46 protein-coding genes (2 of these 46 running past the window's edge) are annotated in these 57671 nt (G+C 69.7%); 13 read left to right on the top strand and 33 right to left on the bottom strand.

Annotated elements, in window-relative coordinates; translation table 11 throughout:
- The 3 genes in view from ACI2JZ_RS15830 to ACI2JZ_RS15820 are tightly spaced (at most 13 nt apart) and all read left to right on the top strand, a layout consistent with a single transcriptional unit that may run on beyond the window.
- Positions 1-226: the end of a GNAT family N-acetyltransferase gene (locus ACI2JZ_RS15830; protein ID WP_404598449.1), read on the top strand. 281 nt of this gene lie to the left of the window's left edge; only the last 226 of its 507 coding nucleotides appear in the window; its start codon lies beyond the left edge, outside the window; its stop codon occupies positions 224-226.
- Positions 223-717, top strand: a complete 495-nt coding sequence (locus tag ACI2JZ_RS15825) for a MarR family winged helix-turn-helix transcriptional regulator (protein WP_247624860.1) — start codon at positions 223-225, stop codon at positions 715-717. Before ACI2JZ_RS15830 ends, ACI2JZ_RS15825 begins: the two co-directional genes overlap by 4 nt.
- A 13-nt stretch (positions 718-730) precedes the next feature.
- On the top strand, positions 731-1702 hold the full coding sequence (locus ACI2JZ_RS15820) for a pseudouridine synthase (protein ID WP_336641950.1): 972 nt from the start codon (positions 731-733) through the stop codon (positions 1700-1702).
- A gap of 9 nt (positions 1703-1711) precedes the next feature.
- Here ACI2JZ_RS15820 and ACI2JZ_RS15815 read toward each other — a convergent pair whose 3' ends face one another.
- The 7 genes from ACI2JZ_RS15815 to ACI2JZ_RS15785 all read right to left on the bottom strand — a co-directional run bounded on the left by ACI2JZ_RS15815 (position 1712) and on the right by ACI2JZ_RS15785 (position 10856).
- On the bottom strand, positions 1712-2371 hold the full coding sequence (locus ACI2JZ_RS15815; RefSeq protein WP_247624862.1) for a methionine ABC transporter permease: 660 nt from the start codon (positions 2369-2371) through the stop codon (positions 1712-1714).
- The gene (locus ACI2JZ_RS15810; RefSeq protein WP_404598447.1) at positions 2371-3414 is read right to left on the bottom strand and encodes a methionine ABC transporter ATP-binding protein; all 1044 of its coding nucleotides are present in this window, start codon (positions 3412-3414) and stop codon (positions 2371-2373) included. Before ACI2JZ_RS15810 ends, ACI2JZ_RS15815 begins: the two co-directional genes overlap by 1 nt.
- Before the next feature lie 98 nt (positions 3415-3512).
- Positions 3513-4418 carry a MetQ/NlpA family ABC transporter substrate-binding protein gene (locus ACI2JZ_RS15805; RefSeq protein ID WP_404598445.1) on the bottom strand — a complete coding sequence of 302 codons (906 nt, stop codon included), beginning with the start codon at positions 4416-4418 and terminating at the stop codon, positions 3513-3515.
- Positions 4419-4564: 146 nt separating this feature from the next.
- Entirely contained in the window at positions 4565-6313 is a 1749-nt protein-coding gene (locus tag ACI2JZ_RS15800; protein ID WP_404598443.1) for a Na+/H+ antiporter, read from the bottom strand.
- A gap of 167 nt (positions 6314-6480) precedes the next feature.
- Complete coding sequence (locus ACI2JZ_RS15795) at positions 6481-8304, bottom strand: ABC-F family ATP-binding cassette domain-containing protein (RefSeq protein ID WP_404598442.1); 1824 nt, start codon at positions 8302-8304, stop codon at positions 6481-6483.
- A gap of 1 nt (position 8305) precedes the next feature.
- Positions 8306-9073 carry an alpha/beta fold hydrolase gene (locus ACI2JZ_RS15790; RefSeq protein ID WP_404598441.1) on the bottom strand — a complete coding sequence of 256 codons (768 nt, stop codon included), beginning with the start codon at positions 9071-9073 and terminating at the stop codon, positions 8306-8308.
- Between the two features lie 82 nt (positions 9074-9155).
- Positions 9156-10856 carry an alpha/beta hydrolase-fold protein gene (locus ACI2JZ_RS15785; RefSeq protein WP_404598440.1) on the bottom strand — a complete coding sequence of 567 codons (1701 nt, stop codon included), beginning with the start codon at positions 10854-10856 and terminating at the stop codon, positions 9156-9158.
- 210 nt (positions 10857-11066) lie between these two features.
- Here ACI2JZ_RS15785 and ACI2JZ_RS15780 point away from each other — a divergent pair, with 210 nt between their 5' ends.
- Positions 11067-12500: a DUF222 domain-containing protein gene (locus tag ACI2JZ_RS15780; protein ID WP_404598439.1), complete on the top strand. Its 1434-nt coding sequence runs from the start codon at positions 11067-11069 to the stop codon at positions 12498-12500.
- A 156-nt stretch (positions 12501-12656) separates the two neighbouring features.
- On the opposite strand, the gene ACI2JZ_RS15775 is transcribed toward ACI2JZ_RS15780, so the two are convergent.
- Together ACI2JZ_RS15775 and ACI2JZ_RS15770 are read right to left on the bottom strand one after the other, a co-directional pair.
- A complete protein-coding gene (locus ACI2JZ_RS15775) occupies positions 12657-13976 on the bottom strand; it encodes a glycosyl hydrolase (protein WP_404598437.1) in 1320 nt (439 codons plus the stop codon).
- 50 nt (positions 13977-14026) lie between these two features.
- Positions 14027-15061 carry a LacI family DNA-binding transcriptional regulator gene (locus ACI2JZ_RS15770; protein WP_336641957.1) on the bottom strand — a complete coding sequence of 345 codons (1035 nt, stop codon included), beginning with the start codon at positions 15059-15061 and terminating at the stop codon, positions 14027-14029.
- 128 nt (positions 15062-15189) lie between these two features.
- On the opposite strand from ACI2JZ_RS15770, the gene ACI2JZ_RS15765 reads away from it, so the two are divergent.
- The 5 genes from ACI2JZ_RS15765 to ACI2JZ_RS15745 are packed head-to-tail and all read left to right on the top strand — an operon-like array spanning position 15190 to position 21883.
- A complete protein-coding gene (locus ACI2JZ_RS15765) occupies positions 15190-16473 on the top strand; it encodes an ABC transporter substrate-binding protein (RefSeq protein WP_404598436.1) in 1284 nt (427 codons plus the stop codon).
- 17 nt (positions 16474-16490) lie between these two features.
- A complete protein-coding gene (locus tag ACI2JZ_RS15760; protein ID WP_247624873.1) occupies positions 16491-17423 on the top strand; it encodes a carbohydrate ABC transporter permease in 933 nt (310 codons plus the stop codon).
- 19 nt (positions 17424-17442) lie between these two features.
- Positions 17443-18294 carry a carbohydrate ABC transporter permease gene (locus ACI2JZ_RS15755; protein WP_247624874.1) on the top strand — a complete coding sequence of 284 codons (852 nt, stop codon included), beginning with the start codon at positions 17443-17445 and terminating at the stop codon, positions 18292-18294.
- On the top strand, positions 18291-20609 hold the full coding sequence (locus ACI2JZ_RS15750; protein ID WP_404598433.1) for a glycoside hydrolase family 3 protein: 2319 nt from the start codon (positions 18291-18293) through the stop codon (positions 20607-20609). The genes ACI2JZ_RS15755 and ACI2JZ_RS15750 overlap by 4 nt, the downstream gene beginning before the upstream one ends.
- On the top strand, positions 20597-21883 hold the full coding sequence (locus tag ACI2JZ_RS15745; RefSeq protein ID WP_404598432.1) for a glycoside hydrolase family 125 protein: 1287 nt from the start codon (positions 20597-20599) through the stop codon (positions 21881-21883). Before ACI2JZ_RS15750 ends, ACI2JZ_RS15745 begins: the two co-directional genes overlap by 13 nt.
- A 109-nt stretch (positions 21884-21992) precedes the next feature.
- Here ACI2JZ_RS15745 and ACI2JZ_RS15740 read toward each other — a convergent pair whose 3' ends face one another.
- From ACI2JZ_RS15740 to rsmA, 8 genes are all read right to left on the bottom strand, one after another.
- Positions 21993-22445: a hypothetical protein gene (locus ACI2JZ_RS15740; protein ID WP_247624877.1), complete on the bottom strand. Its 453-nt coding sequence runs from the start codon at positions 22443-22445 to the stop codon at positions 21993-21995.
- Between the two features lie 271 nt (positions 22446-22716).
- A complete protein-coding gene (locus ACI2JZ_RS15735) occupies positions 22717-23838 on the bottom strand; it encodes a sugar-binding protein (protein ID WP_247624878.1) in 1122 nt (373 codons plus the stop codon).
- A gap of 59 nt (positions 23839-23897) precedes the next feature.
- Entirely contained in the window at positions 23898-25253 is a 1356-nt protein-coding gene (gene mmsB / locus ACI2JZ_RS15730) for a multiple monosaccharide ABC transporter permease (protein WP_404598431.1), read from the bottom strand.
- Positions 25250-26770, bottom strand: a complete 1521-nt coding sequence (mmsA, locus tag ACI2JZ_RS15725; RefSeq protein WP_281731628.1) for a multiple monosaccharide ABC transporter ATP-binding protein — start codon at positions 26768-26770, stop codon at positions 25250-25252. The genes mmsB and mmsA overlap by 4 nt, the downstream gene beginning before the upstream one ends.
- 153 nt (positions 26771-26923) lie before the next feature.
- The gene (locus tag ACI2JZ_RS15720; protein ID WP_247624880.1) at positions 26924-27955 is read right to left on the bottom strand and encodes a LacI family DNA-binding transcriptional regulator; all 1032 of its coding nucleotides are present in this window, start codon (positions 27953-27955) and stop codon (positions 26924-26926) included.
- A 113-nt stretch (positions 27956-28068) separates the two neighbouring features.
- Positions 28069-29001, bottom strand: a complete 933-nt coding sequence (locus ACI2JZ_RS15715) for a 4-(cytidine 5'-diphospho)-2-C-methyl-D-erythritol kinase (RefSeq protein ID WP_404598429.1) — start codon at positions 28999-29001, stop codon at positions 28069-28071.
- Positions 29002-29005: 4 nt separating this feature from the next.
- Entirely contained in the window at positions 29006-30073 is a 1068-nt protein-coding gene (gene mgrA / locus ACI2JZ_RS15710) for an L-glyceraldehyde 3-phosphate reductase (protein WP_282185363.1), read from the bottom strand.
- Entirely contained in the window at positions 30070-30930 is an 861-nt protein-coding gene (gene rsmA / locus ACI2JZ_RS15705) for a 16S rRNA (adenine(1518)-N(6)/adenine(1519)-N(6))-dimethyltransferase RsmA (protein WP_404598427.1), read from the bottom strand. Before rsmA ends, mgrA begins: the two co-directional genes overlap by 4 nt.
- A 55-nt stretch (positions 30931-30985) precedes the next feature.
- On the opposite strand from rsmA, the gene ACI2JZ_RS15700 reads away from it, so the two are divergent.
- Positions 30986-32269 (top strand): MFS transporter, encoded by a 1284-nt coding sequence (locus tag ACI2JZ_RS15700; RefSeq protein WP_404598425.1) that lies wholly within the window; start codon positions 30986-30988, stop codon positions 32267-32269.
- Here the strand turns inward: ACI2JZ_RS15700 and ACI2JZ_RS15695 are convergent.
- The 11 genes from ACI2JZ_RS15695 to rsmI all read right to left on the bottom strand — a co-directional run bounded on the left by ACI2JZ_RS15695 (position 32248) and on the right by rsmI (position 45679).
- Positions 32248-33120, bottom strand: coding sequence for a TatD family hydrolase (locus ACI2JZ_RS15695; protein WP_247624884.1), 873 nt, complete (start codon positions 33118-33120; stop codon positions 32248-32250). The genes ACI2JZ_RS15700 and ACI2JZ_RS15695 overlap by 22 nt on opposite strands.
- A gap of 55 nt (positions 33121-33175) precedes the next feature.
- On the bottom strand, positions 33176-34753 hold the full coding sequence (metG, locus tag ACI2JZ_RS15690) for a methionine--tRNA ligase (protein WP_404598423.1): 1578 nt from the start codon (positions 34751-34753) through the stop codon (positions 33176-33178).
- Between the two features lie 30 nt (positions 34754-34783).
- Entirely contained in the window at positions 34784-36367 is a 1584-nt protein-coding gene (locus ACI2JZ_RS15685) for a molybdopterin-dependent oxidoreductase (RefSeq protein WP_404598422.1), read from the bottom strand.
- A 60-nt stretch (positions 36368-36427) separates the two neighbouring features.
- Positions 36428-37597: a glycoside hydrolase family 1 protein gene (locus tag ACI2JZ_RS15680; RefSeq protein WP_404598420.1), complete on the bottom strand. Its 1170-nt coding sequence runs from the start codon at positions 37595-37597 to the stop codon at positions 36428-36430.
- 33 nt (positions 37598-37630) lie between these two features.
- A complete protein-coding gene (locus tag ACI2JZ_RS15675) occupies positions 37631-39355 on the bottom strand; it encodes an ABC transporter ATP-binding protein (RefSeq protein ID WP_404598419.1) in 1725 nt (574 codons plus the stop codon).
- Positions 39352-40266 (bottom strand): ABC transporter permease, encoded by a 915-nt coding sequence (locus ACI2JZ_RS15670; protein ID WP_247624889.1) that lies wholly within the window; start codon positions 40264-40266, stop codon positions 39352-39354. The genes ACI2JZ_RS15675 and ACI2JZ_RS15670 overlap by 4 nt, the downstream gene beginning before the upstream one ends.
- Positions 40263-41243: an ABC transporter permease gene (locus tag ACI2JZ_RS15665; protein WP_247634278.1), complete on the bottom strand. Its 981-nt coding sequence runs from the start codon at positions 41241-41243 to the stop codon at positions 40263-40265. Before ACI2JZ_RS15665 ends, ACI2JZ_RS15670 begins: the two co-directional genes overlap by 4 nt.
- A complete protein-coding gene (locus ACI2JZ_RS15660; RefSeq protein WP_404598417.1) occupies positions 41240-42913 on the bottom strand; it encodes an ABC transporter substrate-binding protein in 1674 nt (557 codons plus the stop codon). Before ACI2JZ_RS15660 ends, ACI2JZ_RS15665 begins: the two co-directional genes overlap by 4 nt.
- A gap of 99 nt (positions 42914-43012) precedes the next feature.
- Positions 43013-44113, bottom strand: coding sequence for a LacI family DNA-binding transcriptional regulator (locus ACI2JZ_RS15655; RefSeq protein WP_336641969.1), 1101 nt, complete (start codon positions 44111-44113; stop codon positions 43013-43015).
- A 43-nt stretch (positions 44114-44156) separates the two neighbouring features.
- Complete coding sequence (locus ACI2JZ_RS15650; protein WP_404598416.1) at positions 44157-44849, bottom strand: class I SAM-dependent methyltransferase; 693 nt, start codon at positions 44847-44849, stop codon at positions 44157-44159.
- A gap of 8 nt (positions 44850-44857) precedes the next feature.
- Positions 44858-45679 carry a 16S rRNA (cytidine(1402)-2'-O)-methyltransferase gene (gene rsmI / locus ACI2JZ_RS15645; RefSeq protein ID WP_247634274.1) on the bottom strand — a complete coding sequence of 274 codons (822 nt, stop codon included), beginning with the start codon at positions 45677-45679 and terminating at the stop codon, positions 44858-44860.
- 22 nt (positions 45680-45701) lie between these two features.
- On the opposite strand from rsmI, the gene ACI2JZ_RS15640 reads away from it, so the two are divergent.
- On the top strand, positions 45702-47273 hold the full coding sequence (locus ACI2JZ_RS15640) for a dolichyl-phosphate-mannose--protein mannosyltransferase (protein ID WP_404598415.1): 1572 nt from the start codon (positions 45702-45704) through the stop codon (positions 47271-47273).
- Here the strand turns inward: ACI2JZ_RS15640 and ACI2JZ_RS15635 are convergent, their stop codons facing one another.
- The 5 genes from ACI2JZ_RS15635 to ACI2JZ_RS15615 form a co-directional block, all read right to left on the bottom strand.
- Complete coding sequence (locus ACI2JZ_RS15635; RefSeq protein WP_404598413.1) at positions 47274-48656, bottom strand: amino acid permease; 1383 nt, start codon at positions 48654-48656, stop codon at positions 47274-47276. It lies immediately after the preceding gene.
- Between the two features lie 9 nt (positions 48657-48665).
- Positions 48666-50477, bottom strand: coding sequence for a thioredoxin domain-containing protein (locus ACI2JZ_RS15630; RefSeq protein ID WP_404598412.1), 1812 nt, complete (start codon positions 50475-50477; stop codon positions 48666-48668).
- Between the two features lie 46 nt (positions 50478-50523).
- Complete coding sequence (msuE, locus tag ACI2JZ_RS15625) at positions 50524-51093, bottom strand: FMN reductase (RefSeq protein WP_247624898.1); 570 nt, start codon at positions 51091-51093, stop codon at positions 50524-50526.
- 89 nt (positions 51094-51182) lie between these two features.
- Positions 51183-52019, bottom strand: coding sequence for an aldo/keto reductase (locus tag ACI2JZ_RS15620; protein WP_404598411.1), 837 nt, complete (start codon positions 52017-52019; stop codon positions 51183-51185).
- Positions 52016-53206, bottom strand: coding sequence for a heparan-alpha-glucosaminide N-acetyltransferase domain-containing protein (locus ACI2JZ_RS15615; protein ID WP_404598409.1), 1191 nt, complete (start codon positions 53204-53206; stop codon positions 52016-52018). The genes ACI2JZ_RS15620 and ACI2JZ_RS15615 overlap by 4 nt, the downstream gene beginning before the upstream one ends.
- 44 nt (positions 53207-53250) lie before the next feature.
- Between ACI2JZ_RS15615 and hrpA the strand changes: the two genes are divergently transcribed.
- Entirely contained in the window at positions 53251-57195 is a 3945-nt protein-coding gene (hrpA, locus tag ACI2JZ_RS15610) for an ATP-dependent RNA helicase HrpA (RefSeq protein ID WP_404598407.1), read from the top strand.
- An 18-nt stretch (positions 57196-57213) separates the two neighbouring features.
- Positions 57214-57671, top strand: the 5' end (the start) of a protein-coding gene (locus ACI2JZ_RS15605) for a zinc-binding alcohol dehydrogenase family protein (RefSeq protein ID WP_404598405.1). It continues 484 nt past the right edge of the window; the window shows 458 of its 942 coding nt (coding positions 1-458); it begins with the start codon at positions 57214-57216; its stop codon lies beyond the right edge, outside the window.

Genomic DNA, 57671 nt, shown 5'->3' with positions numbered 1-57671 from the left:
CGACGCCCTGCTCGCCGACGCCCGCAGCCGCGGCATCCGCCGAATCTCGCTCGAGACCGGCAGCGCGGAGTTCTTCCGCCCGGCGCACGCGCTGTATGCGCGAGCCGGGTTCGTGGAGTGCGCCCCGTTCGGCTCCTACCTGCCCGACCCGCACAGCACGTTCATGACCGTCGAGCTCGGCGACGAAGCGCAGTCGGGGCCCTCGGGCGCGATAATGGAGGGATGAGCGCAACGGACGAGGTCGATCGGATCGTCGGCGCCTGGAACACCCAGCGCCCCGACCTCGACTTCTCGCCCCTCGAGGTGCTCTCCCGCATGGACCGGCTCTCGCGCCACCTCGACCGCGCGCGACGCGACGTCTTCCGCCGCAGCGACCTCGAACCCTGGGAGTGGGACGTGCTCTCGGCGCTGCGCCGCGCGGGGGCGCCGTTCCAGCTCTCCCCCAAGCAGCTGCTGCAGCAGACGCTCGTCTCGAGCGGCACGATGACCAATCGCATCGACCGCCTCGTCGGGCGTCGTCTGGTGCGACGCGAGGCCGATCCCGGCGACGGCAGGAGCATCCTGGTAACGCTGACCGACGACGGTCGCACGCGGGTGGATGCCGCGATCACCCGCCTCGTCGACGTCGAGGCCGACCTGCTGCAGGCGCTGTCGCGAGGCGACCGCGATCGGCTGGCCGGGTTGTTGCGCAAGCTCAGCCTGAGCTTCGACGCGTGAGCGGGGTGCGCTGATGGGCATGCCCTCGCCCCTTCCCGTGCGCGACGGTGTCGGCGCGACGCGCCTGCACGTGCCGCTCACCGGGCCATGGCCGACGATCGCCGACTACATGGTGGAGCGTTTCTTCCACCTCGAGCCGGAACTGCTGCGAGTGCGCTTCGACCGCGGTGAAATCGTCGACATCGACGCCCGCGCAGTGCCGCGCGATGCGCCCCTGGGGAGCGTGGAGTTCGTCTGGTACTACCGCGAGCCCCCGGTCGAGAGCGTCATCCCCTTCGAGATCGAGGTCCTCCACCGCGACGACGACCTCGTCGTGGTCGACAAGCCGCACTTCCTCCCGACGACGCCGGGAGGCAAGTTCCTGCAGAACTCCGCCCTGGTGCGGCTGCGCAACCTCCTCGACAACCCCGACCTCGCCCCGATCCACCGCCTCGATCGAGCGACGGCCGGCCTGCTGATGTTCTCCGCGCGCCCCGCGACGCGCGGCGCCTACCAGCTTCTCTTCGAGACCCGCCGGGTGCAGAAGACCTACGAGGCGGTGTCGGCCCGACCCGAGGGCTGGGATCCCGAGCATCCGGCCCTGGCGGGGCATCCGCTCCCCCTCGTCTACCGCACCCACATCGACAAGCATCGCGGCGAGCTGCGCGTGCGGGTCGACGACGAGCGCGAGCCGAACTCGGAGACGCTGATCGAGCTCATCCGTGCCGATGAGCGGGTCGTGCACACGCTGCTGCGCCCGCACAGCGGCAAGATGCACCAGTTGCGCGTGCACCTCTCGGCTCTGGGCGCCGGCATCCTGAACGATCCGTTCTATCCCGAGCTGCGTCCGGAGGCGCCCGACGACTTCGCCCGTCCCATGCAGCTGCTCGCGCGCGAGCTGAGCTTCACCGACCCGCTGTCGGGCGAGGATCGCGTGTTCACGACGCGTCGTCGCCTGCAGGACGCTCCCGCCGGCGACGCGGCAGAAGCCCCCGCAGGCGACTGACGGGCGCGCTCAGCGGCGCATGATCTTGCGCGCCAGGCGCGTACCCAGCATCTGCACGAGATGCACGAACACGACGATGAGGGCGATCGCCGCCCACATCACGACCGGTTCGAACTGACGGAAACCGTAGATCTGCGCGAACGCTCCGAGGCCGCCGCCACCGATCAGACCGGCCATCGCGGTCATGTCGATGAGCGCGACCACGATGAACGTGTAGCCGAGGATGAGCGGGCCCAACGACTCGGGGATCGCGACGGTGAAGAGGATGCGGAGAGGGCCTGCGCCCATCGCGCGCGCCGCCTCGATGACACCGGGCGACACCGAGACGAGATGCTGCTCGACGATGCGTCCGATCGCGAAGGAGGCGGCGAGGGCGATGATGAAGGCTCCGGCCGTGGTGCCGATACCGACGCCCACCACGACGCGGGCGAACGGTTGCGCGACGGCCATGAAGATGACGAACGGGATCGGGCGGAAGATGTTCACCGCGAGGTTCGCGAGCATCGACACGGCGCGGTTCGGCAGCAGACCACCGGGGCGGGTGACGTAGAGGATGACGCCGATGAGGAGTCCGAGCACGCCGCCGAGGACGAGCGCGAACGACGTCATGTACAGCGTCTCGAGCGCGGCGGCCCAGAACTCGGGCATCAGTTCCTGCAGACGATCCATCAGCGGGCCTCCTCTCGTGCGATCTCGGTGACTTCGACGCGTTCGGCGATGGCCGCGAGGGCGCGGTCGATGGCGGCGCTCTCGCCGCGGATCGCCAGGGTCAGGTGGCCGAAGGCGCGCCCGCGGATGTCGTTGATGCCGCCGTAGACGAGTTCGAAGTCGAGGCCGGCCGCAGCGAGATCGAGGAAGACCTGCGCCTGCGAGGAATCGCCGTCGCGGAACGAGAAGGTGACCAGGCGTCCGCGGTGGCGCTCACGCAGCACCGACAGCTCGGCCGGCGACGGAACGCCCTTGACCACCGTGCCGACGAAGCGCTGCGACGCAGGGTTCTGCGGGGCGGAGAAGACGTCGAAGACGTCGCCCTGCTCGATCACGCGGCCGTTCTCCATGACCGCGACCTTCGTGGCGATCGTCTGGATCACGTCCATCTCGTGGGTGATGACGACGATGGTGACGCCCTGCTCCTGGTTGACCCGCTTGAGCAGATCGAGCACCTCATGAGTCGTCTGCGGGTCGAGCGCGCTGGTCGCCTCGTCGGCGAGCAGGATCGCGGGGCCCGTGGCGAGGGCGCGGGCGATGCCCACACGCTGCTTCTGACCTCCGGAGAGCTGCTCGGGGTAGGCCTTGGCCTTATCGGACAGACCGACGAACGAGAGCAGCTCGGTCACGCGGGCCTCGATGTCGGCCTTCGACCAGCCCGCGAGCTTGAGCGGATAGGCGACGTTCGCGCGCACCGTGCGCGAGGAGAACAGGTTGAACTGCTGGAAGATCATGCCGATGCCGCCGCGCACCTTGCGCAGTGCACTCTCGGAGAGCGAGGTGATGTCGACGCCGTCCACCAGGATCGTGCCGCCGGTGGCGGGTTCGAGGGCGTTGATCAGGCGCACCAGCGTCGACTTGCCGGCCCCCGAGTATCCGATGATGCCGAACACGTCGCCCTTCTCGATCGACAGGGTCACGTCGTCGACGGCGATGATCTCGGCGTCTCCCGGCACGCGGGAGGGATAGGCCTTCGACACGTTGGTCAGGCTCACGATCGGCATGGAAGCTCCGGTGGGTGGGATGTCGGGAAACGACGAATCGGGTGACGCACGAGGCGCCACCCGATTCTCTCGCATCAGGCGGGGTGTCCCCGCCGTGATCACTTGTTCGCTGCGGTGTCCTTCTGGACCTTCTCGAGCGAGGCGACGAGGTCGGCGACCGGCGTCTGCAGCGGCACCGCGGTGTCACCCGACGACTCGAGGAGTCCGGCCTGGACGGCCTCGTCGGTCTGGAAGATCTCGACGAGCTTGAGGTAGGTCTCGTTGTCGGCGTCTTCGGCGCGGGCGGCGAAGATGTTCACGTACGGCAGCGCGTTGGGGTCTTCCGGGTCGTCCTGGGCGATCGCGTCGCTGAAGGTGAGACCGGCATCCTCGACGAAGTCGTTGTTGATGATCGCGGCTGCGACATCCGGCAGCGAGGTCGGGATGAGGGCGGCCTCGAGCGCGGTGACCTTGACCTTGCTCTTGGCGGTGTCGACGTCGGCGAGGTCGGAGAAGATGGTTCCGCCGCTCTTGAGCTCGACGAGGCCGGCCGACTGGAGCACGAGCAGGGCGCGCGCCTGGTTCGAGGCATCGTCCGGAACGGCGACGGTCTCGCCCTCGGGGATGCTGTCGACGTCGTCGTACTTCTTCGAGTACAGGCCCAGCGGGTAGATCGCGGTGGAACCGATCGGGGTGAGGTCCGAGCCCGAGTCCTCGTTGTAGCCGGCGAGGTACACGATGTGCTGGAACTGGTTGAGGTCGATCTCGCCCTCGGTCAGCGCGGGGTTCGGCTGCTCGTAGGAACCGAAGTCGACGAGCTCGACCGTGATGCCCTCTTCCTCAGCGGCTTCGACGAAGGCGGGCCACTGCGGGTCGCCCTTGCCGACGACGCCGATCTTGACGACCTCGTTCTCGGACGAACCGGAGTCGGAGCCGGCATCGGTGGACGTGGCGCATCCGGCGAGCGCGACGAAGAGCGGGACCGCGGCGAGCGCGGCGATGATGGACGTGGTACGACGGGACATGATGTGTGCGAGTTCCTCTCTCAGGGACTCCCATACGTTAGGCAGGTGCGACGCCGGGCGCGGAATCGACTGTCACACAGCGTCACCGGGCCCGACGGCCGCGCGTGTCGGGTCAGTACGGAGCGCGTCCTCTCCTTCGACGTCGGTCAGTCGAACTCCTCGATCCCCTGCAGGCGCACCTGCTCGAGGTCGAGGCGGGCGGCGATGCGCCGCACCACGATGTCATCGACGGTGCCGGAGCGGCGCAGGCCGATCAGCACCTCGCGCTTGCGGTCGAGGAGAGCGAGCTTGAGCCGGGTGTGCTCCTCGTGGCGCACGAGGGGCGAGCGCTGCAGTACGTCGACGTCGGTGGAGGTCGCGATCATCTGCAGGGTGGTGCCGTCGACGGCATCCGTCACTCCCCCGACGCCCAGTGCATCGTCGAGGGCATCGGATGCCGGGGCGCCGGGCGCCGTCGTGTCGGGGGCGTCGAGCAGGGCGTCGAGTTCGCGCGCCTCGGCGTCGACGAGCGCCTGCTCGCGGGCGAGCGCCTTCGCGTTGGCGAGCTCGAGCATCTGGTATCCCTCGGAGCGCACGCGATCGCGCACCTCCTGACCGATGCCGTGCTCGGCGGCGAGATCGTCGAGCGCCGAGAGCGCGGCCCCCGAGATCGCCCGTTCGGCGAGCTCGTACTCCTCCTGCTCGGCGTGGTCGACCGGCATCCGCGCCCAGCGCACGACCGCCGGCAGCAGCGGGCCCTGCGCGAGCAGGCTGAGGAGGATGACGCCGGCGGTCACGAACACGACCTCGTCACGACCCGACGACCCCTCGGCGAGACTCGTCGGCACCGAAAGCGCGATCGCCAGCGAGACCGCGCCGCGCATACCGGCGACGGTCGAGACCACGCGCGACCGGGCGCGCAGACCGCGCGGCGGTCGGGTGGCGGGCCGTTGGAAGAACCCGGTGAAGAACTGGAAGAGGTAGCGCACGACCACGAGCGTCGCCCAGACGGCGATCGAGGTGAGCACGAGCCAGCCGATCATCGCGGCCGAGATCTCGTGGACGACGTACTGCACCTCGAGACCGATGAGGATGAACAGCGCGCCGTTGAGCAGGAACACCCCGAACGGCCAGACCGCGTCGGACTGGCGGCGGGAGGATGCCGTCGTGACGCGCGGCGAGACGTACGAGGCGATGAGTCCCGCGACGACCACGGCGAGCACGCCCGAGGCGTGGATCAGCTCGGCGACGAGGAACGCGGAGAACGGGATGAGCAGCATCGTGACGTTGATGACCGCCGTGCGGTTCGAGCGCTGCAGGAGCAACACGCCCAGCAGGGCGATCACGATTCCGGCGGCGATGCCGCCCACGTAGGAGACGAGCACCGTCCAGGTGACCGACCACGGGGTGACCTGGCCGCCGACGGCGAGCGAGACGGCGATGGCGTAGAGCACCAGCGCGGTGCCGTCGTTGGTGAGGCTCTCGGCCTTCAGCTTCATGAACATGCGCCGCGGCAGCAGGCGGCCGAGGGCCGCGACCGCGGTGGCGTCCGGCGGGGCGACCGCGGCACCGAGGATGAGGGCGATCTCCCACGGCATCCCGAACAGCACGCCGACGCCGGCGACCGCGAAGGCCGAGGCGACGACCAGGAGCGTGCTCATCGGGAGGATGTACCGGAAGTCGCGGCGGATCGACCGCAGCGACGTCGTCAGGCTCTCCCAGAACAGCATCACCGGCAGGAACAGCAGCAGTACGGTCTCGGGCGGCAGCTGCACCTCGCGCAACGCCGGCACGAAGCCGAGCAGAAGCCCGAAGACGACGAGCACCAGCGGCAGCGCCAGCCGCACCCGCGGTGCGATCAGAGTGCCGACGAGAATCGTGAGTCCGAGCAGGACCGTGACCTCGAGTCCTTCCATGTGTACCTCCCGGTGCCGCAGAATCGTGCTGTGCGACACCGGCCGGCGTCAGACCCCGCCCAGAGCACAGCGCGTCGCAAGGCAAAGGTATTCCCGCAGCACCGAGATCACCAGGTACTGACGGTCCCTGGTTCGCACGCCCGGTCCCGATGCGGGTCGGGCGGGCGTCAGCCGATCTGCTCGGTGAGCTCGAACCAGCGCAGCTCGAGCTCTTCGATCTCGGCCTCCTGCGCGCTGATCTTCGACATCTTCTCGCCCAGACCCGCGTAGTCGGCCTGGTCGTGCTCCGCGAGTGCGTGCTTGGCGGCATCCACCTGCTGCGTCAGCTTCTGGATGCGGCGCTCGAGCGAGGAGACCTCCTTCTGCGCGGTGCGCAGGGCGGCACCGTCGAGAGCGGATGCCGTCGACGCGGCCGTGCTCGTCGCGGCCTTCACCGCCTGGCCCTTCTCGGCATTCGAAGTCTGGAGGTGGCGCAGACGCAGGTACTCGTCGACGCCGCCGGGCAAATGACGCAGGTGCCCGTCGAGGATCGCGAACTGCTGGTCGGTGACGCGCTCGAGGAAGTAGCGGTCGTGGCTGACGACGAGGAGGGTGCCCGACCAGGAATCGAGGAGGTCTTCGATCGCGGCGAGCATGTCGGTGTCGAGGTCGTTGGTGGGCTCGTCGAGGATCAGCACGTTGGGCTGGTCGAGGAGCACGAGCAGGAGCTGCAGGCGGCGCTGCTGGCCACCCGAGAGGTCCTTGACCGGCGTCGAGAGCTGGGCGGACGAGAAGCCGAGGCGCTCGAGGAGCTGCCCCGGCGTGAGATCCTGCGCCTTCGAGCCGGCACCCAGCGTGTACGAGGTGCGCAGGCCCGAGATGATCACCCGCACCGGGTCGTTCCAGTACTGGTCGAGCTCGTCGAGACGCTGCGTCAGCGTCTGCACCTTCACGGTCGTGCCGCGCTTGACGCGGCCGACCGTCGGCTCGACGGTTCCCGAGATCAGGCCCAGCAGCGTGGACTTGCCCGCGCCGTTCACGCCCAGGATGCCGGTGCGCTCGCCCGGAGCGATGCGCCATTCGACATCGCGCAGCACCGTCTTCTCGCCGCCGTCGACGGTCGGGTACGTCACGCCCACGTCGAGGAGGTCGACGACGTCCTTGCCGAGCCGTGACACGGCGAGCGACTGCAGCGATACCTTGTCGCGGATCTCCGGCACGTCGGCGATGAGCTCGTTGGCCGCGTCGATGCGGAACTTGGGCTTGCTCGTGCGCGCGGGGGCTCCGCGGCGGAGCCACGCGAGCTCCTTGCGGGCGAGGTTCTGGCGCTTCGCCTCGGTGGCGGCGGCCATGCGGTCGCGCTCGACGCGCTGCAGGATGTACGCCGCGTACCCGCCCTCGAACGGCTCGACGATGCGGTCGTGCACCTCCCAGGTCTCGGTGCAGATCTCATCGAGGAACCACCGGTCGTGGGTCACGACCATCAGCGCGCCCGAGTTGGCGGCCCATCGCTTCTTGAGGTGCCCGGCGAGCCACGTGATCGCCTCGACGTCGAGGTGGTTGGTCGGCTCGTCGAGGGCGATGACGTCCCAGTCACCGGCGAGGAGGCGGGCGAGCGAGACGCGGCGGCGCTGACCACCGCTGAGGGAGCCGATCTCGGCATCCCACGGGAGGTCGGTCAGCAGCCCCTCGATCACGTCGCGGGTGCGAGCGTCGCCCGCCCACTCGTACTCGGGGGTGTCGCCCACGACGGCCTGACTGATCGTGAGGTCGTCGGGGAGCGTGTCCGCCTGATCGAGCACACCGATCGTCGTTCCGCCGCGCACCGTGACGCGACCCGAGTTCGGTTCCTTGATGCCCGCGAGCATGCCGAGCAGGCTCGACTTGCCGTCGCCGTTGCGGCCGACGATGCCGATGCGATCCCCCTCCTCGATGCCGAGCGTCACGGAGTCGAAGACGACCCTCGTCGGATATTCGAGGTGCAGGGCCTCGGCCCCCAGAAGATGTGCCATGTCACTGTCCAGGGTAACCGGGTGCGCGGGGGTCGAAGACCTCGGGGAGCGCGGCGACGAACTCGTCGAGGTGGCCGTACCAGGGCGTGTGGGCGGCCCCGGGGATCCGGCGGACATCGATGCCGGCCCCTGCCCATCGGCTCGCGGCATCGTCGGAGACGAAGCGGCTGGGGTCGGCGACGACGGCGATCGATCCGGGTGGCGGCTGCTCGTCGACGTTCGCACCGCACGAGATCGACGCCGACGTTCCGGGGTCGAAGAGCTGGGCGGCGCGTGCTTCCCGCTGCGCAGCGGCGACCGAGTACCCGGGGCGCTCACGTAGCGCCTCGACGGTGCGCGACGCGGCGTCTGCGGCGTACCGAGCTGTGAGGGCCGCGTGGTCAGCACCCCCGGCGAAGCCGAGCGCGGCGTCGACGAACACGGCGAGACCGGGCTCGAGCGCAGGAGCCGCAGCGGCGAGGACGGTCCCGCCGTACGAGTGTCCGAGCGCCGCGGCGGGTGGGCGACGCAGGTGTGTCTGCACGGTGCGCACGACGGATGCCGCGGCGCGCGCGACCGTGAGACCCGGGTCGCGCGGCGAGCGGCCGTGCCCCGGGAGGTCGATCGCGACGACCCGCCAGCCGTTCGCGGCGAGGAGCGGAACGAGATCGTGCCAGCTCTCGGTCGATCCCATCAGTCCGTGCAGCAGGACGATGCTCCCGACATCGTGCTCGCGCGTGCTGTCAGCGGCCTGGTGCGTCGGCAGCGTGATCTCGGCGTGCAGAGGCATCCGTCGAGTCAATCACGGCATCGGGTCGATCACGGCGTCGGGGTCGATCACGGCGTCGGGGTCGATCACGGTGTCGGGTCGATCACGGTGTCGGGTCGATCACGCTGCGTCGCCGGCGGGCGAGCAGCGCGGCCCCTCCCCCGAGGAGCACTGCGGCGCTCGCGGCGAGGGCGATCGGGGCGATGGTCCCGGCGTCCGCTCCCGTGTCGGCCAGGCGGTCGCCCGGAGCGGTCGCTCCGCCGGACGGGGCCGCGACGATCTCGACTGGCGCCCAACCGATGAGGGCGCCGTCGGTGGCGTAGACGGCGACGCGGTGCGCCCCGAGCGCGGCATCCGTCGGAACGATCGCCTGCACGATGCCGGCAGACGAGGCCGCGAGCGTGCCGAGGTGGGTGGGGTCGGAGAAGAGGTAGACGTCGACGGTTGCGCCGGCGAGGTCGGTCCCGAGCGAGAGATCGAAGGGCGCCCCCTGCGCGACGGTGGCCGGTGCGGTGACGGGGCCGCGGTTGTCGTCGGTGAGGTCGTCGGCCGACGGGGAGGCGGGCACCTCCGGGGCGACCGTCACGGTGAGCGTGGCGGGCTCGGTCGCGGACTCGCCCACGGCGTTGGTGAAGACCGCGCGATAGCGGGTGCCGGAGGCGGATGCCGGGGCGGCGTCGATCGAGAGGGTGGGGGCGGCGGCATCCGGGATCGTCACCCAGTCACCGGCATCCGGCAGCTGCGTCTGCCAGATCACCGTGGGTTCGGGGGTTCCCGTCGCCATGGCGGTGAAGGTCGCGGTCGCGCCCTCGGGGATCTCGGCATCCGACGGCTGCGTGACGATCTGCGGGGCGACGTCCTGCTGCTCCGGCAGGGACGTTCCCGGAACGTCGGTGCCCGGCACTGCGTAGATGAATCTCAGGCCGCGGCTGAACGCCGCTCCGATCACCGAGAGGTGGGTCTCGTCGTCGAAGACCGTGGCGCCCAGTTCGAGTCCGTCGTAAGCGCGGGCGGCGAGCGTGTGCGCGAAGCTCGTCATGTCGCTGGTCATCGGGAACCCGGAGGTCGTCTCCTCGAGCTCTCCGACCGAGAGGAAGACGCGCGCGTCGAGCGCGTCGTGGGTCTCGGCGTAGTCGGCCTCCATGTCGAGGATCGTGCGGTCGTCCCACCAGATCGAGGGGCTCGCGATGACGAACCGGTGGAAGAGTCCGTCGTTGTGGAGCAGCGCATAGGTGGCGAAGAGGCCGCCGAAGGAATGGCCCATGAGTGCGCGGTCGGCGGGGTCGGCGCGGAACTCGCTCTCGATCTGTGGGACGAGTTCGGATCTCAGGAAGTCGAGGAATTCGGGAGCACCGCCGGTCGGCACGTCGGCCGTGATCTCGGTCGGGGTGAGATCGAGGGTGCGGCGCACTCCGGAGGCCGCGAAGCCCTGGCCGGGGTCGTCGTACCCGATGCCGACGACCATCGTGCCCGGCGCGTTCAATCGGGCGGTCTCGACCGCCATCCCGAACTCGGCGTTCGCATCGGTGACGTAGAGGACGCGGTGCGGATCGCCGTTCTCGTCGTAGTTCGCCGGGAGGGCGACCGAGATCTTGTAGTCGCGGCCGGCGGCGGAGGTGGTCGTCCACGTCTGGACGTCGCGGATGAACTCGTCGGGGCTTTCGGCCGAGGCGGCGGCGGTGTAGGTGACGGGTGGGGAGGACGACGCGGGCGTGTCGGTCGCGGCGGCGAGCGCCAGGTTCGCGCCCGCCGTGAGTGCGATCGCGGTCGGGATGCCGAGCAGTCGGCGGAGGTCGAATCTCATGTCGTTTTCCCCTTCATCGGATGCCGCTGGATACCGCTGGATGCCGCTGAATACCGCTGGTGGGAAGCCACGGTAGAGGTGGCTGCACTCGTCGGACATGTGAGGTCGGCCCAGAGCTGCGGTGCGGCGCTGTGGGGAACCTCCGGTCCGATTGGCGACGATTATTCGTCTATATGTTCGAATGTCGGTGGCCTGTGGTGGGCTGTTCGCATGACGGAACTGCTCGACGCGACGGACTCCCAGACGGCGATGATCGCCGATCTGGTGGGCTCGGTGCGGGCGGTCGAGGAGACGATCGCTCGGCTGTCAGCCGTGCGCGACGGGATGCTCGCCGTCGCCGCTCGCGTCGCGGTCGACATCGCGCGGCAGGCGGCGCATCCCGATCACGGCGACATGGCCCTGCGGGCGGTGGCGGCGGAGATCGGGGCGGCAGTGCGGGCGAGCGACCGTACGATCGAGCGGCGGATGGACGAGGCATCGTGGGCGGTCGAGCGATTCGCCGAGGTGTGGGCAGCGCAGGGCGCGGGGCGGATCAGCGCCGCCCACGCCCGGGTCATCGTCGACGCGGGCGCACATCTGGACAACCCGGCCGATCGAGCGCGGTATGCGGCGCGAGCGGTGGAGGCGGCGGTGGTCGAGTCGCCGAACAGGCTGCGGCGGGTGGCGCGGCGGATCGCGGAGCAGTACCAGGCCCGCACCGTCACCGAGCGTCACCGCGACGCGCGGGAGTTGCGGCGGGTGTGGGTGAAGGACCTCGACGACGGGATGGCCGAACTCGGGATGCTCGGGCCCGCCGTCCTCGTCCACGGAATCCACGACCGGCTGACGCGCATGGCGCGGACGATCACCGTGGAGAACGGGCGGGCACGGAAGGCGGCGAAGGGGACCGCCCCGGACAGCCACTTCCCCGCCGACACGGACCTCGGCTCCCCCACCGACTCGGACCGCGACTCCGACACCCGCACGACCGATCAGCTGCGCGCCGACCTGCTCGCCGACATCGCACTCACCGGCGCTCCGACCGGGCACGACACCGAGGCGGGACTGCTCGGCGAGATCCGCGCACGGGTAGAGATCACCGTCCCCGTCTTCACCCTCATGGACGACGACCCCGGCGGCCACAACGGCGGTAGCGCCTCCGGCGCACCCCCGGCAGAGCTCGACGGCCACTCCCCCATCGACACCCGCACCGCACGCCTTCTCGCAGGCGACGCGACCGGATGGGAACGGGTGCTCACACACCCGATCACCGGCGCACTCCTCGCCGTTGACCGCTACCGCCCGTCGGATCAGCTCACCCGACACCTCCGGGCTCGCGATCAACGCTGCCGCTTCCCCGGCTGCAACATCGCCGCACGACGATGCGACATCGACCACACCCACGCCGCGTCCGACGGCGGTGAGACCTGCGCCACCAACCTCGCGCACCTCTGCCGACGACACCACATGCTCAAACACCACTCGCTCTGGCGCGTCCAACACCGACGCCCCAGGGAGGACGACGTCGGGCTCCATCTCGAAGGCGGAGGAGCAGATCAGAGCATCAGAACCACCGGCGATCTCGTCTGGACCAGCCCGACCGGAACGATCTACATCGACCGCCCGCCTGAGCAGAACACGGTCAGGTTCACCGACAGCCGGTGATTCGCCCTCCGGCATGATGCCAACGGGCGCGATGTCTTCCGGCACTATGCCGTCGGGCACGATGCCCTAGACGCGATCCCCGCAGACGCGCTGCCCTCAGGCACGACGCCGTCAGACGCGACGCCGTCAGACACGACGCCGTCAGGCACGACGCCGTCAGGCGCGCTGCGCGACCTCGACGACGGTGTCGATTCCGCGAGCGGCGAGAGCGGCGGCATCCTGAGCGGTGCGCGAGGTGACGACGGTCACGGGCTCGCCCTGTTCCCGCAGCTCGTGCCAGCGCTCGAACACCCGCCCGCCGGGGGCGAGGTCGGTGCGCGAGAGCGGAAGGTCATCGGCATCCACGTCGATCACGACGCCCACGGTGCGCGGCATGACCGGAGAGTCACCGGCACCGGCACCGGCACCGGCACCGGCACCGGCAGCATCCGCCCGCGCCTGAGCGACCAGCTCCGCGAACCGCCGACCCAGCGGCTTGACGACGTTCTCGGTGTCGAGCAGTCCGAGCGAGTACTCGAGATCCTTGTAGTCCCCGAGCGAGCGCGACACGTCATGCGAGCACCACCACGTGATGCCGTAGAGGCCCTCGGTAGTCAGCGCCGCCTCGACCGTGCGCGAGGCGAACTCGGGCATCTCGTCGTCGGCGAGATTCATCGACGGTGCACCCACCTCCTGCAGCCACACCTTGCGCTGCGGATCGGTCGCGAACGCCTTCGAGAGCTCGATCATCCACTCGGCGTGGCGAACCGACGGCGACGAGAGGCCGCCGTAGCGCGCCGCGGTGCCGTTGAAGATCCACGAATGCACCGTCGTGACATCACCGAGACGGGACGCGTGCTCGGGCAGGAACGGATGCCCGTCGCGGTACCAGAGGTGGTCGTTCTCGCTGTGCGCGATGAGGTGGCGCGGATCACGATCGCGCGGCGCCCCCAGCAGGCTCTCGAGCCAGTGCGTGATCTGCGCGCTCTCGGCGGGCATCGCGGCGGGGTTGGGCAGCTGGAACTGATTGAGCTCGTTGCCGAGCGTCAGACCGATGAGGTTCGGCTTGTCGCGCACTGCATCGTAGACCGCGGCGACGAGCGCCGCCTGCGCCTGGATCGCCTTCTCGTCGGTGAACATGTTGCCGTCGTGCCAGTTGACCAGCCACGCCGGCACGAAGTCGAAGCCCGACATGTGGCCCTGGATGACGTCGACAGCGATGTCGAGCTCGAACTCGGCCGCGATGTCGGCCACGAGAGCGATGTCGTCGAGCGCCTTGCGGCGGATGAGCGTCCGGTTCGGCTGCAGCACGGGCCACAGCGGGAACACCCGCACATGATCGAGCCCCAGCCCGGCGAGCGCCTCGAAGTCCGCGCGCACGACATCGGCGTCGATCCCCATCCACTGGAACATCCAGTCCTGAGAGGGGGTGTAGTTCGCCCCGAAACGCGGTGTTTCGAAGCGCGGTGCATCGGAGCGCGGAGTGTTGTCAGTCACTGATCTGTGGTCCTTCTCGATCGTGGGCAGGAAGTCTCGGGGATCGGGGATCATGCATCCGTCGGCGCGGGGCCGCTCGATTCGCGCACGATCAGGCGCCGCGCCGACACGCTCTGCGACACGACGTCCTCGCCGCTCACGAGCTGTGCGAGCAGCGCCACGGCGGTGCGAGCGCTCTCCTCGACCGGGGCGTCGAGCGCGGTGAGCCGCGGGCGCACCAGGCTCGAGACCCAGGAGTCCTCCCAGGCGATCACCGACAGCTGCTCGGGCACGCGCACACCGATCTCGGGCGCATGCGCAACGATCTCGGCCGCGAGGGCCTCACTGTCGACGAGCAGGGCCGTCGTCGTTCCGGCGCGCGCCAGCAGATCGGCCACCGGATCGGATGCCGCGCGCTCCCAGCGCAGCACGAGCGAGGTCATGCCGCGCTTCTCTGCGGCATCCACGAACCGACGATCACGATCGCGGGCGTGCACGAGACCGGGCGAATCGCTCACGCGCGCGACGGCGCGGTGGCCGAGACCGTGAAGGTGCTCGAGCACCTCCTCGTACGCGGCATCATCGTGCACGGTCACGGCCGGCACGGCGTCGTCGACCGGCGCTCCGAGCAGCACGGCGGGTGCGCCGAGCTCGCGAACGAAGCCGATGCGGGGGTCGTCGTCGCGGAGGTCGACGAGCAGGAACGCATCCACGCGCTGCTCGCTCCACCACTCGCGGTACACGCGCTCCTCGTCGTCGGCGCGCACGAGGGTGAGCGAGAGCGACCATCCGATCTCGGCGAGCGGTTCGGTCAGGCCCGCGATCAGCCGCATGAAGAAGGGATCGCGCTCGAACGTGTCGCCCGAGCGGGCGATCACGAGGCCGAGGCTGCGTCCGCCCTGACCGCTCACCTTGCGGCTCGCGTAATTCGGACGCCAGTGCAACTCGTCGGCCGCCTGACGGATGCGCGCGGCCGTCGCCGCAGACACGTTGGGCCGCCCGTTGAACACGTGCGACACGGCGGAGGGCGACACCCCGGCGCGCGCGGCGACCGCTGCGATCGTCGCGCGGGCGGGCTTCTTCTCGTTCGTCACCTTCTCGCTCACACCACCGAGATTAGGGTGTTGACCCTCCGTTGTAAAGCGGTATACATTAATCGCACGTTGACGTGTACCGCTTTACAAAGCGCGCCGCGACACATCCATCCGTAGCACTGCAGCTCTCAGGAGGGCTCATGACCGAAGGCATCAGCAGGCGCACCTTTCTCGGGGCGGTGATCGGAGGGGGCGTGATGATCCCCCTGCTCACCGGATGCGGCCCCCTCATGCCGACATCCAGCGCGGCGGGCTCGATCTCCGTGCACACCCAGCTCAGCGGCGCCGTCTCGGGCGCCCAGGTGTTCTCGGACGTCGTCGCCGCCTACTCGCGGGCGAACGATCGGCCCGTCGCCCTCCTCAAGAACGGCTCCGACCTGCCGATCGTCTTCGAGACCAGCTCGCTGGCCGGCAAGGAGGCCGACATCGCGATGGTCAACCTGCAGGGCCGCACGCTCTCCTGGACCCGCCTCGGTGCCACCATCCCGGTGCAGAATCTGCTCGACGAGTGGGACCTGCGCGACAAGATCATCCCCGAGGCGCTCGAGGAATGGACGGATGCCGAGGGCAACCTGCGCGCCTTCCCGTTCACTCGCACCAACTGGCCGGTCTCCTTCAACACGGGGCTCCTCGACGAGGCCGGCGTCGGCATCCCGACGACCTCGGACGAGCTGATCGCCGTGGCCGACGCACTGCGCTCGAAGGGCATCGGCCCGGTGACCGTCGGTGGCTCCGACTGGAGCGGCCAGAAGATGTTCCTGCAGATCCTGCAGGGCTTCCTCACCCGCGACGAGGCGAAGAAGGCGTTCTCCTCCGGCAAGCTCTCGGAGTTCCCGGGCGCCGTGGCCGGCGTCGAGCACTTCGTCGAGCTGCGCGACGCGGGCGTGCTCGTCGACAACGTGCAGGGCTACACGTCCGACTCCGAACTCACCCAGTTCAACACCCGCAAAGCGGCGATCGTCCCGGCGATGTCGTCGGCGCTCGCCCTCGTGCCCGCCGAACGCGCGGCCGAGGTCACGGTCGGCGGCTGGCCCGCCCCGTCGCGCGGCGGCGTCGTCGCCCATCCCACCGTGATCCAGAGCTTCAACGGCCACGGCATCTGGATCAGCGCGAACGGCGCCGAGAAGCTCGACCTGCTGAAGCCTTTCATCCAGAACCTCTACACGCCCGAGGTCACGAGCGAGTTCATCCTCGGTTCCGGCCGCGACATGAGCCGGATCACCGATGTGGTCAGCCGCGACTTCCCCCTCGTCGCACAGGCCTCCCAGCTCACGACCGATCAGGTGACCCCGGTGATGCTTCCCGACCTGCTCATCCCCGACGCCGTCTTCGAGCCGATGATCCGCGCGACCGCGATGGCCTACGGCCGTGCCTCCGCCGACCAGATCATCGACACGTTCGAGAAGGCCTACGCCGCGGCCTGAGGGCCCGAGAGGACACCATGACCGCGCTCGCCCCCGCCCCCACCACCGAACAGCTCGTCACCGCCCTGCCCCCGAACCGACGCCCCCGTCGCTCGTCGTTGCGCGAGCGGTTCCCCGGCCTCGCCCTGCCCGCGCTCATCTGGTACGCCGTGTTCATGATCGGCCCCGTGGTCGCGATCTTCGTGATCTCGTTCCTGCGCTGGCCCGGCATGCTCGAGACGCCGACCTTCGCGGGCTGGGACAACTTCCGCGCAGTGTTCGCCGATGCGACCTTCTGGGCCGCACTCGGCAACTCCGCCATCCAGATCGTCGTCGGCCTGCCGATCATGATCATCCTCGCGTTCCTGCTCGCGTTCTACGTCGTGCAGAAGCCGCGCGGTCACCGCGTGCTCCGCTACCTGCTCTTCATCCCGGCCCTCATCTCCGCCCCGGCGACGGCGATGGTGTTCTACGCCATGCTCAACCCCGACGGCCTGATCAACGGCATCCTCGCTCCCCTGGGCCTGGGAGGGAACGCCTGGCTGGCCGACCCGAGCACGGCGCTCGGCGCGATCATCGCCGTCGAGCTCTGGAGCGGCATCGGCTACTCGGCGGTGCTGATCGCCGCGCGCCTCGACGGCGTCGACACCGAGATCGTGCAGGCCGCCCGTGTCGACGGCGCCGGAGACTGGCGGGTGGCGTGGCGCATGTACTGGCCGATCGCCCAGGACTTCATCGGCGTCGTGACGATGCTGCAGTTCCTGTCGCTGCTGTTCAACTCGGCCCAGACCGTGCTGCTGCTCACCCAGGGCGGCCCCGGTACCTCGACCATGACGCTGTCGTACCTCATCTACAGCAAGGCGTTCGTCGAGACGAACCTCGGCTACAGCCAGGCCGTCGGCGTCATCCTGTTCATCCTCGGACTGCTCGGCATGTGGCTGATCCGCCGCACGCTGCGCGCGACCCACTGACCGGACGAAGGAGCATCCCATGGCATCACGCACCGTCCTCCCCCTCCGCGACCGGGTCGGATCGATCACGAGCGGCACGCTGGCCTGGCTGTACGCGGCCATCCTGATCATCCCCTTCTACTACTTCATCGCGTCGTCGTTCAAGACGAACGAGGAGATCTTCGAGTCGCCCCTCGCGCTCCCCACGAGCTGGGACTTCTCGAACTTCACCACGGCGCTGCGCCAGGCCGATCTGGGCCTCGCGGTCGCCAACTCCGCCCTCACCACCGTGGCCGCGTTGATCCTGACGCTGCTCCTCGCGCTCCCCGCCGCGTTCGCGCTGGCCCGTGCCACGGGCAGGATCGGCCGCATCATCGAGACCGTCTTCAGCCTGGGCTTCCTGATCCCCTCGTTCGCCGCACTGTTCCCGACCTTCCTGCTGGCGGCATCGCTCGGCCTGTTCCACACGCGCACCTTCGTGGTGCTGCTGCTCCCGGCGACCGCGCTGCCACTGTCGATCGTCATCCTCACCGCCTTCATGCGCACCATCCCGCGCGAGCTCGAAGAGGCGGCGTCGATGGACGGCGCGACGACGCTGCAGGTGCTCCGCCAGGTCTACCTGCCGATCTGCATCCCCGGTATCGCGACCGTGCTGCTGCTGAACTTCCTCTCGTTCTGGAACGCGTACCTGTACCCGCTCATCCTCATCGGGCCCGACACCGCCCAGCGCACGATCCAGGTGGCGCTGCCGACCCTCAAGGTCGACGCGGGAACCGACTACGGTGTGCTGATGGCCGGAACCCTCCTGACCCTGCTGCCCGTCTATCTCGTCTACACCGTGCTGCAGAAGCAGATGCAGAAGGCGCTGGTCTCCGGGGCGATCAAGGGATGACGGGCTCTGCACACCTGCCCCTGCGCGAGCGCGTCGGGCAGATCAATCAGCGTCTCAAGGGCTGGGAAGCGGTGCGCTGGGTCGACGGCGCACCCCGCATCACCGACGTCCTGCGCCGCGAGGTCGACCGCTGGGGTGGGATCGGCGCGATCTACGGCGTGCTGCGCGCCGACCCGTGGTCACAGGTGCGGTGGAGCAACGGCATCCCGCCCGAGCGCAGCGCCGAGGCCTATCGGGCCGTGCAGGAGTACATCGTCACGCACGGCGCGGGCCTGCCGACGCTGTTCGTCGAGGAGGTGCCGCACGGGCTCATGGCCCTCGGAGGCACGACCCTCCCCGTCAACCTGGCCCTGGGCGCGGGAATGGATCCCGCCCTCACCGAAGAGCTCGCGGCGCACGTCGCCGCCGAGACGCGCCTGCGCGGCACGCACGTCGCGCTGGTGTCGGGACTCGACGTGCTGCGTGACCCGCGCTGGGGCCGCGCCGAAGAGTGCTTCGGCGAGGATCCGGCGCTCGCCGCCCTGCTCGTCGAGGCGACGGTGCGCGGGATGCAGGGCACGGATGCCGCGGCTGCAGCATCAGCGATCGCCCCCGACCGCGTCGCCGTCGTCGCCAAGCACCTGGCGGCGCAGGGCGCGGGCATCGGAGGCCGCAACGGCTCCGGCGCACCGATCGGGCGCCGGGAGCTGGGCGAGATCCATCTGCGTCCGGCATACGCCGCCGCCCGGGCCGGGGTCGCCGGCTTCATGGCCGCGTACAACGACATCGACGGCATCCCCTGCAGTGCGAATCGTGAGCTCTTGACCGGCACGCTGCGCGAGGGGTGGGGCTGGGAGGGCCTCGTGATGGCCGACGGCACCGCGATCGATCGTCTGCGCGACAGCGCCCCCGATCCGGCGACGGCCGCGGCGATCGCTCTCGCCGCGGGTGTCGACCTCAGCCTGTGGGACGAGGCCTTCACGCACGTCGAGGAGGCCGTCGATCGCGGCATCCTCGACGAAGGGGTCGTCACGCGGGCCGCCGACCGCGTGCTCGCGCTCAAGAGCCGCCTCGGCCTTCTCGGGGAACCCGACGTGCCGGCCGCGATTCCTGCCGACCCCGAGCGCGAGCGCGCGTTCCTCTCCCTCGCCGCGCGTGCCGCCGCCCAGTCCGTCGTCGTCGTGCACGACGCGGGGGCGCTCCCGCTTCCGGCTGCCGGAGATCGCGCGGATGCCGGCCCCGTGATCGCCCTCCTCGGACCGAACGCCTCGGACCTCGACGCCCAGCTCGGCGACTACACGCCCCCGCGTCCGGCCCCCGACCCGATCTCCTCCACCGTGCACTCCGCACTCGTCACCCGATACGGCGCGGAGCGGGTGCGCGTCGCGCAGGGCTCCACGCATCGCGGCGAACTCTCCGATCCCACCGGCGCCCGGGATTCCGTGAGCGCAGCCCTCGACGGCGCCGACGTCGCCCTCGTGGTGCTCGGCGGTACGAGCCGCCGCAGCTACGACGACGAGTTCGCCGACAACGGCGCGATCGATGCGCCGGCACCCGACACCACCAACGGCGAGGGTGTGGATCTCGCGCACCTCGGGTTGCCGGACGCACAGCTCGCCCTGCTCCGCGCCGCACGCGCCTCGGGGGCACCTCGGGTGATCGCGGTCGTGATCGACGGGCGCCCGCGCCCGCTCGACGACGTCATCGCACTCTCGGATGCCGTGATCCTCGCGCCCTTCCCCGGTCCCGGCGGTGGAGAGGCGATCGTCACCGCCCTGAGCACCGGTGTCGGCGGAGGCCTGCTGCCGGCGACGCTCCCGTCCGCCGACGGAGTGCTACCGGTCGCGCACGACGAGCGCCGCGAGACGGCGCGCGGCTACCTCGGTGCACGCCACCCCGCCGGAGTGCTCTTCGGCACCGGCATACCGTCGACGGTCGAGGTCCGCCTGCGCCCCGCTGCTCCCGGCGAGTCCCCCACCATCCCTGCCGCCAGCCTGGGCAGGGGCGAGCGTGTCACGGTCCTGATCGACGTCGCGAACGCCTCGGCATCCGAGATCTCCCTCGCCGTTCCGCTCTACGGGCGGCGGCACGAACGCGGCATCCGTCCCCGACGTCGGACGCTGCTGGCGGTGACCCGGGTGACCGTCGCAGCGGGCGGCCGCACCACGGCCCCGGTCGACCTCGGACTCGACGCGCTGGGCTCCTGGGCGAGCGGGCGGCCCGAGGCCCTGCCCGCTGAGATCCTCGCGTGGACGGCATCCGCGCACGATCCCACCCACGACGCGATCACGATCCGCATCACCGACGAGGAGGGCCGCACCGGATGGACGAGCTGACGGCGTTCACGCCCGATGTCCGCACGCGGAATCTGATCGCGGACGCCGCCGACGGCGTGCGGCTCACCAGCGGTGAGCGCATCGGCGACCTCGTGGAGGCCGCCCTGCTGCGCACCCTCACCGAGACGGTGGGTATCGACCAGGAGGGGCGGGTGTTCATCATCACCGGCGACATCCCGGCGATGTGGCTGCGCGATTCCACGACGCAGCTCACCCCGTACCTGCGCTTCCTCGACCGGAGTCCGCAGCTCGCCGACCTGGTCGAGGGTGTGGTGCGTCGGCAGTTCGGATTCCTCGCGCACGACTCCTACGCCAACGCGTTCAACGACGGCCCCACCGGCGCCCATTACGACCCGGACGACGTCTGCGACGACCCCGAGGTCTGGGAGCAGAAGTACGAGGTCGACAGCCTCTGCTACCCGGTCTCGCTCGCCCACACGCTCTGGCGCAGCACGGGGCGCACCGCCGTCTTCGACGAGCACGTGCACGCGGTCCTCCGCACGATCGTCGATCAGCTCCGCGCCGAGCAGCACCACGAGGACTCCGCGTACCGGTTCGAGCGCGACACCGCGATCCCCACCGAGACACTCCCCCGCGGCGGCCGCGGCTCCGCCGTCGGGCACACGGGGATGACGTGGAGCGGATTCCGCCCCTCGGACGACGCGTGCACCTTCGGGTACAACGTCCCCGCGAACCTCTTCGCCGCACAGGCGCTGCGCGACCTCGCCGAGATCGCTCGCGAGGTGCTCCACGACGAAATGCTCGCCACCGACGCGCTCGCCCTCTCCGACGAGTTGCGAGCCGGTGTGAGTGCGCACGGGATCATCGACGGGCCCGACGGCGAGCCGATCTACGCGTACGAGGTCGACGGCCTGGGCGGCGCGCTCGTCATGGACGACGCGAACACCCCGTCGCTGCTGTCGCTCCCGCTGATCGCCCCCGAGGTGATCGACCGCGAGATCTGGGAGGCGACGCGTCGCGTCGTACTGAGCCCCGCGAATCCCTGCTGGTTCGCGGGCACCGCCCTCCGCGGCATCGGCAGCCCGCACACCCGCGAGGGGCGCGTCTGGCCGATCGCCCTCGCCGTCGAGGGGCTCGTCGGCACTTCGGACGACCGCATCCGCCTGCTGCGCATGATCGCCGAGACGGATGCCGGCACCGGGCACGTGCACGAGAGCATCGACGTCGACGATCCCGCCGTGTTCAGCCGCCCGTGGTTCTCGTGGGCGGAGTCGATGTTCTGCGAGCTCGCGCTGCAGGTCGCCGAGGACTGAGCACCCGACGCACTCGCACACCCGCGAACGCACGAACCGCCCGGGTCGGATGACCCGGGCGGTTGTGTACGTCTCGATAACGCTAATGTGTCATCGATGAATCATAAGATCAGGCGGTGCAATTGGGGGCCCCCAGAGCGACCTTGGACAAGAAACCGGCCAGCGTGAATGGCCCAGCCCCCATGACAACGATGCCGAGCACCATTCCACCTGCAGTCTTTCCGAGCCAGATAACACACTGAACTTTATCTGCAGGCACGCTTGCCACCTCACCATTTCCGGAAAGGCTGATGCTATCTACCTGCTGTCCATTGATGTATTTCTGGAGGTAGGACCCCTTGCAATCGCTGAGCGGCGCCCCACTCGCCATGGAATACGACGACCCGTCAGTGCCGAGACAGATGTACTCGTATTCACCCGTTGACGCGGGCTGAACGGCAGCGGACGTAGGGGACTGAACAGCGGTCGGTTCACTCTGCGCGCTGGCGGCGCTCGGCGCGACCAAGGTCGACAATGCGACGACGACGGCGGCCCCCCAGCCAATCAATGATTTCTTCTTCATGATTCCTCCGATCTCACCTCTTTGTGCGGATCACCGTCCTCGCGGCGGTTCACCCTCGGTAGATTTCCAACCCGTACACCCTTTGTCAACCCATCGAATTTGTGGCTAAATTCATCGGCGGAAAATATCACCTTGTACACCGACACGGCACCCACGCATGAGGACACAGCTCCTCCGGCGGTGAGTTTCCTCCGTATTCGCAGCGCGGTCCTCACGCCAACGAGCCGCCCACCCGAGGGGTGGACGGCTCGTTGGCGAATCCGGAGAACGCTTACTGGTACGACTTCACGATCTCGAGCAGGCTCGGAACGTTGGCGTAGGCCTCGGCGGCGTTGTCCTTGGTGACGATCACCGGGTCAAGCAGGTACGAGTCGACGATCTTGGCGCCGTTGTCGTAGGACTCGGTGTCGTTGACGTCGACCTCCTCGCCCTTCTGGAGCTGCTCGACCATCTTGATGGCCTGCGCCACCAGGAGAGTCGTGTCCTTGTTGATCGTGGAGTACTGCACACCCTCCATGATCGACTTGACGGACTCGACCTCGGAGTCCTGACCCGTGACGACCGGAACCGGCTTGCCGGCCTGCTGCACCGAGGTGATGATGGCGCGTGCGAGCGTGTCGTTCGGCGAGAGGACGCCGTCGATGACGGTGTCACCGCTGTACGAACCGGTCAGGATCGTGTCCATGCGGTTCTGGGCGTTCTCCGGGAGCCATCCCTCCGTCGCCGTCTGGGCGATTTCCGTCTGACCGGAGACGACCTTCAGCGTGCCGTCGTCGATCTTCGGCTGAAGGACATCCATCGCGCCGTCGAAGAAGACGGACGAGTTGGCGTCCGTCGCCGCGCCGGAGAAGAGCTCGATGTTGTACGGAGCTTCGTGGCCCGCGTTCGCCTCGAGACCGTCCAGGAGCGCCTGCCCCTGCAGCTGGCCGACCTTGAAGTTGTCGAAAGCGACGTAGTAGTCGACAGCCTCGGTGTTCTCGATGAGACGGTCGTACGCGATCACGTACGCACCGGCATCCTTGGCCGCCTGCACCTGGGTGGCCAGCTGCTTGCCATCGTTCGCGCCGATGATGACGACCTTGGCACCGTTCTGCACCATGGCCTGGATCTGGTTCTGCTGTTCGGCGACCGTGTTGCTCGACGGCGCGTACTGCACGTCGGCCTTGAAACCCGCGGCTTCGAGTCCGTCGGTGAACAGCTTGCCGGCGAGCACCCAGTTCTCCGACGTCTTGTCGGGGAGTGCGACACCGATCGTCGAACCCGCTTCGAAGCCGCTGGTGGCCTCTTCGCCGCTGCCGGATCCGGTGTCACCGCCGCGCTCCGATGAGCAGCCGGTGAGGGCGAAGGCGCCCGCGACGACAAGCGCTGTCGCCGAAACAAGGATCTTCTTCATGTGATCTCTTTCTCTGGTGTGTGAAGGTCTGAACGCGCGTGGGCCACGCGATCGGACCCCTACTTTCCGCTCGTCTTGTCGACGGGTGGGGCTTGGTAGGTCTTGTTGGGCTCGAAGGTCTCTGTGGCGGGATCCACCTGACGGCCGAAGCGGCGCGTCATGAAACCGATCAGCGACGGGCGTCCCTGCTGCTTGTTCCAGACGTCGATGCCGACGGCGAGGAGCAGCACGATTCCCTTGACCATGGCGACGACGTCCGACCCCTGTCCGAGGAGGGCGAGGCCGTTGTTGAGGAACGCCATCACGAGTCCACCGATGATCGATCCGATCACGGTACCGATACCACCGGCGACGGCCGCGCCACCGATGAAGACCGAGGCGATCGCGTCGAGCTCCCAGCCGGTGCCGTCGTTCGGGCCGGAGGCCTGCGAACGGGCGACGAAGATCATTCCGGCGAGTGCCGCGAGCATCGACATGTTCATCATGACGAAGAAGTCGACCCAGCGATCCTTGACGCCCGACAGGCGCGCGGCCTGGCGGTTGCCACCGACGGCGTAGATGTGACGACCGAAGACCGTCTTGCTCGTGATGAAGGTGTAGAGGATGACGAGGGCGAGGAGGATCAGACCCGGAACCGGGAAGCTCGTGCCCGGACGGCCGGTCGCGAACATCCAGGCCGCGACGAGCACGACGAGCGAAAGGAGCACGACCTTGGTGATGCTCACCCAGAGGGGGGCGCTCTCCGATCCCATCTTGTGCTGCACGCGACGGGTGCGGATCTCGAAGAAGACCAGCCAGGCCACTGCCACGAGAGCGAGGAGCATCGTCGGGATGTTGAACGGCAGAGGCAATCCGATCTCCGGCAGATAGCCGGTACCGATGACCTGGAACCCCTTGGGGACGGGGATCGTCTGTGAGTCGCCGATGACCTGCTGCCAGCCGCGGAAGAGCAGCATGCCCGCGAGCGTCACGATGAACGCGGGAACTCCGACGTACGCCACCCACAAACCCTGCCAGGCGCCGACCGCGGCACCCACGGCCAGGCCGAGCAGGATCGCGAGCGGCCAGGGAAGGCTCCAGTCCTGCATGGCCTTCGCCACGATGATCCCGGTGAAGGCCGCCACGGATCCGACCGAGAGGTCGATGTGTCCCATGATGATGACCATCACCATGCCGATCGCCAGGATCAGGATGAACGAGTACTGGTTGATGACGTTGATCAGGTTGCCCGAGGTCAGCGTCGCGCCATTGGGCCCGTTGCGGATGAGCGTCAAGATCTCGAACAGCACGATGATGACGATCAGGCTGCCGAGGATTCCGAACTGGCGCAGGGTCGAGGTGCCACCGCCGCCGAACATCTTGGTGATGTCCTTGAAGTGGAACCCGCGCTTCGCGGTCGTGGTGTCGGTGGTCATGCGGATGCTTTCTGGGTTGCGGAGGTCATGCTGCGCATGAGGGCCTCGGGTGTCGCCTGGTCGGCCGGGATGCAGTCGGTGACCCGACCTTCGAAGACGGTGTAGATGCGGTCCGAGATGCCGAGCAGCTCGGGCAGCTCGCTGGAGATCACGATGACGCCCTTGCCCTGCGCTGCGAGCTCGTTGATGATCGCGTAGATCTCGTACTTCGCTCCGACGTCGATGCCGCGGGTGGGCTCGTCGAGGATCAGCAGGTCGGGGTCGGTGAACATCCACTTGGCGAGGACGACCTTCTGCTGGTTGCCGCCCGACAGCTTGCCGACGCCCTCCTCGACCGAGGGGGTCTTGATGCGCAGCGCCTTGCGGTACTGGTCGGCGACCGCGAACTCCGCACGGTCGTCGACGACGCCGCGCTTGGTGATCTTCGAGAGCTTGGCGGCGACGACCGATCGCTTGATCGTGTCGAGCAGGTTGAGGCCCAGCACCTTGCGGTCCTCGCTCACGTAGGCGAGGCCGTGCTTGATCGCCGAGGCGACGTCGGGCAGGGAGATCTCCTGCCCGTCCTTGACCATGGTGCCGCCGAGGAACGTGCCGTAGGAGCGTCCGAACATGCTCATCGCGAACTCGGTGCGTCCGGCGCCCATGAGTCCGGCGATGCCGACGACCTCACCACGGCGCACGTTGAGGCTGGAGCCCTTGACGACCATGCGCTCGGAGACGGTCGGATGCTGCACCCACCAGTCCTTGACCTCGAAGAACACCTCGCCGATCTCGGGGGTGCGGTCGGGGTATCGGCTCTCGAGCGAGCGTCCGACCATGCCGCGGATGATGCGATCCTCGTTGATCTCGCCGCGCGAGATGTCGAGGGTCTCGACCGTGCGGCCGTCGCGGATGATGGTGATCTCGTCGGCGATCTGCTCGATCTCGTTGAGCTTGTGGCTGATCATGATCGACGCGATGCCCTTGGCCTTGAGGCCGAGGATCAGGTCGAGCAGGTGCTGCGAGTCGTTCTCGTTGAGCGCGGCGGTCGGCTCGTCGAGGATCAGCAGCTTGACGTCCTTATTGAGCGCCTTGGCGATCTCGATGAGCTGCTGCTTGCCGACGCCGAGGGTCTTGATCTGCACGTCGGGGTCTTCGTTGAGACCCACGCGGGCGAGCAGCTCGGTGGCGCGCTTCGTCTGCGCCTGCCAGTCGATCGTGCCGAAGCGGCGGATCTCGTTGCCGAGGAAGATGTTCTCGGTGACCGAGAGTTCCGGGATGAGCGCGAGCTCCTGGTGGATGATCGCGATGCCGGCGGCTTCGCTCGCCGCGATGTCCTTGTAGCGCTGCTCTTCGCCGTAGAGCAGGATCTCTCCGTCGTAGGTGCCGTACGGGTACACCCCCGACAGCACCTTCATGAGCGTCGACTTCCCGGCACCGTTCTCGCCGCAGATCGCATGGATCTCGCCGGCGCGGACAGTGATCGAGACGTCGGCGAGAGCCTTGACCCCCGGGAACTCCTTGGTGATGTTCTTCATCTCCAGGATCGGGCCAGACACGGTAGGCAACGTTGCTGTGGTGCTCACGGATCTTCCTCGCGACGTGCGGTCACCTTCGATGTGACCGTTCACATTGGTACATACAACTCCGGCGCACCGGGCCTGTCAAGTCCGGCGCGGATTTTCGTGTCGCTACCGTGACCTGCGCGGCGCGTGGGGCCCCGCGGACTCGCGATCGCGCACCGTGGTCTGGATCGGACCGAACTCCGGAGCCTGCTCCCCGCGGATCTGCGCGAGCAGGATCTTCACCGCGCGACGGCCCAGTTCGGGGAAGTCCTGGTGCACCGTGGTGAGGGTCGGTGCCACGTGCGCGGCCACCGGTACGTCGTCGAATCCGACGACGCTGATGTCGTCGGGCACGCGCACCCCGGCATCGCGGAACCCGTGCATGAGCCCGATCGCCATGAGGTCGTTCGCCGCGAACACCGCCGTGAAGTCGCGCCGGCGCGACAGTTCCTGCCCGGCGAAGTAGCCGAAGTCCGCGGTCCAGTCGCCGCGGATCGGCGGGAAGGTCGGCAGATCGGCCTCGCGCAGGCCGTCGAGGTATCCGCGCATGCGCGACTCCGCCTCGATCCAGTCCTGCGGGCCGGCCAGATGCAGGATGTCGCTGTGCCCCAGGCGGATGAGGTGCTCGGTCGCGGCTCGCGCCCCGGCGACCTGATCCGCCGACAGACTCACCCCGTCCGACCCCGACGCGGTCTGCAGGGTGACGAACGGGAAGTCGACCGCCATCCCCCGCAGCACGTGGAACACGCGCACCTGCGGGGCGAGCACCACGATCCCGTCGACCTGTTCGCGCGCGAGCTGGCGCACGGCGCTGCCGATCGCCTCCGGCGTGGTCGCCGCGAGGTTGAGCGTCGAGACCGAGTACCCCTCCTCGCGGGCGGCATCCTCGATGCTCGCGATCGACGAGGTCGGCCCGAACTCCCCGATCGTGGCCGAGAGCACGCCGAGCATGTTCGATCTGCTCGTGACGAGCGCACGGGCGGCGAGATTCGGGCGGTAGTCGAGCACCGAGATCGCGTCGAGCACCTTCGCCTTCGTCTCGGGGCGGATGCTCGGATGATCGTTGAGCACGCGGGAGACGGTCTGATGCGAGACCCCGGCGAGACGGGCGACATCGCGGATGCTGGGCATCCGGGCGCGCTCGGAGGCAGTGGACATCACGGCCTCCTTGCATGTGCACCCTTATGTGCACGGTCACATCGTACGTACATTATGACCCTGAGCGCACGAAAGCGCCTAGCGCGGGAACGGAGCGCGGGTCGGGAATCGGGTCAGACCAGGATGCGCGCGCCCGGCACGGGGCCGTGCACGTGGAGCGCTTCCCGACCCGCCTGCTGCAGCGCGGTCTGCACCGCCTGCGCGGACTCCGGATCACCGCACAGGAGGGCGACCGTGGGTCCGGAGCCCGACACGATGCCGTGGAGCGCACCCGCGCGGATGCCGCGCCGGATCGTCTCCTCGAGGTCGGGACGCCGGTGCACCGCGGCCGCCTGCAGATCGTTGTGCAGGCTCGCCGCGAGCTGCACCGCATCGCCCGACCGGAGCGCCTGCAGCACGGGGATCGGCACGTCGAGGCTCGACGGCGGATCGTCGGCGAGCGCCCCCTCCTCCTCGCGGAGCAGGTCGAGCTGCTCGTACACGACGGGGGTCGAGAGGCCTTCGTCGCTGGTGACCAGCACCCAGTCGAACCGGCCGCGGGCGAGCGCGGGGTTGAGCTGATCGCCGCGCCCGGTGCCCACTGCGGTGCCCCCGTGCAGGGCGAAGGGCACGTCGGCCCCGAGACGCGCAGCCAACTCGTGCAGCCGCGCGGGCGAGAACCCGGTGCCCCACAGCGCATCGCACGCCACGAGGGCGGCTGCGGCATCCGCCGATCCCCCGCCCATGCCGCCGGCGACGGGCACGCTCTTGCGGATCTCGAGCGCCACTCCCCCGTGGTAGTCGGCGGCGGCGGCGAGCAGCTTCGCCGCACGCATCGCGAGGTTGCGGTCGTCGAGCGGAACGGCATCCGCGTCCACCGCTCCCCGGACCGTCACCGAGAAGTCGTCCGCCGCCCGTGCGATCACGTCCTCGTACAGCGACACCGCCTGGAAGACGGTCGCGAGGGCGTGATACCCGTCTTCGTGGCGACCGCCGACCCCGAGGAAGACGTTGATCTTCCCCGGGGCGCGGACGTGCACCCGATCGACGGACGCGGCAGAGCTCATCGGCTCACAGCTCCGAGGACTTTGCCCACAGGTTGACGTCGACCTTGCCCGAGAGGGAGTCGATGCGGGCGAGCTGCTCGGAGGTGAACTCCGGACCGTTCACCGCGGCGATGTTCTCGTCGAGCTGCGAGACGCGCGAGGCGCCGATCAGCGCCGAGGCGACGACCGGGTTGCGCAGCGTCCACTGCAGGGCGAGCTGGGCGAGCGACTGTCCGCGTTCCTTCGCCACCTCGTTCAGATCGCGCAGGGTCTGCACGGCCTCGTCGCTCAGACGCCCCTCGGGTAGCGAGCCGCGCTTCTGCGCGCGATCGGCCGTGCCGTCGCCGAGGTACTTGTCGGTGAGCAGGCCCTGGGCGAGTGGGGTGAACGCGATCGCACCGAGGCCGTTCTGCGTGAGGGTGTCGTCGAGGCCGTCCTCGACCCAGCGGTTGAGGATCGAGTACGCGGGCTGGTGGATGACGAGCGGGGTGCCCAGTTCCTTCGCGACGGCGACGGCCTCGGCCGTGCGCTCGGCGCTGTACGAGGAGATGCCCACGTAGAGCGCCTTGCCCTGGCGGACCAGGGTGTCGAGCGCTGCGACGGTCTCGGTGATCGGGGTGACCGGGTCGACGCGGTGCGAGTAGAAGATGTCGACGTAGTCGAGGCCCATGCGCGTGAGCGACTGCTCGGCGCTCGCGAGGATGTACTTGCGGCTCGCGAAGTCTCCGTAGGGCCCGGGCCACATGTCCCACCCGGCCTTCGACGAGATGATGAGCTCGTCGCGGTACGGGCGGAAGTCCTCGGCGAAGATGCGACCGAAGTTCTTCTCGGCCGAGCCGTAGGGCGGGCCGTAGTTGTTGGCGAGGTCGAAGTGCGTGATGCCGCGGTCGAACGCGTGGCGCAGCAGTGCGCGCTGGTTGTCGAGCGGGATGTTGTCGCCGAAGTTCCACCACAGGCCGAGCGAGATCGGCGGGAGGTACAGGCCGGACGAGCCGACCTGGCGATAAGCGAACTCGCTGTAGCGGCCTTCGGCGGCGGCGTACGGGCGGTGCAGTTCGGGGACGTTCGGGCTGAAGCGGGGCGAGTCGGTCACGGTGCCAGATTAGTCGTTGCGGCCTGCGCGGCGATCCTCTGGTAGTCATCGACCGTAAGATCCTCGCCCCGGGCGGTCGGCGCGACACCGGCGGCGGTCAGGACCTCGGATGCCGCGGCCGAGCTGCCGAAGATCCCCGACAGCGCCTGGCGCAGCATCTTGCGGCGCTGGTTGAACGCGGCATCCACGATCTGGAACGTGCGGCGGCGCTCGTCCTCGCTCCCCCGCTCGCCCTCGGACCGGTCGAAGCCGACCAGCAGGCTGTCGACGTTGGGCACCGGCCAGAAGACCTGGCGCGAGACGTTTCCGCTGAGCTTCCACTCGCCGTACCAGGCGGCCTTCACGCTCGGGGAACCGTAGATCTTCGATCCCGGCTTCGCGGCGAGACGCTCGGCGACCTCGGCCTGCACCATCACGACCCCGCGCTGCAGGTACGAGAAGTTCTCGAGGAAGTGCAGCAGCACCGGCACCGAGACGTTGTACGGGAGGTTGGCGACGAGCACCGTCGGCTCTCCCGGCAGCTCGGTGATGCGCAGGGCATCGGCATCCACGACGTTCAGCATGCCCTCGGGAACGCCGCGCTCCGCGGCGGTCTGCGGCAGGCGGGCGGCGAGCCGGTGATCGATCTCGACGGCGGTGACCTTCGCCCCCGCTTCGAGGATCGCGAGCGTCAACGACCCGAGGCCGGGTCCGACCTCGACGACCCGTTCCCCCGGCTGCACGCGCGCGGCGTGCACGATCTTGCGCACCGTGTTGGCGTCGACCACGAAGTTCTGGCCGAGCTTCTTGGTGGGGGTGACGTCGAGCTCGGCGGCGAGGCGGCGGATCTCGGTGGCGCCGAGCAGGGTGACGGTCATTGCTCCATTCTCCCCTACGGCGGACGATGTCCCCGGCTCCCAGTACTCTCGGGTGGTGCCCACCCTCGGAGAACTCGTCGCCCCGCGCCGCATGGGGCGCGATTTCCGGTGGCTGCTGGCATCGTCGTGGACCAGCAACGTCGGCGACGGCGTCGCTCTCGCGGCCGCTCCCCTGCTGATCGCCTCGATGACCTCGTCGCCGATCCTCGTCGCGGCCGGCGCCATCCTGCAGTTCCTCCCGTGGCTGCTCTTCGGCCTGCACGCGGGAGCGATCGCCGACCGCTTCGACAGGCGGCGACTGGTGATGCTCGCCAACGCCGCCCGCGCCGTCGTCCTCGCCGCGTTGTGCGTCTTCCTCGTGACCGGTACCGCCAACATCTGGATCGTGCTGGCGGTGGCCTTCCTCTACGGCACGGCCGAGGTCTTCGTCGACACCGCGGGCAGCACGCTGCTGCCGATGCTGGTGCAGCCCGCCGATCTCGGCATCGGCAACGCACGGCTGCAGGCGGGCTATCTCGTGGCCAACCAGTTCGCCGGCCCGCCGCTCGGCGCCTTCCTCTTCGCGGCAGGCAGCGCCTGGCCGTTCCTCGTCGAGATCGTCTGCGTGGTCGCAGCCGTCGTGCTGATCTCGCGCCTGGCCCGAACCCCGGTGCCCCCGCGTGAGAGCGCCGACGGCGGCGGCTCCGCGCACCCTCCCGTGCACACCGACATCGCCGAGGGTCTGCGGTGGCTGTGGCGCAACCCTCCGGTGCGGATGCTGGTGCTCATCATCCTGCTCTTCAACGTCACCTGGGCCGCGCCCTGGGGTGTGCTCGTGCTCTACGCGACCGAGCACCTGCACATGGGAGCGGTGGGCTACGGAGCGCTCACCACGGCCTCGGCCGTCGGCGGCATTCTCGCGACGCTGAGCTTCGGGTGGCTGGAGCGGCACATCTCGTTCGCGAGCCTCATGCGCATCGTGCTGACCCTCGAGGTGCTCATGCACCTGGCCTTCGCACTCACCACCGTGGGGTGGGTGGCGCTCGTGATCATGTTCTTCTTCGGCGCCTACGCCTTCGTCTGGGGCACGATCTCGACCACCGTGCGCCAGCGGCTCGTGCCCGCCGAACTGCAGGGCCGCGTCGCCTCGGTGAACATGGTCGGCGTGTTCGGGGGCATGGTGATCGGCCAGGCCCTCGGCGGCGTGATCGCCGAGATCTGGGGCCTCACGGCTCCGTGGTGGTTCGCCTTCGCCGGAGCGGCGCTGACCCTGCTGTTCGTCTGGAAACCGATCAGCGCGATCGTTCAGGCAAGGCCAGTCTCACAGGACGACCCGGCTCAGCCCTCGAACGAGCCGTAGACCCGCTGCGTGTTCGCGGCGATCCGCGCACAGAGCTCGTCGACCTCGAGATCGAGTTCGGCGGCCATGAAGCGCACCGTGATCGGCACGAGGTACGGCGCGTTCGGCCGTCCGCGCAGCGGCACGGGAGTGAGGAAGGGGGCATCCGTCTCGACCAGGATGCGGTCGAGGGGCGTGACCTTCAACGCATCGCGCAGGTTCTGCGCGTTCTTGAACGTCACGTTGCCGGCGAACGACAGGTAGTACCCGGCGTCGGCGCAGACGCGGGCCATCGCGTCATCGCCCGAGAAGCAGTGGAACACCGTCGTCTCGGGCGCGCCGACCCGCGTCAGCGTCTCGAGCACCGCATCGTGCGCATCGCGATCGTGGATCTGCATCGCGATGCCGTGCTTCTTCGCGATCGCGATGTGCGCCTCGAACGAGGCGTGCTGCGGGCCCCGGCGTTCGGGCTCGGTGCGGAAGAAGTCGAGGCCGGTCTCGCCGACGGCCCGCGTGCGCGGGTGCGCGGCGAGCTCGTCGATCACCGCGATGGCCTCGTCGAGGCGCCCTTCGTCGGCGTAGGTGGGCGCGTCGTTCGGGTGGATCGCGACCGCGGCGAGCACACGGGGATCGGATGCCGCGGCATCGACCGCCCAGCGCGACGACTCGATATCTCCCGAGGACTGCACGACGCCGGCGATCCCGACCGCCTGCGCGCGATCGAGCTGCTCGCCGAGCGTCAGCGGCTCATCGCCGTCGACGATGTCGAGGTGCGCGTGGTTGTCGTACACCGGCACCGCGAGCGGCTCGGGAGCCGCCGGATACCGCAGATCCTTGCGCCCGTCGTTGCTTCGCTGCTGCACGTACGTCATGCTCGCGCGTCCCTCCTGTTCAGGCGGTCGTCGATTCTCAGGCGGTCGTCGATTCTCAGGCGGTCGTCTCCACGCGCGGGAACAGCGGCGCGAGACCGTTGACGCTCGTGCCCGGCTTCAGCGCACCCCAGGCGCCCGCCTCGCGGATCGGCTGATCCTGCAGGCGGCCCAGGTCGTCTCCGGCGCCGAGCGCCTCCCAGAGCTTCTCGGTGGACTGCGGCATCACCGGCGACAGCAGCACGGCGAGCGCGCGCAATCCCTCGGCGCACGTGTACAGCACGGTGCCGAGCCGCTCGCGCTGCGCCTCGTCACGGGCCAGCGCCCACGGCTCGTTCTCGGTGATGTAGCCGTTGAGCGCGTCGACGATCTTCCAGATCGACGAGATCGCCTCGTCGATGCGGAACTGCTCGATCGCGGCATCCGCCTTCGTCGCGGCATCCGCCACGATCTGCTGGATCGCGAGGTCCTTCTCGGTGTACTCGCCCGCGGGCGGCACGATCCCCTCGAAGTACTTCTCGATCATCGCGGTCGTGCGCGAGGCGAGGTTGCCGAAGCCGTTCGCGAGCTCGGCCTGGTAGCGCGCCGCGAGGTCCTCCCACGAGAACGAGCCGTCCTGACCGAAGGCGATCGCCGACAGGAAGTAGAAGCGGTACGCGTCGGAGCCGAAGACATCGGTGATCTCGGTCGGCGCGATGCCGGTGAGCTTCGACTTCGACATCTTCTCGCCGCCCACCAGCAGCCAGCCGTGCGCGAAGACGCCCTTGGGCACATCGACGCCCGCGGCCATCAGCATCGCCGGCCAGATGACCGCGTGGAAGCGCAGGATGTCCTTGCCGACCACGTGGTAGGCCGGCCAGCGCCGATCGAAGTTCGCGTCGTCGTCGCCGTAGCCGACCGCGGTCGCGTAGTTGAGCAGTGCGTCGACCCACACGTAGATGACGTGCGCGTCGTCCCACGGCACCTCGATGCCCCAGTCGAACGCCGACCGCGAGATCGACAGGTCCTTGAGACCCTGGCGCACGAACGAGACGACCTCGTTGCGCGCCGACTCCGGGCGGATGAAGTCGGGCTGCTCCTTGTAGAGCTCGAGCAGACGGTCCTGGAACTCGCTGAGCTTGAAGAAGTAGTTCTTCTCCTGCAGCAGCTCGAGGGGCTTGGAGTGGATCGCACAGACCTTCAGTCCCTCGAAGGGACCGGTGCCGTCGAGGATCTCGGACTCGGGCTTGAACTCCTCGCAGCCCACGCAGTAGAGCGCCTCGTACTCGCCGGCGTAGATGTAGCCGCGGTCGTAGATCGCCTGCACGAACTTCTTCACGCGATCCTCATGACGCTCCTGCGTCGTGCGGATGAAGTCGTCGTTGGCGACATCGAGGGTCTTCAGCAACGGGAACCACGCCTCGGTGACGAGCTTGTCGACCCACTCCTGCGGGGTGACGTTGTTCGCCGCCGCCGCGCGCAGCATCTTCTGGCCGTGCTCATCGGTGCCCGTCAGCATCCAGGTGTCGTCGCCCGCCTGGCGGTGCCAGCGCGCGAGCGTGTCGACCGCCACCGAGGTGTACCCGTGGCCGATGTGGGGCACGTCAGAGGGGTAGTAGATGGGCGTGGTGATGTAGAACGATTCGCCTGCGGGCATGGAGCAATTCTAGGTGCCCGCAGGGCGACGTTACGCCGGTCCGACCGTCACGTCGATGCGGTGCCAGCCCTGGGCGCCGTCGGGTGCGGGGGCCGCGCGCTGCTCGGTCTGCGTGTCGCCGTCGGCACCGATCGCCCGGCACTCGATGCTGTGCTCACCGACCTGCGCCGACCACGGGATGCTCCACTGCACCCAGGTGTCGTCGGAGATCCCGGTCGCGAGGTCGGCAGCCTGCCACGACCCGCCGTCGACGCGCACCTCGACGCCCGCGACGCCCGTGTGCGGAAACCAGGCCATGCCCGCGATCATCGTCTCCCCCGCTTCGACCGTCCGTCCGCCGCGCGGCACGTCGATGCGCGACTGCAGCTTGATCGGACCGTGGTCGGACCATCCGCGCGGGGTCCAGTACCCCATCGCCCGGTCGAAGCGCGTGACCTCGAGCTCGGTGACCCACTTCGTCGCCGAGACGTATCCGTAGAGCCCCGGCACCACCATCCGCGCGGGGAAGCCGTGCTCCAGGGGCAAGGGGGCACCGTTCATCCCGATCGCCAGGAGCGCATCGCGATCGTCGGTGAGCGCCTCGATCGGCGACGAGGCGGTGAACCCGTCCGCCGAGGTCGAGAGCACCATGTCGGCGTCGGACTGCACCCCGGCGCGGGCGAGCAGTTCGCGCAACGGATAGCCGAGCCAGCGGGCGTTGCCGATCAACGAGCCGCCCACCTCGTTCGACACGCACGAGAGTGTGACGTAGGACTCGGTCATCGGCAGCGACAGCAACTCGTCCCAGGTGACCACCACCTCGCGATCGACCATGCCGTGGATGCGGAGCGACCAGTCGGCGGGGTCCACGCGCGGGACCACGAGGGCCGTGTCGATCCGGTAGAACTGCTCGGTCGGAGTGACGACGGGGGCGAGGCCCGGCAGATCGAGCTCGGCGCCGCTCGGCACCGCCCCCGCCGCGGTCGTCGGCTTCGGCAGCGTCAGCGCCTTCCGCACCGCCTCGAGAGATCGTGAGGCGCCGCGGGCCGCATTCCCGATGAGCAGGGAGACCACGCCCGCGGCCGCGACGCCGCCCGTCCACAGCAGGAAGCGGCGGCGATCGTCGGGGTCGGGCGCGACGCCCACGATCGGGCGGAGTCGGCGGATCAGCAGCCGCAGGACGAACGCCGAGATCCCGCCCGCGACGATGCCGGGCACCCACGCGTACGGGCCCGGGTTCGCTCGCGTCAGCGCCACCAGCACCGCCACTGCGCCCAGAACACCGAACATCGTCGCCCCGAGGCCGGAGATGCGCCGTTCGACCACGCCGGCCAGAGCTGCGACCGCGGCGAGGACCACCCCGATGCCCACCAGCAGGGCGGCCTTGTCGGCAGTTCCGAAGAGCGCGATCGCCGTGTCCTTCGCCCAGGCCGGTGCGAGATCGATGAGCCCGCCGCCGACGACCGCGAACGGACTCGCCTCCGGGGCGATGAGGGCGGCGACGAGTTCCGCCGCGCCCACGCCGAGAGTGGCGGCGGCGAGCCCGGCGGCCGCCGCCCGGACGCGCTCCGCCGAGCCCCGATCGCTCGGAGCCCCGATCGCCTGCGGCGGCGTCTGCGGCGGCGTCTGCATCATCTCCTGATCGTACGCCGCCGCGCACGCCCGGCGACCGGACGGCCTCTCGTGCGCCGGCTCTCAGAGAGCGTTCCGCCGCGCGACCTCTCCGAGCCACGCGAGCGAGGGCTTCGGTGTGCGCGCGAACGTCTCGCGATCGAAGGCGATCAGCCCGAACGTCGGGGCGAAACCGCTCGCCCACTCGTAGTTGTCGAGCGCGCTCCAGTGCTGGTAGCCACGCACCTCGATGCCGTCGGAGATCGCCCGGTGCAACCCTTCCAGGGCCCCCTGCGTGTAGGCGATGCGGCGGGTGTCGTCGGCGGTCGCGATGCCGTTCTCGGTCACGATCACCGGCACCCCTCCGCTGCGCTCCCAGGCGCTGCGCACGCCGAGCTCCAACGCCTCGGGGAAGAACTCCCATCCGGTGAGCGTCGTCTCGACATCGGCCGAGACCGGCAGCGGCCCCTCCGGACCGATGAAGGTGCGGGTGTACGCCTGCACGCCCACGAAGTCGTCGCCCGCGGACTGCTCGAGGTACCAGTGGTCGCGCGGATCGCCGTACTGCGCGACCATCTCGTCGGCGCCCGGCTCGCCGCTCGAGTGGAACGCCTGGGTGGCGATGGTCCACCCCGCCTGCGCGCCCGACACGGAGTGCACGATCTCGGAGGCGCGGTGGTGGGCGTCGAGCAGGGTGTCGGCGACCGCGAGGTCGGGGTTCGGCAGACCGTAGGCCACGAGGTTCGATGCGTCCTCGCCGCCCGCGAGCATGGCCGCGATGTTCGGCTCGTTGATCGTGCACACGTACCGCACCCCGTCGAGGATCGGCAGGACGGTCTCGACATAGCGCGAGAAGAGGTCGACCGCGTCATCCGCGCGCCAGAAGCCGTCGCGCTGGAACCACTCGGGCACCGTGAAGTGCATCAGCGTGACCGTCGGATCGAGACCGTTCTCGCGAGCGGTGTCGATCATGCGCCGGTAGTGGTCGAGCATCGCCCGCGAGACGAACCCGCGCTCCGGCTCGATCCGCGCCCACTCCAGCGAGAAGCGGTACGAGTTGAGCCCCGCATCGGCGAGCAGCCGCATGTCCTCGGGATAGCGGTGCAGATGGTCGGCGGCGTCTCCGGATGGCTCCACCATCGTCGAGTCCGGCGCATGCTCCATGCGCCACCAGTTGCTGGTCGTGTTGTTGCCTTCGACCTGGTGGGCGGCGGTCGCGGCGCCCCAGAGGAAGCCGTCGGGGAATGCGAGCACGGATGCTCCTTTCATGAGGGGTCTTGTGGGGTCTCAGCGCGAACGCGCGGGGTTGGGGACGGCATCGAGCAGCTCGACCGTGTAGGGGTCCTCGGGGTGCTGCAGCACCTGCGAGGTCTCGCCGCGCTCCACGACGCGGCCGCGGTTGAGCACGAGGATGTTCTCGGTCACGAGGCGGGCGCTGAGCAGATCGTGCGTGATGTAGAGCATGCTGATGCCCCAGCGCTCACGCAGATCCTCGAGCAGGGCGAGCACACCGGCCCGCAGCGAGACGTCGAGCATCGACACCGGCTCGTCGGCGATCAGCACCTGCGGATCGCTCGCGAGAGCCCGCGCGATCACGACGCGCTGACGCTGACCGCCCGACAGCTGGTGCGGCAGCTTCGCCGCGAACTGCTCGACGGGGGTGAGTCCGACGGTGTCGAGCAGTTCGAGCACCCGGGCGCGCGCCTCCGCTCCGCGCAGCGGCGTGTAGTTGCGGATCGGCCGGCTGAGCGCGTACTCGACGGTGTGCAGCGGGTTGAGTGCGGCGTAGGGATCCTGGAAGACCATCTGCACGTCCTTGCGCAGATCGCGCAGACCCCGACGCTTCAGCGACGCGACGTCGGTCTCGCCGAAACGCACCGTGCCCGCGGTCGGCTTCTCGATGCCGGTGAGCAGCTTCGCGATCGTGGATTTGCCCGACCCCGAGGCGCCGACGAGTGCCAGGGCCTCCCCCGGCTCCAGCCGGAACGACACGTCGTCGACCGCGGTGACGGCATCCTCTCCGCGACGCGGAGCGGGATAGCGCTTGCTCACGCCGTCGACGACGATCGCGGCGTCCGCCCGCCGCGTCTCGCGCTGCGACACCGTCGGCAGCGTCTCGGTCACATCGGTGCGCGAGCGCCCCTCGCGCCGGCGGGTGCCGGCATCCACGAACCCGGGGATCGAGAGGGTCTCGGCGCGCGGATCGGCGTAGTGGCTGAGCAGCATGCGCGTGTACTCGTCCTGCGGGGAGTGCAGGATGTCGGCGCTCGCCGCATCTTCGACGATGCGGCCCTCGTGCATCACCATCACGCGGTCGGTGGCCTCGAGCACGATGCCGAGGTCGTGGCTGATGAGGATCGCGGTGAATCCCTCGGCGCGCTGCAGGTCTCGGATCGTGTCCATCACGGCGTGCTGCACGAGCACGTCGAGCGCGGTCGTCGGCTCGTCGAACACCATGAGCTGCGGCTCGAGCGACAGGGCGAGGGCGATCGAGGCGCGCTGGCGCATGCCGCCGGACAGCTCGCCCGGGTAGCGCGCGAGCACGGCCGGGTCGAGCCCCACCTTCGCGACGAGCTCGCGGGCGCGGGCGTCGCGGTCGTCGCGCGGCACGTGACCGTGAGCGGCGAAGATGTCGGCGAAATGGTGGCCGACCGTGCGCACCGGGTTCAGCGCATTCATGCCCGACTGCAGCACCATCGCGAACCCGCCCTGACGCTGGCGGCGCAGCCCCTCGGCGTCGAGGTCGCGGATGTCCTTGCCGTCGAACAGGATCCGTCCGCCGCTGATGCGCGCCGGGGGCTTCTGCAGCCGGGTCAGCGCGAAGCCGAGCGTCGACTTGCCCGACCCCGACTCGCCGACCAGTCCCACGAACTCGCCCTGCCGCAGCGTGAACGACACGTCGTGCACGGCCTGCACCGGTTCGGCGCCGGGAGAGGCGTACTCCACCGACAATTGCTCGACCTCGAGAAGGATCGGGGTCTCGGTCGTCTCCGACACGGTCATGGCGGTCATCGCCCCTTCCCTTCCCGCAGGCGCGGATTGGAGATGCCGTCCACGCCGAAGTTGATGAGTGTGAGGCTCAGCGCCAGCAGCGCGATGCACAGACCGGGGGCGAACAGCAGCAGCCACTGGCCCGTGAGCAGGGAGTTGGAGTTCTGCGCCCAGTAGAGCATCGTGCCCCAGCTGACGATGCTCGAGTCGCCGAGGCCGAGGAATTCCAGGCCCGCCTCCGCGAGGATCGCCGCCGTGGCCGCCCCGAAGAGCGTGCCGGCGATGATCGACGTCATGTTCGGCAGGATCTCGCGGAACACGATGCGTGCCGGGCTGTCGCCCGAGAACTGCGCCGAGGCCACGAAGTCGTTGCCGCGCAGCGACTGCGTCTGGCTGCGCAGCACGCGCGCTCCCCACGCCCAGCCGGTGATGACGATCACCGCGATGATCATCAGGATGCCGCCGTTCTGCAAGTAGGCGGCGATCACGATCATGAGGGGCAGGCCAGGGATCACCAGGAACAGGTTGACGACGAAGCCGACGACCTCGCCCGAGAACCCGCGCATGTATCCCCAGCTGAGACCGATCAGCACGGCGACGATGGTCGAGAGGATGCCGGCGGCGAAGCCGACCAGCAGACTGACCTGCGCGCCGTAGATGAGCTGACTCAGCACGTCCTCTCCCGCCGCGGTGGTGCCCAGCCAGTGCGCGGCCGAGGCATCCGCGTTGCGTTCGAAGCCGTTCTCCTTCGCGCCGTAGGGAGCCAGGAGCGGGGCGAACACGGCCACCAGCACGAAGAAGGCGAGCAGGCACAGCCCGATGCGGGCCTTGCCGTTCGACCACAGCGTGCCGACCATGCGGCCGACCGAGCGCCAACGGCTCGGCTGGGCGATGCGATCGGAGGGGATCTTGACGTTCATGGTGGAAGTCATCGGCGGGTCCTTGGATCCAGCACGCCGTACAGGATGTCGACGAGGAAGTTGGCGATGAGCACGCTCACGGTGATCATCAGGAAGAGCGCCTGCATGAGCGGGTAGTCCTGCCCGATCACGGCGTTGAAGAGCAGGTACCCGATGCCGGGATAGCCGAACACCTGCTCGACGAGGATCGACCCGCCCACCACGCCGCCGAGCGTGAGCCCGAAACCGGTGAGGTTGGGGAGGATCGCGTTCCGCGCCGCGTAGCGCACGGCGATCGTGCGCCCGTGGAGCCCGTTCGCCTCGGCGAAGGTGATGTAGTCCTCGCCGAGCGTGTTGATCATGGCGTTGCGCATGCCGATGATCCATCCGCCCAGCGATGTGAGCAGGATCGTCAGCGCGGGCAGCACCGCGTGCCGGGCGAGATCGCCGATGAACTCGAGGGTGAACCCCGGGGTCGTCGTCGCCGAGTAGGCGCCGGTCGTCGGGAACCAGTGCAGCACGTAGCCGAGGAAGAACAGCAGCAGCAGCGCCGTCCAGAAGTACGGGAACGTGCTGAGGAAGGAGCCCGTCAGCGTCGGCAGGGAGTCGAGCCAGGTGCCGCGGCGCCAGGCGGCCGCGACGCCGATGAGCGTGCCGATCACGAACGCGAGGATCGTGACGATCCCGACGAGTCCGATCGTGTACGGCAGTGCGGTCGAGACCATGCTCGCCACCGACTGCGGATAGAAGGTGTACGAGACGCCGAAGTCGAGTGTCGCGACCTGACCGAGGTAGGCCACGTACTGGTCCCACAGCGATCCGCCCGGCACACCGAGTTGGGCTTCGATGGCGGCCCGGGTCGCGTCGGACACCGGTCCGTTCTGCGAGAGCTTCGCGATCGCCGCGTCGGCGGGAGAACCGGGCATGAGCCGCGGCAGGAAGAAGTTCAGGGTGATCGCGGCCCACAGCGTGAGCACGAACAGGCCGAGCTTCTGCAGGAGGTACTTCATCGGTCGCCCTCCTTCACGGGATTCACGGGCTTCAGCTTCGTGAAGATCATGAGAGGCGCCGAGTCGTAGTTCTGCGGGATCATGTACGGGTCGTCCGCGCTCGGCCAGCCGGTGAACTTCGCATCGCTGAACAGACCCCAGATGCCGCCGTAGTAGAGCCCGATCACGGGCATCTCGTCGTAGACGATGTTCTGCAGCTCGCGCACGATCTCGGCCTGCCGGTCGGGATCGACCGTCTCGCGGTACTCGAGCAGCAGGGCATCCGCCTCGTCCGAGCGGTAGCGCTCGAAGTTGTTCGCGGTCGGCTCTCCGGAGGGCACGTAGAACTCGCTCGAGAGCAGGTTGTTGTAGGCCTGGTAGGCGTCACCGTTGCCCATGCCGCCGATCGCCATCTCGAAGTCGCCGTTGCTGATGGCGCTCTGGTACCCGGCCGGCTGCGGCAGCTTCAGTGTGACCTTCACGCCCACCGCGGCGAGCTGGCTCTGCACGCTCTGGGCCGCGCGGGTCCAGTCGGTGAAGCCGTTCGCGGTCGTGAGGGCGAACTCGAGCTGCGCACCGTCGGGGCCGACGAGACGATCACCGTCGAGCGTGTATCCGGCCTGCTCGAACGCCGCGAGCGCGGCATCCGTGTCCTGCGTGATCATGCCGGAGTCTGGGATCGACGGGTCGAGGTACTTCTCCTGGTTGGGCAGGATGAGGCCGGTCTGGCCGGCGGGCTCCATGTACCCCTCGGATGCCGTCTCGGCGATCTCCTCGCGGTCGAGCGAGAGGGCGATGCCGCGCCGCACGTTCACGTCGTCGAACGGCGCGACCTCGAGGTTCGGCATGAGCCCGATCACCCCGCCCGGCGGGAACCACCAGGAGTTGTGCTCGCTCGCCGCGCCCCACGTGCCCTCCACGTCGGAGATGAAGGCGTACGCCCAGTCGTATCCGCGGCTGACGGTGTCGAGCTGGTTGTTCGTGGCGGGCAGGACGATGTGCTCGATCTCGATCGAGTCGGCCTGCCAGTAGTCGGGGTTGCGATCCATCGAGTACTGCTGGTCGTTGTAGTTGCCGAGCACGAAGGGCCCGGTGCCGACCGGCTCCTCGTTGCGATAGGTGCCCGGGTCCTCGACGTCGGCCCAGAGGTGCTCGGGCACGATCATCGTGAGGCCGATGATCGACAGCGACGGGGCGTCCTCGCTCAGCAGGTGGAAGACGACGTCGTTCCCCTGCGTCTCGACGCTTTCGATGTGCTGCCAGGCGCCCTTGATGTCGAGCGTGGGCTCGTCCTTGAGCAGCTGGAACGTGAACGCGACGTCATCGGGGGTGAGCGGCTCGCCGTCGCTCCACTCGACGCCGTCGCGGATCGTCATGACGATCGTCTTCGCGTCGGGCTGCGACCACTCGGTCGCCAGCCACGGGTTCAGTTCGCCGTCGAGCGGGTTCACCAGGATGAGCGGCTCGTAGATCCAGCGCGACGCCGTGCGCGTGTTCGTCAGGTACGGGTTGAAGTTCCGGGTGAAGAACGGGTTTCCGTGGTCGGCGTTGATGAGCATCGTGTCGTCGCCGATCGTGGGATCGGGCTGGGATGTGATCTGGATGCTGCATCCGCTCAGCGCCACGGCCGCCGCCGCGAGCGCGACCACCGCCGTCCTGCGCCAGCGTCGGAGCATGTGCGTCTTCGCCACGCGTCCACCTCATGTCGTCGTCGTCATGGAGGGACCCGGTGGCCCCTCGAGAAGCCACTGTAAGCGCATACATTTCGATCGCGCAAGGGGTTGACGAATTCAGGACGGGCGCTGAGAGCTCTCCCGGAGCAGGATCTGCAGGGGCAGGCGCACGACTGCGGGCGGGGCATCCGGATGCTCCAACCGACGCGCGAGCACCTGCACCGCCGCGCGTCCGAGGTCGATCATCGGCTGCCGGATCGTGGTCACCGCGGGCCGCGAGAGCGCCGCCGCCTCGATGCCGTCGAACCCGGTCACGAGCACGTCCTCCGGCACCCCCAACCCGGCGTCGCGGAGCACGTCGATCGCACCGAGCGCCATCTGGTCGTTGGCCGCGACGAGGGCGTCGGGGGCTCCCCCGACCAACAGGCCCTCCGTTGCTCGGCGCCCGGACTCTCGGGTGAAGTCGCCCCGCACCACGGTCACGGCGTCCGTTCCGATTCCCGCGGCGCGCACGGCCTGCGAGAAGCCCTCCCACCGCTGCCCGCCGTCCGGCGAGTCCTCGGGGCCGGCGAGGAAGGCCACGCGTGCCCCCGCCGGCACCTGCGCGAGCACGTGCCGGGTGAGCTCGGCCATCGCCTCGCTGTTGCTCACCGTCACGTGGTCGTAGTCGTCTCCGCGGGGTGGCCCGGAGAGCACGACCACGGGGATGCGACGCGACAGTCGGGCGAGCACGTCGTCGGGCACGCTCCGGGCGAGCACGACCAGGCCGTCGACACGCCCCGCCATGTCGCGCACCGTCGAGCGGTCGGGGTCGTCGCGGCCGACGCCGATCATGAGCACGAAACCGCGCTTCCACGCCTCGAGCTCGGCCCCGCGCAGCACCTCGTCGAGGAAGAGCGACGTCGGATGCACCTCCCCGTCGTCGTGCGCCAGGGTGAACGGCGGGACGGATGCCGGGTCGTCCACGAACACGTCGAGATCCGGGGCCTCCTCGGCCGCGTCGAACCCCGGGAAGTACAGCCCCAGCACTCCCGTGCGCCGCTCGGCGAGCCCGCGCGCGCTGCCGCTGGGCACGTAGCCGAGTTCGGCGACCGCCTCGCGCACCCGCTCGCGCGTGGTCGCGCGGACGGCATCCGGCGAGCGCAGCACCCGCGAGACCGTGGCGATCGAGACGCCGGCGCGCGCGGCGACGTCGTAGACGGTCACGGACCTGCTCACGATGAATGCTCCGTCCTGGTGGTCGCGCCCCGGCGCCGGGACGTCAGGCCAGGGTACCCGGCGGATCACGCCGCACCGCGGTCAGCGCACCGTGCGGGCGCGAGCTCGCCTCGCCCGGCCGGCGATCACGGCGCTCGGCGGACACCACGGTGAAGCCCGCGTCGACGAGCAGCGCCCCGAGAGCATCGGCCGACCAGAAGTACGCGGTCGTCACCCGGTGCCCGAACTCCTCGCGTGCGATGCCGTCGAAGTAGCCGAGCAGCAGGCTCCCGCCGGGCCGGAGCACCCGCGCGAACTCCGCCAGCACCGCAGGCACCTCGGCGGGCGTGGTGTGGATCAGCGAGTACCAGGCGAGGATGCCGCCGAGCGAGGCATCCGCTGCGGGGATCTCCCGGAACGACCCGACCGCGAAGGTCGTCTCCGGGAAGCGCGCCCTGGCCGAGGCGACGAACGCCTCGGTGACGTCGAGGCCCCAGACGTCGCGCCCGCCTTCGTCGCGCGTGCCGCCACCACCGCCGCCGCCGCCGAGGAACGGCGTCCACATGCCCGGCCCGCTGCCGGCGTCCAGCAGCGTCCCCGTCGTGGAGTCGCGCCAGGCCGCGATGGTCGCGCGGTCCGCGGCATCCAGCTGCTCGATGTCGCCGAGCGCGCGCACGTACTCCTCGGCGCGGGCGGAGTACGCCGCGGCGATCACGCTGTCCGATGTGACCGCCTCCGACGCAACCGCGTCCGACATGCGCGTGGCTAGCCCTTCTTCGCGGCGAGCGCGGCCTGGTAAAGATCCCGCGACGACAGCCCCGTGAGTCCGGCGACCTCCGAGGCGGCATCCTTCAGGCGGATGCCGTCGGCGACGAGCCGCTGCACCTGCGCGAGCGCGTCCTCGGGCGAGGCATCGCGACGCGGCGCCCCCTCGACGACCACGACGATTTCACCTTTCACGCCGCCCTCGGCCCAGGCGACGAGTTCGGCGGCCGTTCCCCGGCGCACCTCCTCGTAGAACTTGGTGAGTTCGCGGCAGACGGCGATGCGCCGGTCGTCGCCGAAGGCCGCCCCCATGTCGGCGAGCGCCGAGGCGAGGCGGGCCGGCGACTCGAAGAACACCATCGTGCGCGGCTCGGAGGCGAGCGCCCGCAGCGTCGTGCGGCGCTCGGCGGGCTTGCGGGGCAGGAACCCCTCGAAAGTGAAGCGGTCGGTGGGAAGGCCCGAGATCGCCAGGGCCATCAGCGGCGCGCTCGGCCCGGGGATCGCAGTGACCGTCACGCCCTGGGCTACCGCCTCGGCGACGAGCCCGTAGCCGGGGTCGCTCACCGTCGGCATGCCCGCATCGCTCATCACGACGACGTCGGTCTCGATCGCGAGGGTCGCGAGCTCGGCGGCCTTCTGCTTCTCGTTGTGATCGTGCAGCGCGATCAGGCGCGGACGGTTGGCGATCTCGAGCGCCTTCAACAGCTTCTGCGTGGTGCGGGTGTCCTCCGCCACGACGACCTCCGCGTTCTCGAGCACCTCGATGAGGCGGCGCGAGGCATCGCCGAGATTTCCGATCGGGGTCGCAGCGAGGATGATCACCCGCCCAGCCTAGGCTGTACCCGTGACGTCGCCCGATCCCGCTCCTGCGCTGCCTGTGCACCTGCCCGCACACGTGGAGCGCACGACCTGGTGGGGGCGCACCCGCGACCGTCTGCTGCTCGATCCGGAGTGGAACAGCATCCTGAACTGGCTCGCGCCGTTCGCGGTGACCCTGCTCGCGGCCTTCCTGCGACTGGTGAACGTCGGGCACCCGCACGAGCTCGCCTTCGACGAGACGTACTACGTCAAGGACGCCTGGTCGCTGTGGACGCTCGGCTACGAGGGCACCTGGGGCGACGGCGCGAACGAGGCGTTCGTCGCGAACCAGGATCTCCCGCTGTCGGAGAAGGGGTCGTTCATCGTCCACCCGCCGCTGGGCAAGTGGCTGATCGCGCTGGGCATGGCCGCCGGCGGACCGGCCGACAGCCTGGGTTGGCGCCTCGCCACCGGCATCCTCGGCACCGCCTCCGTGCTGCTGGTCTACCTGATCGCGCGCGTGCTGACGGGATCGACCGTCGTCGCGACCGTCGCCGGCTTCCTGCTCGCGATCGACGGACTGAGCATCGTGCTCAGTCGCATCGCCCTGCTCGACGGCCCGCTCACCTTCTTCGTGCTGCTCGGGGTGCTCTTCGTGCTCCTCGACAGGCGCCGCACGATCCCGCTCCTCGAACGGGGCGACCCCGACAGACCCGAGCCGCTGTGGGGTCCGATCCTGTGGCGGCGCCCCTGGCTGATCGCGGCGGGCGTCGCCCTCGGCGCCGCCTCCGCCGTGAAGTGGTCGGGCCTGTACGCGCTCGCGGGCTTCGGCCTGTACGTCGTGGTAACGGATGCCCTCGCACGGCGCCGCGCGGGCGTCGTGGTCTGGCCGTCCGACGCGGTCTTCCGGCAGGGGCCGGTCTCGTTCGTGCTGCTGGTCTTCCCCGCGCTCGCGACCTACCTCGTCAGCTGGACAGGATGGCTGGTCACTGCGGGAGGGTACGACCGGCAGAGCGACCCGAATCCGCTGATCGCGCTGTGGAACTACCACCAGTCCATGCTCGGGTTCCACGTCGGGCTCACCCGCGGGCACCCCTACGCGAGTCCCGCCTGGGAGTGGCCGTTCCTCCTGCGCCCCACCGCCGTGTGGGTCGACAGCGATCCCGGGCCCTGCGGTACCGACCACTGCATCGCCGTGATCTCCTCGATCCCGAACCCGCTGATCTGGTACGCCGGCGTCGCGGCATCCGTCTACCTGCTCTACCGGCTCGTGCGCGGCTGGGTGCTGCGGCAGCCGGTCGGCGCCGAGATCGGCATCCCGCTCGTCGGTCTCGCGGTGACGTACGTGCCCTGGCTGATGTTCCCCGAGCGCACGATCTTCCAGTTCTACACGGTCGTCATGATGCCGTTCCTCGTGATCGCGCTCGCCCTGACCCTGCGCACGATCGCCGGTCGACGCGACGACCCGCTGCACCGACGGCAGTCCGGCGAGCGCACCGTGATCGTCTTCCTGGTCGTCGCCGTGCTGGTGTCGATCTTCTTCCTACCGTCGTGGGTCGGCATGAGCGTGCCGTACCCGTTCTGGCTCGTGCACAACTGGCTGCCTGGCTGGGTGTGATCAGCGCCGGCGTGTGAGGCGTGCGACGACCCAGAGCGCGAGCGTCAGCCCGGCCGTGAGCAGCAGTTGCGTGCGGGCCGCGGCATCGAACGCCGCCAGCACGACGACGCCGGCGATCAGCGCGACGCACAGCCACGACAGCCAGGGGAAGCCCCACATGCGGATCGGCAGCTCCGTGCCCGTGCGCTCGGCGCGGCGACGCAGGATGATCTGCGACACCGCGACGGCCGCCCACGTCACGAGCAGCGTCGAGCCGACGACGTTCAGCAGCACCGGGAGCACGACGTCGGGGAACGCCCAGTTCAGCCCCACGGCGACGAAGCCGAAGACGACCGAGGCCACGACGGCGATCTGCGGGACCCCCTTCACGGTGGTGCGCGTGAGCGCGCGGGGCGCGAGGCCGCGCTCCCCCAGCGAGAACACCATGCGCGAGGCGCCGTAGATGTTGGCGTTCATGGCCGACAGCAGCGCCACGACGACGATGATCGACATCACCAGATCGACGCCGGGAAGGCGCAGGGTGGCGAGCACCGCCGAGAACGGACCGTCGAGCACGGCCGGGGTGTTCCACGGCAGCACGGCGACGATCACGAAGATCGAGCCCAGGTAGAACACGAGGATGCGCACGAGCACCTGGCGCACGATCCGGCGGATGCTGCGGCCGGGGTCCGCCGATTCCGCCGCCGCGATCGCGACGAGTTCGGTGCCGCCGAACGCGAAGACGACGATGAGCAGGGCGGCGGCGATGCCGGCGGCGCCGTTCGGGGCGAAGCCGCCCTCGTCGAAGAGATGCGCGATGCCGGTCGCCGGCGCCCCGGGGAACAGCCCGAGGATCGCGCAGACGCCGATCACGAGGAACACGATGATCGCGGTCACCTTGATCGCCGCGAACCAGAACTCGAATCGTCCGTAGCCGCTCACCGCGAAGAGGTTGATGGCGGTGAACGCGGCGACGAACAACAGTACCCACACCCACGCGGGCACGGCCGGCACCCACCCCGCGACGATCCCCGCGGCGCCCGTCGCCTCGGCGGCGATCACGACCACGAGCTGGATCCAGTACATCCATCCGACCGCACTGCCGGCGCTGCGCCCCATCGCATCCTGCGCGTACGAGCTGAAGGCGCCGGAACTGGGGCGCGCGGCCACCATCTCGGCGAGCATCGCCATCACCAGCACGACGATGGAACCCGCCACGAGGTACGAGATCAGCACCGCGGGACCGGCCAGACCGATCGCCTGCCCTGAGCCGACGAAGAGACCGGCACCGATCGCGCTGCCGAGCCCCATCATCGAGATCTGACGGCGCGTCAGCCCCGGCTTCAACGAGGTCGATGCGGTGCTCGACGCGGTGGCGGGTGCGGTGGGGGCGGAGTCGGTCACCGCGCCACCCTAGACGGCGACCCTCTCGCGCGACAATTCGTGAGGCTCGCTCACCGGAAGCAGGCACACGAAGCCGCGGCAGTCGTAGGCCAGCCCCTCCGTGCCCGAGCGCCCGGCGAACAGCTCGAACCCGGCCGCGGCGAACTCCTCGGCCTGTACAGGCGACACGACGCCGACCACGTCGGCATCCGCACGTCGGGCGGCGACGGCGAGTGCGCCCGACGGATCGTCGGTGACCACCACGATCTGCCGCGGCGGATCGACGAGCCCGGCCGCGACGCGCAGCAGACTGCCGTGCGCGAATGGTTGGGACAGCGCGGATGCCGCGTAGGCGTGCACCACGGAGGCGGCTGCGTCACGGTACCGCTCCCCCGCCCCGAGGCGCCACGCGGTCAGCGCGGCCTGAGCGAGTGCTGCGGAGCCGGACGGTAGATCGCCGTCGGTCTGATCGGGAGACGAGGCGATCCCCTGCGCGCTCAGCAGCGGATCGCCGGCGATGCCGTCGAGGGCGAGATCGACGATGCCCTGTGCGGCGATCGCCCACGTCACCTCCCCCGTCGCGAGAGCCAACGCGAAGAGGCCGTCGGCGAGGAGGCCGAGATCGGAGGGGGTCGCGACGGCCGTCGATGACACACCGTCGAGCGACGCCCGCACGAGGGCACCGCTCGCGTCGCGGTTGGTGGTGAGCACGGCATCCGCAGCCCTCCGGGCGGCGTCGACCCAGGCTGCTTCGCCCAGAGCAGCGCCCGCGCGCGCGAGGGCACCGATCGCGAGGCCGTTCCAGCCCGTGATCACCTTGCCGTCGACGGCCGGCGGTTCGAGACCCCGACGGCCGGCGGCATCACGGAGGTAGTAGCCGCCCTCGCTGCGCTCGCCGTCGATCCACGACTCGGAATCCTGGGCGGCTCCGAACCCGCCGCCCTCGCGCTCGAGGACGTCGATGAGGAACCCGGCGATCCCTCGCACCGTGACTTCATCACCGTCGTCCAGCGCGACATCCAGCAGTTGCGCGTTGTCGGTGAGCATCCGCTCGTAGTGGGGCACCGTCCAGTCGCGCTGCGTCGCGTAGCGGAAGAACCCGCCCTCGACGTCGTCGCGCAGATCACTCGCGGCCATCGCGGAGAGAGCGCGCCGCCCCGCCTCCGCCGCCGGCGCGTTCTCCCGGCGCACGAGCGGCGCCTGCAGGAACCGCAGCACCGTCGCGACGGGGAACTTCGGAGCACCCCCGAAACCGCCGTGCTGCGGGTCCTCGCGGTCGGCGATCGCCGATGCCGCGCCCGCGAGCGCCACGGGATCGGGCAGGTCCGAGGGCGTCGTCTCGGCGGCACGCGCGAGCGCTTCGATCACGGCATCCGCCGACTCCTCGGCCTGCGCCCGGCGCTGCGTCCACCCCTCCTGCACCGCCGCGAGCACCTCGCGGAACGACGGCATCGGCGGGCGGGACTCCGGCGGCCAGTAGGTGCCCGCGAAGAACGTGCGCCCGCGCGGGGTCGCGAAGACGGTGAGCGGCCAGCCGAGGTTCTGGGTGAAGGCGGATGCCGCGGCCATGTACGCCCCGTCGACCTCGGGATGCTCCTCGCGGTCGACCTTCACCGCCACGAAGTCGCGGTTCACGATCTCCGCGGTCTCGGGGTCGGAGAAGGACTCGCGCGCCATCACATGGCACCAGTGGCACGTCGAGTACCCGATCGAGATCATCAGCGGCACGTCGCGGCGCTGCGCCTCGGCGAACGCCTCCTCGCCCCACGGGTACCAGTCGACGGGGTTCTCGGCGTGCGCGCGGAGGTACGGGCTGAGCGTGTCGGCGAGCCGGTTGGTCATGCCCTCACGCTACGCGCCCCGACCGACATCGCGGCCGGAACGGCACTCAGATCGCGAGAGCCGCGAGGGGCTGCGAGGCCGCGTAGTTCACGAGCGGCAGCGCACGATCGGCGGCGAGGTCGATGCGCGAGCGCAGCACGTCGGAGTTGATCTCGTAGCCGTCGAAGTCGGTGTTGCTCGCGTACACGCCGATCGGCAGGGTGAGCGCCTGGAAGAACGCGAACAGCGGGCGCAGCTGGTGCTCGATGATGAGAGCGTGGCGCTCTCCGCCGCCCGTGGCCGCCAGCAGCACCGGCTTACCGACGAGCTCGTACTGGCCCACGAAGTCGAAGAGGTGCTTGAAGAGTCCCGTGAACGACGCACGGTAGACGGGGCTGCCGACGATCAGCAGATCGGCCTGCTCGATCGCGACGAGCTTCTCCTCGACCCGGGCCGGCAGCTGATCGCGGCTCAGAGCACCCGCGAGGTCCGGGCCGATGTCGGTGAGCTCGATGACCTCGACCTCGACCGCCGTGCGCTCGGCCACGGCGGCGGCGATCGCACGGATGAGGGCGGTCGTCTTGCTGGGCTCGTGGAGCGACCCGGACACGGCGACGACGCGGTAGGGAGCTGTCATGTCCTCGACGGTACCCACGAAGACGCCCCGTGTCGCGGGCTGGCGACACGGGGCGTCATCTGTGGATTCCTGTCGAATCCGCGACGGGATCAGTTCACGTCTTCGGGGTGCGCACCGACGCGGCCCGAGCCGTCGAGCGGGTCGAGGGCGTCGATCGCGGCGATCTCGGCATCCGTCAGCTCGAACCCGAAGACGTCGAGGTTCTCGCGCAGGCGCTCGGCGCGCACCGACTTCGGGAACACGATGACGCCCTTCTGCAGGTGCCAGCGCAGCACCGCCTGCGCGGGGGTGACGCCGTGGGCCGCCGCGGCCTCGGCGATCGCCGGAGTGCCGAACAGGTCGTACTTGCCCTGGCCTAGCGGACCCCAGGCCTCGATCTTGATGCCGTGCGCGTCGGCCCAGGCCACGACCTCACGCTGCTGGTAGGCCGGGTGCAGCTCGATCTGGTTCACGGCGGGGGTGACGCCGGTCTCGGACACCACGCGCTCGAGGTGCGGCACGAGGAAGTTGGAGACGCCGATGCTGCGGGTCAGGCCCGCCTCGCGCAGCTCGATGAGCTTCGCGAACGCGTGCACGTAGTCGTCCTTGGCGGGGGTCGGCCAGTGCACGAGGTACAGGTCGACCTTCTCGAGTCCGAGCTTGTCGAGGCTCTCGCCGATCGCGGCGCGGGGCTCGTCGTCGTGGTGGCGGTCGTTCCACAGCTTCGTGGTGATGTAGAGCTCGTCGCGAGCGATGCCCGAGGCCGCGATCGCCGCGCCCACGCCCTCTTCGTTGCCGTAGATCGCGGCGGTGTCGATGTGGCGGTAGCCGATCTCGAGCGCTTCGCTCACCGCGCGCTCGGTCTCGTCGGCCGGCACCTTGAAGACGCCGTAGCCGAGCTGGGGGATGGAGGAGCCGTCGTTCAGTTCGAGGGAGGGAATCGTCATGCATCCAGCCTAGGACGCGTGATGTCGGGCTGGGCCGGCACCGCCGCCATTCTGCGCGCGGCGAAACCGACCAGGCGCTCGAGCGGACCCCGCCCGACGAAGATCGACCACGCGGTGGTGACGAGCAGCATCCCGATCGCGAGCACGGCCCAGAACACGTTGCTCGTGTAGTACCCACCGGGCCCGGTGATCAGCGCGATCGCCAGCACGTGCCCGCTGTATGCCGACAGCGGCATGGACCCGAGCGCGCCGATCGGCAACAGCGGCCAGCGCAGCGGACGGCTGAGCAGCAGGCACAGCGCGATCACGGCGAGGGCGAAACCACCCGAGCCCAGGATCTCGGCGGTGCCACCGCTGTGCGGCTCGACGGCGAAGATCGCGTGCAGCAGCGCCCCGAGCGGATCGGCCTGAGCGAGCGCATCGGCGTATCCGGGCCACCCCGACGCGGGCGGCTCCTCGAACGACGAACCCGACTCGAAGCCGCGCACGACGTCGCTCCCGGCGGCGCCGAGACCGTAGCCGACGATCGCCAGCACGACGCCGGTGACCAGGGCGATCACCGCGGTGCGCACGGTCGCGACGTGCAAGCGCCCGAGCGCCATGCCGCCGAGCACGAACGCCATCCACACCGTGATGGGGTAGCTGCCGTAGAGCACGAATCCGATGCCGGCCCCGAACGGGTTCAGCGTGACGGCGCCGAGGAGGGCCAGCAGCGCGGGCCCCGCGAGCGCGAGCACGCCGGCTCCGAGCAGCAGCTGCCACGGCTTCCACCGCAGGAACGGGATGACGGCGACGTAGAGCAGCCCGTAGAGGGTGAGGATGACCGCGATCGGGGTGTTGAGGAACTCGAGGGCGAGGCCGATGAGGAAGATCACGGCGCCGCGGCCGATGAGCCCGAGACGGATGCCGGGCAACCGGGCGGGGTCGGGCAGCGCGCTGCGACCGGTCATCAGGGCGATCGACACCCCCGCGAGCACGGCGAAGAGGATCGAGGAGCGCCCGTGCACGAGGTCGGTCCAGGTCGCCGGGTCGAGCCAGTCGAACGTCGACGTCTCGCCGATGTGCGCTCCGGCCATGCCGAGGATCGCGAGGCCGCGGGCCACGTCGAGGCCGAGGATGCGCGGCGGGCGGCCGAACTCGCGGAACCAGCGCACGGGAGCGCTGAGGGAAGGCGGAACGGTGGTCACCCGATGCATCGTAGGGGGTCGAGGTCGGCATACGATGAAGGGCTATGTCCTCTCCCGTGATCTCCTTCCCCCCGGAGCTGCCCGTCAGCGCGGCCCGGGCGGAGATCGCCGACGCCATCCGCGACCACCAAGTCGTGATCGTGGCCGGTGCCACGGGTTCGGGCAAGACCACGCAGCTCCCCAAGATCGCCCTCGAACTGGGGCGCGAGCGCATCGCGCACACGCAGCCGCGACGTCTCGCCGCCCGCACGATCGCGGAGCGCGTCGCCGAGGAGCTGCAGGTCGAGCTGGGCACCCTCGTCGGCTACAAGGTGCGCTTCACCGACAAGGTGTCCGACGACACCCGCATCGCGCTGATGACCGACGGCATCCTGCTCAACGAGATCCACCGCGACCGGCTGCTCACCCGGTACGACACGATCATCATCGACGAGGCGCACGAGCGCTCCCTCAACGTCGACTTCCTGCTCGGCTACCTCGCGCGCATCCTGCCCGAACGCCCCGACCTCAAGGTGATCATCACCTCGGCGACGATCGACCCCGAGAGTTTCGCGAAGCACTTCTCCGCTCCCGGCCCCGGGGACGACCGAGTGCCGGCGCCGATCATCGAGGTCTCCGGCCGCACCTATCCGGTCGAGATCCGCTACCGCCCGCTGGTCGCCGACGGCGACGACGACGACGAGACGGATGCCGCCGCCCCCGTTCCCGCAGCGGGCGGCGATCCCGAGGACGAGGTCTCGGCGATCGTCGCAGCGCTCCGCGAACTCGACCGCGAGGAGCCTGGCGACGTGCTGGTCTTCCTCCCCGGCGAAGCCGAGATCCGCGACGCCGCCGACGCCGTGCGGGGCGCGTATTCGAAGGACCGCTCCCCCACCGAGGTGCTCCCCCTGTACGGGCGCCTCTCCGCCGCGGAGCAGCACCGCGTGTTCGAGCGCAGCCGAGTGGCGGGTGTCCGCCGCCGCGTGATCCTCGCGACGAACGTCGCCGAGACGAGCCTCACGGTTCCCGGCATCCGCTATGTGATCGACACCGGCACCGCCCGCATCTCGCGCTACAGCAACCGATCGAAGGTGCAGCGTCTGCCGATCGAGGCGATCTCGCAGGCATCCGCGAACCAACGCTCCGGTCGCGCCGGTCGCACGAGCGACGGCATCGCGATCCGCCTGTACTCGGAGGACGACTTCGCCAAGCGGCCGGAGTTCACCGAGCCCGAGATCCTGCGCACCTCGCTCGCCTCCGTCATCCTGCAGATGCTGTCGCTCGGATTCGGCGACATCTCGGACTTCCCCTTCCTCACCCCGCCCGACTCGCGGGGTGTGAAGGCGGCGTTCGACCTGCTCACCGAACTCGGTGCGGTCGAACCGTCGCGGCGCGACGGGTCCCCGCACCTCACGCGCATCGGCCGCGACATCTCGCGCATGCCGATCGACCCGCGCTTCGCCCGCATGCTGATCGAGGCCGGGCGCCACGGCGTCACCCACGATCTGCTGCCGATCGTGTCGGGCATGACGATCCAAGACGTTCGCGAGCGACCGGAGGAGCGCCGCGAGGAGGCCGACCGGCTGCACGCGCGCTTCGTCGACCCGACCAGCGACTTCATCACCCTGCTCAACCTCTGGAACCACCTGCGCGAACAGCAGCGCGAGCTCGGATCCAGCGCGTTCCGCCGCCTCTGCCGCGCCGAGCACCTGAACTACGTGCGCGTGCGGGAGTGGTTCGACGTGCACCGTCAGCTCAAGACGCTGGTGAAGAGCGCCGAACCGAAGGGCGACGGCAGCAGCGATCCCGATGCGATCCACCGGGCGATCCTCGCGGGACTCCTCTCGCAGATCGGTCTGCTCGACGAGCGCACCGCCCCCGCCGGCAAGACGCACGCACCCGCGAAGGACAAGGGGCGCCGCATCGCCGAGTACCGGGGAGCGCGCGGCATCCGCTTCTCGATCTTCCCGGGGTCGGGTCTGCGCAAGAAGAGCCCGCGCGCGGTCATCGCGGCCGAGATCGTCGAGACCTCGCGCACCTTCGCCCGTACCGTCGCCGCGATCGATCCGGCGTGGGCCGAGCCGCTCGCCGGCGACCTCGCCAAGCGCCAGGTCACCGAGCCGCACTGGTCGAAGGATGCCGGCGCCGCCGTCGCCTACGAGAAGGTGACGCTGTTCGGCCTCGAGATCATTCCGCGCAGGCGCGTGCAGTTCGCGCGCATCGACCGCGCGGCCTCGCGCGAGCTGTTCGTACGGCACGCGCTCGTCGAGGGCGAATGGGATCCGAGCCGCATCGACAAGCGCGTGAGCGCGTTCTGGCGCAGCAACGCCGAGCTGCGCAAGCGTCTCGAGAAGCTCGAGGAGCGCGAGCGCCGCCGCGACATCCTCGCCGGTGACGAGGCGGTGTTCCGTTTCTACGACGAGCGCATCCCGGCCGAGGTCTTCGACGTGCGGTCGTTCGAGACGTGGTGGCGGGAGGCGCTGACGACGACGCCGAAGCTCCTCGTCATGCGCGAAGCCGACCTGATCGACGACGACGGGCGGGCCTCGCAGAGCGAGTTCCCCACCCGCTGGACGCAGGGCGACCAGGTGCTCGGCCTCGCCTACCGGTTCGAACCGGGCGCCGCCGATGACGGCGTGAGTGTCGTGGTGCCGCTCGCCCTGCTCGCCCAGATCGAGGACACCGGGTTCGACTGGCAGGTGCCGGGGCTGCGCGCCGAACTCATCACGGGCCTGCTGCGTGCGCTGCCGAAGGCGATCCGGCGTCACGTCGTGCCCGCCGCCGATTGGGCAGACAAGTTCGGCGTCGAGCTCGCGGGCCAGGGACCCGAAGACCACGACGGTCGCCCGAGCAGGTCGTTGAAGGAGGCGCTCGCGCGCTTGATCCAGCCGCTGGCGAACCAGCTCGTCTCGGCCGCCGACTTCGAGGACGAGCGGGTGCCCGCTCATCTGCGCATGAACTTCCGTGCGGTCGACGAGCGCGGGCGCGTGGCCGGTTCCCACCGCGACCTCACGACCCTGCAGGCGGAACTCTCCGATCGCGCGCGCAGCAGCGTCGCGCGCTCGATCGCGAAGCCCGAACGCGGGCCGCGCGCACGGGGTGGTTCCGAGGCGGTGGCCGCGGCATCCGCTCGGGGTCCGATCGAGCAGGCGGGTCTCACCGCCTGGACGTTCGGCGACCTTCCCGAGGTGCTCGATACGCGCGTCGCCGGTGGCGTCGTGCGCGGCTACCCGGCGATCGTCGACGAGGGCAAGAGCGTCGCGGTGCGCGTGGAGTCATCGGCGGATGCCGCGGCCGACGCCACCCGTGACGGCGTGCTGCGCCTCGTGCTGCTGGCCGTGCCGTCGCCCTCGTCGTACGTGCAGCAGCACCTCACCAGCCAGGAGAAGCTCGCCCTCGCGGCCTCGCCGTACCCGTCGGCGGCCGCGCTCATCGAGGACTGCCGTGCGGCCGTGGCCCGGAAGGTGATCCAGAGCATCGTGCCGGACGGCGTCGTGCGCACCGAGGCAGACTTCGGGCGGGTGCGGGATGCCGTGTCGGCCGCGCTCGTCGACGAGCTGTTCGCATGCGTGTCGCTCGTCGCCCGCATCCTCACGCAGTCGCGCGAGGTCGAGCGCGGCATCAAGTCGCAGAACTCCCTCGCCCTCCTCGGGCCGTTGAACGACATCCGCACGCAGCTCTCGGGGCTGCTGCATCCGGGCTTCGTGTCGGCCGCCGGCGTCGACCGGATCGCGCACTTCCCCCGCTACCTGAGCGGCATGGTCGACCGGTTGAAGACCCTCTCGTCGGAACCCGGCAAGGACCGCACGCGCATGAGCGAGTACGAACGGGTGGCGAAGGCCTTCGAGGATGCCGGGGGCACGATCCCACTCCCCCGCGGTGCCGCTGCGTCGCTCGTCGAGACCCGCTGGCTGCTGGAGGAGTACCGGGTGAGTGTGTTCGCCCAGCGCCTCGGCACCGCGCAGCCCGTGTCGCCGCAGCGCATCATGAAGGCCCTCGCGGGGAAGTAGCGCCGGTAGCCTGAGGGCATGGCTCGCGCGATCGTCTACACCGAAATCGGCTCCCCCGACGTCCTCCACCTCACGGAGGTGCCCGATCCCCTCGCCGGTCCCGGCGAGATCGTCGTGCGCATCGAAGCCGCGGGCGTCAACCCGATCGACGCGAAGATCCGCGGCGGACGCCGCCCCTCGCCGCCCATCACCGAACCCCGCCCGGTCGGCTTCGACGGCGCCGGCGTCGTCGATCAGGTCGGCGACGGTGTGGAAGGCTTCGCGGTCGGCGACCGGGTCGCGATCCGCGACGCCCACGGCACCTACGCGTCCTCGCTGCTCGTGCGCCCCGAGAACCTCGCCCTCCTGCCCGACGCGGTGACCGCCGCGGAGGGCGCCGGCATCGGCATCCCCGCCGGCACCGCCTACCAGGTGCTGCGCTCGCTCGCCGTGGGCCCCGACGACGTGCTGCTCGTGCACGCGGGTTCCGGCGCCGT

The sequence above is a fragment of the Microbacterium sp. NPDC087868 genome (genome assembly GCF_044900755.1).
In the GTDB taxonomy this organism is placed as follows: domain Bacteria; phylum Actinomycetota; class Actinomycetes; order Actinomycetales; family Microbacteriaceae; genus Microbacterium; species Microbacterium galbinum.
The sequence above is the reverse complement of the archived record's forward strand: the minus strand, read 5'-3'. Positions and strand labels throughout refer to the sequence as shown.

Excerpts from the sequence above, each read along its gene's own strand:
- ACI2JZ_RS15825 (WP_247624860.1), top strand. The coding sequence starts at position 223 with ATGAGCGCAACGGACGAGGTCGATCGGATCGTCGGCGCCTGGAACACC.
- ACI2JZ_RS15820 (WP_336641950.1), top strand. The coding sequence starts at position 731 with ATGGGCATGCCCTCGCCCCTTCCCGTGCGCGACGGTGTCGGCGCGACG.
- ACI2JZ_RS15815 (WP_247624862.1), bottom strand. The coding sequence starts at position 2,371 with ATGGATCGTCTGCAGGAACTGATGCCCGAGTTCTGGGCCGCCGCGCTC.
- ACI2JZ_RS15810 (WP_404598447.1), bottom strand. The coding sequence starts at position 3,414 with ATGCCGATCGTGAGCCTGACCAACGTGTCGAAGGCCTATCCCTCCCGC.
- ACI2JZ_RS15805 (WP_404598445.1), bottom strand. The coding sequence starts at position 4,418 with ATGTCCCGTCGTACCACGTCCATCATCGCCGCGCTCGCCGCGGTCCCG.
- ACI2JZ_RS15800 (WP_404598443.1), bottom strand. The coding sequence starts at position 6,313 with ATGGAAGGACTCGAGGTCACGGTCCTGCTCGGACTCACGATTCTCGTC.
- ACI2JZ_RS15795 (WP_404598442.1), bottom strand. The coding sequence starts at position 8,304 with ATGGCACATCTTCTGGGGGCCGAGGCCCTGCACCTCGAATATCCGACG.
- ACI2JZ_RS15790 (WP_404598441.1), bottom strand. The coding sequence starts at position 9,073 with ATGCCTCTGCACGCCGAGATCACGCTGCCGACGCACCAGGCCGCTGAC.
- ACI2JZ_RS15785 (WP_404598440.1), bottom strand. The coding sequence starts at position 10,856 with ATGAGATTCGACCTCCGCCGACTGCTCGGCATCCCGACCGCGATCGCA.
- ACI2JZ_RS15780 (WP_404598439.1), top strand. The coding sequence starts at position 11,067 with ATGACGGAACTGCTCGACGCGACGGACTCCCAGACGGCGATGATCGCC.
- ACI2JZ_RS15765 (WP_404598436.1), top strand. The coding sequence starts at position 15,190 with ATGACCGAAGGCATCAGCAGGCGCACCTTTCTCGGGGCGGTGATCGGA.
- ACI2JZ_RS15760 (WP_247624873.1), top strand. The coding sequence starts at position 16,491 with ATGACCGCGCTCGCCCCCGCCCCCACCACCGAACAGCTCGTCACCGCC.
- ACI2JZ_RS15755 (WP_247624874.1), top strand. The coding sequence starts at position 17,443 with ATGGCATCACGCACCGTCCTCCCCCTCCGCGACCGGGTCGGATCGATC.
- ACI2JZ_RS15750 (WP_404598433.1), top strand. The coding sequence starts at position 18,291 with ATGACGGGCTCTGCACACCTGCCCCTGCGCGAGCGCGTCGGGCAGATC.
- ACI2JZ_RS15745 (WP_404598432.1), top strand. The coding sequence starts at position 20,597 with ATGGACGAGCTGACGGCGTTCACGCCCGATGTCCGCACGCGGAATCTG.
- ACI2JZ_RS15740 (WP_247624877.1), bottom strand. The coding sequence starts at position 22,445 with ATGAAGAAGAAATCATTGATTGGCTGGGGGGCCGCCGTCGTCGTCGCA.
- ACI2JZ_RS15735 (WP_247624878.1), bottom strand. The coding sequence starts at position 23,838 with ATGAAGAAGATCCTTGTTTCGGCGACAGCGCTTGTCGTCGCGGGCGCC.
- mmsB (WP_404598431.1), bottom strand. The coding sequence starts at position 25,253 with ATGACCACCGACACCACGACCGCGAAGCGCGGGTTCCACTTCAAGGAC.
- mmsA (WP_281731628.1), bottom strand. The coding sequence starts at position 26,770 with ATGAAGAACATCACCAAGGAGTTCCCGGGGGTCAAGGCTCTCGCCGAC.
- ACI2JZ_RS15720 (WP_247624880.1), bottom strand. The coding sequence starts at position 27,955 with ATGTCCACTGCCTCCGAGCGCGCCCGGATGCCCAGCATCCGCGATGTC.
- ACI2JZ_RS15715 (WP_404598429.1), bottom strand. The coding sequence starts at position 29,001 with ATGAGCTCTGCCGCGTCCGTCGATCGGGTGCACGTCCGCGCCCCGGGG.
- rsmA (WP_404598427.1), bottom strand. The coding sequence starts at position 30,930 with ATGACCGTCACCCTGCTCGGCGCCACCGAGATCCGCCGCCTCGCCGCC.
- ACI2JZ_RS15695 (WP_247624884.1), bottom strand. The coding sequence starts at position 33,120 with ATGACGTACGTGCAGCAGCGAAGCAACGACGGGCGCAAGGATCTGCGG.
- metG (WP_404598423.1), bottom strand. The coding sequence starts at position 34,753 with ATGCCCGCAGGCGAATCGTTCTACATCACCACGCCCATCTACTACCCC.
- ACI2JZ_RS15685 (WP_404598422.1), bottom strand. The coding sequence starts at position 36,367 with ATGATGCAGACGCCGCCGCAGACGCCGCCGCAGGCGATCGGGGCTCCG.
- ACI2JZ_RS15675 (WP_404598419.1), bottom strand. The coding sequence starts at position 39,355 with ATGACCGCCATGACCGTGTCGGAGACGACCGAGACCCCGATCCTTCTC.
- ACI2JZ_RS15670 (WP_247624889.1), bottom strand. The coding sequence starts at position 40,266 with ATGACTTCCACCATGAACGTCAAGATCCCCTCCGATCGCATCGCCCAG.
- ACI2JZ_RS15665 (WP_247634278.1), bottom strand. The coding sequence starts at position 41,243 with ATGAAGTACCTCCTGCAGAAGCTCGGCCTGTTCGTGCTCACGCTGTGG.
- ACI2JZ_RS15650 (WP_404598416.1), bottom strand. The coding sequence starts at position 44,849 with ATGTCGGACGCGGTTGCGTCGGAGGCGGTCACATCGGACAGCGTGATC.
- ACI2JZ_RS15630 (WP_404598412.1), bottom strand. The coding sequence starts at position 50,477 with ATGACCAACCGGCTCGCCGACACGCTCAGCCCGTACCTCCGCGCGCAC.
- msuE (WP_247624898.1), bottom strand. The coding sequence starts at position 51,093 with ATGACAGCTCCCTACCGCGTCGTCGCCGTGTCCGGGTCGCTCCACGAG.
- ACI2JZ_RS15620 (WP_404598411.1), bottom strand. The coding sequence starts at position 52,019 with ATGACGATTCCCTCCCTCGAACTGAACGACGGCTCCTCCATCCCCCAG.
- hrpA (WP_404598407.1), top strand. The coding sequence starts at position 53,251 with ATGTCCTCTCCCGTGATCTCCTTCCCCCCGGAGCTGCCCGTCAGCGCG.